Raw genomic sequence first — 45,405 nt, forward strand, 5'->3', positions numbered from 1 at the left:
TGCCACCTCATGAACACTGCCCGCAGACAGACATTCCTCAATCAGTGATTGTTTGAGCGATCGGTCGTACTTCGTCATTGAACACCCTCCGGCGAGGTCAGGTGTCCAACATTCGGGGGTCAGTTCAACGCCGACTCACTTTTTGGCAGTCGCCCCAAAAAGTAAGCAAAAAGGGCTTGCCCCTGCTTGGGCCCTCCGCTGCGCTACGGGTCCCCTCCTTCCGGCGCCGCTCAACGGGCAGACGGCACCCGCTATAGAAGCCTGCGGGTTACCGTCTCTGCGGCCTCGGCCCTTCGGGCAGCCCGTTGATCGACGCCTCCAGTCGGCCCGGGCGCTTTACGGGGCATACAATCAAGATCAAGAGCCAGATCACAAGCCAGATCACAAGCCAGATCACAAGCAGATCAACAGCCAGATCAAAAGCCTAAGCTACGGCGGGGGAGGTGGGCGGGTGTGGCGCGGGGGCAGAAACGAAACGTCGCCGCAGCCTGATGGCAGCGGCGACGCAGTTGCGGCGATAGTTACAGGATGCTGATCGGGTACGACACAATCACCCGGTTCTCGTTGAACTGGTTGGTGCCATAGTCACGACGCATGCTGGAGTTGCGCCACCGCAGGTTCAGGTCCTTGAGCGTGCCTTCCTGGAAGGTGTAGGCGATTTCCGATTCACGGCCCCACTCGCTGCCACCGTCGATGGTCGCGGTGTGGATGTTGTCACCGTGGATGTAACGGTTCATCAGGGTCAGGCCCGGGACGCCGACCGCGGCGAAGTTGTAGTCGTGACGCAGCTGCCAGGATTTTTCCTGCGCGTTGTCATAGCTGGAGTTGTAGCTGTCGTTCGCCAGGGTGCCGCCGCTGGTGCCATTGACGCGCATCCAGTTGCTGTCGCCGGTCAGCTTTTGCAGGCCGACGTAGAAGGTGCTGCCGCCATACTTGGCCGAGAGCATGGCCGAGTAGGTGTTGTTGTCCAGCTTGCCGTCCAGTGCGCTGCCGTCGTCGGAGCCGTGGAAGTAGCCCAGGTTGGCGCCCAGGGTCCAGGCACCGACGGGTTGCGAGTGGATCAACTGCAGGTATTGCTGGTGGTAGATGTCTTCCAGCTGCGAGTACCACACGCCCACCAGGGTGCGCTTGTCGTTGAAGGTGTACTCGGCACCGGCGAAGTTGAAGCGATCCGACTCGTGGCTGGTGTTGCCGGTCATCTGCATGGGCAGCATGCTGGCATCGTTACGTGGGCTGTTGTCACGGAACTGACCGCCGTACAGGGTCAGGTTGGTGATTTCCTTGGAAGTGACCTGCGCACCACGGAAGGTCTGTGGCAGCGAACGACCATCGTCCGAGCGCAGGATCGGCAGCACCGGCATCCACTCGCCCACTTTCAGTTCGGTGTTGGAAATCTTCGCTTTCAGCGCCACGCCCAGGCGGCCGAAGTTGTCCACCGCCTTGCCGCTGCTGTCCAGCGGCAGCAACTGGGTGCCGCTGGTGCCGCCACCGCCGTCGAGTTTCTGCGAGTAGGTGCCCAGCACGTCGACGCCGAAGCCGACTACGCCCTGGGTGAAGCCGGACTTGGCATCAAGAATGAAGTTCTGTGTCCACTCGGCCTGGGTGCCTTGCGCGGCGGCGCTGTCGGTGAAGTTGCGGCCGAAGTAGAAGTTGCGCAGGGTCAGGTTGACCTTGGCATCTTCGGCGAAACCGCCGGTGTCGGCTGCCATCACGGGCAGGGAAGAGCCGGCGACGGCCAGGGCGATCAGACTGCGGGTGTAGGACGAGCGAGTGATGGCTTTCATTATTGTTCTGGTCTCTCTAATTATTGGCAACAGGGCGCCGTCGCGACGGTTGTTCAGGTCGTCGTGATTCATGCAGTGCGTGGTGGTGCGGGAGTATCAGCCGGGAAGCGGAGAGAGGGTGTGCATGGTGGCGTTTCCTGTTGTTATTGTGTTTTTTGTATTCGGGATCTGGCGATTCCTTCACCTGTCCTGTTGAGCGGATGGTGCTTGGTCGCAAGGGGTGAATCAATCTGTCGCACCTGAAACGGGGCGATAAACGAACACTAACTAACTTGTTAGTTCTGTTCAAGTCCCCCCATTTTGTTAGCGCATGTGTTTTATAGCACTGATTCTGACAAAAATGACAGAAATTCATCAGTTGTCGTACATCTTTGCCGGGCCTTGGACGCGGCCTATGGCCGCTGCTACAGGGGCCTGCGTTACAGCAACTGTCTGTTGGGCACCTGTAGGAGCGGGCCGTGCCCGCGAAGCAGACGCCGCGCAGAGTTTCAGGCACTACGCGGTGAGGCCTTCGCGGCCGCAGGCCGCTCCTGCAGCGGGCCAGGGTGGCCCGAACCGCGATGCCGTAGCAGCTGCCGCAGGCGGCGTCTTGTATGCGCGGTGCAGACGACGCCGTTTCAAGACAGTTGCTGCTACGTGATCGTGGTCGGCCGCGAAATCTGCCTTCCAGGCACAAAAAAGCCCGCCGGGGAGGGCGGGCTTCTGGTGCTACCTGCAGCTATCAGCTTTTCGAAGCGTCTGGCTGGTCCTGCTTGGCCTGGGCATCACCCGACTGCTGGTACCAGCCGCCACCCAGTGCCTTGTACAGGTTGACCTCGCTGGTCAGCTGCGACAGGCGATCGCTGATGGCCGACTGCTGGGCGCTGAACAGCGAGCGCTGGGCGTCCAGGAAGGTCAGGTTGCTGTCCACGCCGATGCGGTAGCGGCGCTCGGCCAGGCGGTAGTAGTCCTGGTTGGCTTGCACCAGGTCTTTCTGCGCCTGCAGCTGCTCCTTGAAGGTCTTGCGCGCGGCCAGGCCATCGGCGACTTCCTGGAAGGCGGTCTGGATGGACTTTTCGTACGACGCGACGTTGATGTCCTTCTGGATCTTCGCGTAGTCCAGGCTGGCCTTCAGGCTGCCGGCGTTGAAGATCGGCAGGTTGATGGCCGGGGCGAACGTCCAGGCGCCCTGGCCGCCCTTGAACAGGTTGCCCAGCTGCGAGCTGGCGCTACCCGCCGAGGCGGTCAGGGTGATGCTTGGGAAGAACGCCGCGCGGGCTGCGCCGATGTTGGCGTTGGCCGCCTTCAGCGCGTGCTCGGCTTCAAGAATGTCCGGGCGGCGCTGCAGCAGGTCGGACGGCAGCCCGGCCGGTACTTCGGTCAGCAGGTCGCCATCAAGCGGCTGCGGCTTGGCCAGGTTGGCCGGCAGCGGGCCGCCCAGCAGCAGCACCAGGGCGTTTTCGTCCTGGGCTACCTGGCGTTGGTATTTGCTCAGGCTGACCTTGGCGGTTTCCACCGAGGTGCGCGCCTGGGCCAGGTCCAGCGCCGAGGACACGCCCACTTCGCTGCTGCGCGAGGTCAGGCGGTAGCTTTCCTGGTACGCCTTGAGGGTGTCTTCAGTCAGCTTCAGCAGGTTCTGGTCGGCCTGCCAGGTGTAGTAGGCGTTGGCAACGCTGGCCACCAGGCTGATCTGCGTGGAGCGCCGGGCTTCCTCGCTGGACAGGTAGGTTTCCAGGGCCTGTTGGCTCAGGCTGCGCACCCGGCCCCAGAGGTCCAGCTCGTACGAGCTGATGCCCAGGTTGGCGGTGTATTCGCCGCCCACCACGGCCTTGCCGGTGGAGCTCAAGTCGGCAGGGGTACGGGCACGGGTGCCGGTGGCGTTGGCGCTGACCGCCGGGAACAGGTCCGCACGCTGGATGCGGTACTGCGCCTGGTAGGCCTGCACGTTGAGGATGGCGACTTTCAGGTCACGGTTGTTGACCAGCGATGCCTGGATCAACTGCTGCAACGCCTGGTCATGGAAGAACTGCTGCCAGCCCTGCTCGGCGGCGGCCATGCTGGCTGCCTGGGCAGGCGAGTACGCCTGCCCTTGCGGGTACTGGGCCGGCACAGGCGCGGCCGGCTGCTTGTAATCCGGGATCAGCGAGCAACCGCTGAGGATGGCCGCGGCGACCGCGATGGACACTAGGGACTTGCTCATTGCCCAGCCTCGTTACGTGGAGTGTGGGTCGATTCGATCGACTCGTGCGACTCGTGCTCATCCTTCTTGCGTTTGTCGCCGAACAGCGCCGATACCGACACGAAGAACAGCGGTACCCAGAACAGTGCCAGGGTAGTGGCGGTGATCATGCCGCCGATCACGCCGGTACCGATGGCGTGCTGGCTGCCCGAACCGGCGCCGTGGGAGATGGCCAGTGGCACAACACCCAGGATGAACGCCAGGGACGTCATGATGATCGGGCGCAGACGCATCCGGCAAGCCTCGATGGCAGCCTCGGTGTACGTGCGGCCCTGCTCATGCAGTTCCTTGGCGAACTCGACGATCAGAATGGCGTTCTTCGCCGCCAGGCCCACCGTGGTCAACAGGCCCACCTGGAAGTAAACGTCGTTCGACAGGCCGCGCAGGCTGGTGGCCAGCAGCGCACCGATGATACCCAACGGCACCACCAGCATGACCGCGATCGGGATCGACCAGCTTTCATACAGGGCTGCCAGGCAGAGGAACACCATCAGCATGGAAATGGCGTACAGCGCCGGTGCCTGGGAACCCGACAGGCGTTCCTCGTAGCTCAGGCCGGTCCACGACAGGCCCACGCCCTTGGGCAGCTTGGCGGCGATGCGTTCCACTTCGGCCATGGCCTCACCGGTACTGTAGCCAGGCGCCGGCGAACCGAGAATCTCGATACCTTCAACGCCGTTGTAGCGGGCCAGCTTCGGCGAGCCGTAGATCCACTTGCCGCTGGCGAAGGCCGAGAACGGCACCATGGTGCCCGTGGCGTTGCGCACGTACCACTTGTTCAGGTCTTCAGGGGTCATGCGCGACTTGGCTTCACCCTGCACGTACACCTTCTTCACCCGACCGCGGTCGATGAAGTCGTTGACGTAGCTGCCACCCAACGCCACCGACAGGGTGGTGTTGATGTCGGCGATGGTCACGCCCTGGGCACTGGCGCGTTCGTCGTCGATTTCCAGCTGGAACTGCGGCTCGTCGTTCAGGCCGTTAGGACGGGTCTGCGTGAGGATCTTGCTTTGCGCGGCCATGCCCAGGAACTGGTTGCGCGCTTCCATCAGCTTGTCGTGGCCGATGCCGGCACGGTCCTGCAGGTAGATGTCGAAGCCGGTGGCGTTACCCAGCTCCAGTACCGCTGGCGGTACGAAGGCAAACACCATCGCGTCGCGCAGGCTGAAGAAGTGCTGTTGGGCACGGGCGGAGAGGGCGGCAGCGGTGTTGTCGCTGTTACGCTCGTCCCATGGCTTGAGCATGATGAACGCCATGCCCGAGCTCTGGCCGCGGCCGGCGAAGTTGAAGCCGTTCACGGTGAACACCGAGCTTACCGCGCCTTTCTCGTCGTCCAGCAGGTACTTGCGCATGTCGTCGATGACGGTCTGCGTGCGCTGGGCGGTGGAGCCTGGCGGGGTCTGTACCTGGGCGAAAATCACGCCCTGGTCTTCTTCAGGCAGGAACGAGGTAGGAATGCGCGTGAACAGCCACGCCATGCCCAGCACGATCAGCACGTAGGCCAGCAGGTACGGCACCTTGCGGCGCAGCACGTGGCCAACGCCTGCTTCGTACTTCTGCACGCCGCTGTCGAAGGTGCGGTTGAACCAGTTGAAGAAGCGACCGTGCTTGTGGTGATCCTCGCCCTTCTTGATAGGCGCAAGCATGGTGGCGCACAGCGCCGGGGTGAAGATCAGCGCGACCATTACCGACAGGGCCATGGCCGAGACGATGGTGATGGAGAACTGACGGTAGATCACACCGGTGGAACCGCCGAAGAATGCCATTGGCAGCAGTACCGCCGACAGCACCATGGCGATACCCACCAGGGCGCCCTGGATCTGGCCCATGGACTTCTTGGTGGCTTCCTTGGGTGACAGGCCTTCCTCAGCCATCACCCGCTCCACGTTTTCCACCACGACGATGGCGTCGTCCACCAGCAAGCCGATGGCCAGCACCATGCCGAACATGGTCAGGGTGTTGATGGTGAAACCGGCCGCGGCGAGGATACCGAAGGTACCCAGCAATACCACCGGCACCGTCATGGTGGTGATGATGGTGGCGCGGAAGTTCTGCAGGAACAGGTACATCACCAGGAACACGAGGATGATGGCCTCGACCAGGGTTTCCACCACGTTATGAATCGAGGTGGTCACCACTGGGGTGGTGTCGTACGGGAACACGGCCTTCACGCCAGGCGGGAAGAACGGCTGCAGGTCGTTGATGGTCTGTCGGATGGCCTTGGCGGTGTCCAGGGCGTTGGCGCCGGTGGCGAGCTTGATCGCCAGGCCCGAAGCCGGTGCACCGTTGAACTGCGCATCGATACTGTAGTTTTCACCACCCAGGCCTACTTCGGCGACATCGCCTACGCGCACCTGGGAACCGTCGGTGTTGACCTTCAGGAAGATGTTGCGGAACTGCTCGGCGGTCTGCAGGCGCGTCTTGCCGATGATGGTGGCGTTCAGCTCCTGGCCGGCCACGGCAGGCAAGCCGCCCAGCTGGCCGGACGAAACCTGTACGTTCTGCGCCGAGATGGCGGTGGAAACGTCGCCCGGGGTCAGCTGGTACTTGTTCAGCTTGGCCGGGTCCAGCCAGATACGCATGGCGTACTGGGCACCGAACACCTGGAAGTCACCCACGCCTGCGGTACGCGAGATGGGGTCCTGCATGTTGGAGACGATGTAGTTGCTCAGGTCGTCCTTGGTCATGCTGTTGTCGGTGGACACCAGGCCCACCACCATCAGGAAGTTCTTCACCGCCTTGGTCACGCGGATACCCTGTTGCTGCACTTCTTGCGGCAGCAGCGGGGTAGCCAGGTTCAGCTTGTTCTGCACCTGCACCTGGGCGATGTCAGGGTTGGTGCCCTGGTTGAAGGTGGCGGTGATGGTCATGCTGCCGTCGGAGTTACTTTCCGAGGCCACATAACGCAGGTTGTCGATACCGTTGAGCTGTTGCTCGATAACCTGCACCACGGTGTCCTGCACGGTCTGTGCAGAGGCGCCTGGGTAGGTTACCTGGATGGCGATGGCCGGTGGCGCGATCGCCGGGTATTGGTTGATCGGCAGGCTGAGGATCGATAGAGCACCGACCAGCATGATCACCAGGGCAATTACCCAGGCGAAAATCGGACGGTCGATAAAGAATTTCGACATGGTTTACTCCCCTTTGCCGCCTGCGGACGCATTGGTGGCGGGGGCAGGGTTTGCAGGTTTGACGTTGGTGGCTTCGGTCGCCTTGACCTCCACGCCTGGCTTCACGTACTGCAGGCCTTCGGTGATCACGCGGTCACCGGCTTTCAGGCCATCTTCCACCAGCCATTGGGTGCCAACAGTGCGGCTGGCCTTCAGCTCACGCAGCTCGACCTTGTTGTCGGCATTCACCACCAGTGCGGTCGGGGTGCCTTTCAGGTCGCGGGTCACGCCTTGTTGCGGCGCCAGGATGGCCTGGGCGGCAACGCCGGCTTCCAGCTGGGCGTGCACGAACATGCCGGGCAGCAGGGTGTGGTCGGGGTTGGCGAACACGGCGCGCAGGGTCACGGAACCGGTGGTTTCGTCGACCGACACTTCCGAGAACTCCAGCTTGCCTTCCTGGGCGTAGGTGCTGCCGTCTTCCAGGGTCAGCTTGACCTTGGCGGCGTTGTCACCGGCTTTCTGCAGGGCGCCGCTGGCCAATTCGCGGCGCAGCTTCAGAATTTCCGCCGAAGACTGAGTCACGTCAACGTAGATCGGGTCCAACTGCTGGATGGTCGCCATGGCGTCGGTCTGGCCGCTGGTGACCAGCGCGCCTTCGGTCACGCCCGAACGGCCGATGCGGCCAGTGATCGGTGCGTATACCTTGGTGTAGCGCATGTTGATTTGCGCGGTCATCAGCGCCGCTTCATTCTGCAGCTGGGTGGAACGTGCGTTGTCGTATTCCTGGCGGCTCACCGCCTGCTCGTTGATCAGCTGCTTGTAGCGGTCGGCCAGGGACTTGGACGACGCCAGGGTAGCCTGGGCGCTGGCCAGGGTGGCTTCGTACACCGACGGGTCGATCTGGTACAGCTGCTGGCCGGCCTTCACGTCCGAGCCTTCGACGAACAGGCGCTTGAGGATGATGCCATTCACCTGAGGACGGACTTCAGCCACGCGGAAAGCAGTGGTGCGGCCCGGCAGTTCGGAGGTCAGTGTGTAGGCTTGTGGTTGCAGGGTTACGACGCCGACCTGAGGAGTTTGTGGGGCGGGGGCCGCCTCTTCCTTTTTACAGCCGCTGAGCAAAGTGGCCAGGGCGACGGCGGAAACCAGAGCGGTAACAGCTGGCTTGAATTGCATGAAGATCCTCGGGTCAGGAGCACTGTGAATGCTCAAGAATAGTGGAATGGCAAAAAAGAGGTGCTACTAGATTAGTAGCTTACTAACGAATATACTTACATTCATGGTTGTTTGTAAACACCCGAAACGCCTGGAAATGGCCTTACGGGTACGATTCAGCAAGCGCGGTAGCAGGCACACAAACGCCGCACCGTCTCGACCCCGACTGCCGAACACAGCGGGGCCACCGAAAGAGGTTTTTACTGCCATGGTCCGACGTACTAAAGAGGAAGCCCAGGAGACGCGGAACCAGATCCTGGAAGCTGCCCAGAACGCGTTCTTCGAACGTGGCGTGGCGCGCACCACCCTGGCCGATATCGCGGCGCTGGCGGGCGTGACCCGCGGTGCCATCTATTGGCACTTCAGCAACAAGGCTGACCTGGTGCAGGCGATGCTCGACTCCCTCCATGAACCGTTGGACGAACTGGCGCGCGCCAGCGAAAGTGAAGAGGAACTTGACCCGTTGGGCTGCATGCACAAGTTGCTGGTGCACCTGTTCCGGCAAGTGGCGCTGGACCCCAGCACGCGGCGCATCAACGAGATCATGTTTCATAAGTGCGAGTTCACCGACGAAATGTGCGACATTCGGCGCCAGCGGCAAGCCGCCAGCCTGGACTGCAACGTGCGCATTGATCTGTCCCTGCGCAATGCGGTAAAGCGTGGGCAGTTGCCCGACAACCTTGATACCGCTCGCGCTGCGGTGGCCTTGCATGCCTATGTAGATGGCATGTTGGCGCAATGGTTGTTGGTCCCCGAGAGTTTCGACCTTGATCTGCAGGCCGAAAAATGGGTAGACGCATGTTTCGATATGCTGCGCTTGAGCCCGGCGCTGCGCAAATGAAAGTATGATTCCAGTTGTATCAACGTATAAGCTGATAGCAGAATTAATAATAATTGGCTGTGTGCCATTATCCATGTTCAGAGCGGGTTTGGATAGTTAGCCGGCTAAGTATTTTGTGCTTTTTGCGCCGAGCGTGTGAATGACTTCGCAGACCAACCTGCTGAACGGCAATGATCAACCCCTCAAGGGCATTGGTCTCATCTGCCTGTCCGTACTTTTATTTGCAAGCCACGACGCCCTGTCGAAATTCCTCTCCGGTATCTATCCGATTGTCATGGTGGTGTGGGCCCGTTATGTGGTGCACACCTTATTGATGCTGGTGGTGTTTGTGCCGCGCACTGGCCTTTCCAGCGTTATTCGTACCAAGCGTCCCGGCCTGCAACTGGTGCGCGCCTTGTGCCTGATAGGCACCAGCCTGCTGTTTACCACTGGCCTGCGTTATATCCCGTTGGCGGAAGCCACTTCGGTCAACTTCCTTGCGCCGTTGCTGGTCACTGCCCTGTCGGTGGTTATATTGGGCGAGCAGGTTACCCGTGGCCAATGGTGCGCAGTGCTGGCCGGTTTTGTCGGGGTATTGATAGTGGTGCGCCCGGGCGGTGAGCTGTTCACGCCGGCCATTCTTTACCCGCTGGGTTCGGCGTTGTGCTTTGGTTTCTACCAGCTGATCACGCGCAAACTCAGCAACATCGACAGCCCCACCACCAGCAACTTCCTGGCAGGCATATTCAACAGCCTTATCATGTCAGCTTTATTGCCGTTCTTCTGGGTGCGCCCCGATTGGCTGCACGCGGTGTTCATGATCGGCCTGGGCACCTGCGGCATGCTCGGCCACCTGTTGCTGACCCAGGCGTTTCGCCACGCGGCGCCGGCCATGCTGGCACCGTTCAGTTACGGGCAAATCCTGTTTGCCGGCATCTATGGCTACCTGATCTTTGATCACACCCCCGATGCCTGGGCGCTGACCGGCATTGCCGTCATCTGCCTCAGTGGCCTGGCGGTGGCCTGGACGCAACGCAAACGCTGAATCGGCGGCTACGCTCTGTTGGCAATTACAACAACAAGAGGTGTGGCCCATGAAGGACATTGCGCGCAGGTGCTGGGCGCTGGTGCTGTTGGCGGTGCTGTCGCCGGTGGTGCTGGCCGCCACCAACGACGATGCCAAAGAGGCGGCGGCAGCCAAGGCGCTGCTGGAAAAGGCCTTGGCGTACTACCACGACAATGGCGACAAGGCCTTCGCGGCGTTCAGCCGCCAGGGGCAGTTCATCGACGGCGACCGCTACGTGTTCGTGGTCGACACCCAGGGCGTGATGCTCGCCAGCGGCGGCCCTTCGGCGGCGCTGATTGGTCGTAACGTCAACGACGTCATCGGCCCCGACCTGCAGCAGGCGTTCAAGCAGGCGGTGAATATTCCCGAGGCCAACGGCATCCAGCAGACCGAGTACAAATGGCAGAACTGGCAGGACGGCCGCGTAGAGCGCAAGCGGGTGTTCTACCAGCGCATCGGCAACCGCATCCTTGCCGTGGGCTACTACCTGCCGCGCGCCTCGCCGCAACAGGCCCAGGCGTTGCTGGACAAGGCAGTTACGGCTATCAGGAACGACCAGAAACAGGCCGTGCAGGACATCAACAACCTCAAGGGCGGCTTCCTGCAGGATGACCTGTACGTGTTCGTCGTCGACCTCAACAGCCACCGCTACGTGGCCCATGGTACCAACCAGCGGCTGGTGGGCGTCGACTTCACCACCGTGCGCGACCCCGACGGCAAGCCGGTGGGCGAGCCTATCCTGGCGATGATGGCCAAGCAGGACAGCGGCGAATATGACTACCGCTGGCGCAACCCGGTGACCAGCCATGTCGAAGACAAGCACGTGTATGTGCGCAAGGTGGGGCTGGTGATGGTTGCGGTGGGTTACTACAGCCGCTGAACTGCATCATCCAGTGTCGCCTACAAGTGTGGGAGCTGGCTTGCCAGCGAGCTGTTGAGGCCCCAAAAACTCGCTGGCAAGCCAGCTCCCACAAATACAGATACTGCTGTACCAGCGTTACCGCCCGCGCAAGATGGCGTTGGGCATTGCCAGCGCTGCCGCCAGGCCCAGCACCGACACAGCGGCGCTACCCAGCAACAACACCCGGAACGTCTCCAGCAACTGGCCGCGCAAGGCCTCCTGGGCCGCGCCGCTGCTGGCGTGCAGGCTGGCCAGCAAGGCATCGCCCGAGGCGCCGTCGGGGCCCAGGTCCAGCCCATGCAGCAACGCCAGCAACAACGCCGACATGCACGCCACACCCATGGCGCCGCCCAGGGAACGGAACAGGTTGGTGGTGCTGGTGCCCACGCCAATGTCCTTCTGCTGCACTGCGTTCTGTGCGCCCACCAGCGAGGTAGGGAATTGCAGGCCGGCGCCGAAGCCGGTCAGCAGCATGAATGCGCCGCTGAGCAGCAGCCAGTCCGGCGGGGTGAAGGCCAGCCCCAGGATACCCAGGGGTATCAGCACCGCGCCGGTCAGGATCACCGGCTTGTAGTAGCCGGTGCGCGCCGTGGTGCGGCCGCCCAGGAAGGCGCCGATGGGCAGGCCGATGGCCAGCGGCAGCACGTCCAGTGCCGCGCTGTCGGCGCCGGCACCGGTCACGGCCTGGAAGCGCAGCGGTATCAGCACTGACAGCGAAATGGCTTGGAATGAAGTGAAGAACACCGTGCACCAGCACAGCACCGCCGGCCGAATGGCAAACAGGTGCATGGGCAGCAACGGCTCCGGCGCGCGCCGCTCGTGGCGCACGAACAGGCTCAGCGCCACCACCGCCAGCAGCAGCGTGCCCCACACGGGCGCCTCGCCCAGACTGCGGCCCTGGCCCAGCTCGGTGATGCCCAGCAGCAGCGACGTCAGGCCGACGATCATCAACATCGTGCCCAGGTAGTCGATCACCGGTTGCCGACGGTTCACCACCAGGCCCCGCAGCACATGGCGTGCGTACAGCCAAGCGCCAAGGCCCAGCGGCAGGTTCAGCAGGAAAATCCAGCGCCACGACAGGTACTCGGTCATGTAGCCGCCCAGTACCGGCCCGGCGACGCTGGCCGCCGCGTACATGCTGCTGAAGTAGCCCTGGTAGCGCCCGCGTTCACGCGGCGGGACGAAATCGCCGATGATTGCCTGGCTTACCGAGACCATGCCGCCAGCGCCTATGCCCTGGATGATGCGCGCCAGCACCAGTTGCTCCATGCTCTGGGCCATGGCGCAGAACAGCGAGGCGCCGGTGAACAGCCCCAGGCCGATGAGAATCATGCGCCGGCGGCCGTACAGGTCGCCGAACTTGCCATAAATGGGTACGGCCACGGTCATCGCCACCATATAGCCGGAGATGACCCAGGCCAGCAGGTTGACGTCGTGGAACTGGGCGGAAATGGCCGGCATCGACACGGCGACGATGGTCTGGTCGAGGGCGCCAAGAAAGATCGCCAGCATCAATGAAATGAGGATGCTGCGCAGGGCAGGTTGGGGATGATTGAGGTTGGTCACGGGGCAGGCCTGCAAGGCAGAGAAACCCCGGCGGCACCGGGGGGAAAGTCCCCCCAGTCTACTAGATAGCTAGCTATGTGTTCTATTCGATTGTTTCATAGGGCAAACCGACGTAGTTCTCGGCGATAGTCTTGCGCCCGGCTTCGGAGCCCACGTAGTAGTCCAGTTCGGTCTGCTGGATGCGCTGGCTGAAGTCGTCGGTGTCAGGGAATTTGTGCAGCACCGAGGTCATCCACCAGCTGAAGCGCTCGGCCTTCCACACCCGGCGCAGGCACACTTCCGAGTACTTGGCCAACAGGTCGGTGCGGCCCTCGCCGTAGACCTTGCAGAGAATGTCGAACAGCGTGCTGACATCGCTGGCGGCCAGGTTCAGGCCCTTGGCGCCGGTGGGCGGAACGATGTGCGCGGCGTCGCCGACCAGGAACATGCGCCCGTACTGCATGGGCTCCACCACAAAGCTGCGCAGTGGCGCGATGCTTTTCTCGATGGACGGGCCAGTCACCAGGCGCTCGGCCAGGTCGGCGGGCAGGCGCGCCTTCAGCTCATTCCAGAAGCGCTCGTCGGACCAATCCTCGACCTTCTCCTCGGCGCTGACCTGCACGTAATAGCGGGTGCGGGTTTCCGAGCGCATGCTGCACAGGGCGAAGCCGCGTTCGTGGTTGGCGTACACCAGTTCTTCGTTGACCGGTGGGGTATCGGCGAGGATGCCCAGCCAACCGAATGGGTACACGCGTTCGAAGGTCTTGATCGAATCGGCGGGGATGGATTGCCGCGCCACGCCGTGGAAGCCGTCGCAGCCGGCAATGTAATCGCAGTCCAGGCGGTGCACCTGACCGTCTTTTTCATACGTCAGGTACGGCGCCTCGCCCTTCATGTCGTGGGGGCGCACGTTGCTGGCTTCGTAGATGGTCTGTGCGCCACAGGCCTGGCGGGCGGCCATCAGGTCGCGGGTGACTTCGGTCTGGCCGTAGATCATCACGGTCTTGCCGCCGGTCAGGGTCTTGAGGTCGATGTGCGCGCGGCGGCCGTTGAAGGCCAGTTCGAAGCCGGTGTGCACCAGGCCTTCGGCGTCCATGCGGGCGCTGACGCCGGCCTTGCGCAGCAGGTCGACCATGCCTTGCTCAAGCACGCCGGCACGGATGCGGCTGAGCACGTAATCGGGGGATTGGCGTTCGACGACCACGTTGTCGATGCCGGCCTTGTGCAGCAATTGGCCGAGCAGGAGGCCGGAGGGACCGGCGCCGATAATGGCGACTTGAGTCTTCATTGTTATCATCCCAGGCAAGGTTCGCAGGGCCCGAGGGCGGCTTGCGAAGTGTTTTTATGATTGGAGTGCCTGCATTTTTCGCTTCAAACGCCGGGTCAGGAAGGTGAAAACCGCGCGTTATTTTGTACTTTTCGCTAATCGGTGCGATTATCGAGTGAAATCCGCGTCCTGGAGTGCGTCACGATGTCACGGCCTGCCGCGCCACCTATTCCGGTGTTCAAACTCTACGGCGAGGGTCAGGACTGGCTAACGCCCGACCTGCTGCACTGCGAAACCATCCCCAAGCGCAGCCGCCTGTACCACTGGGAAATCCAGCCGCACCGCCACGCCGACCTGTGCCAGTTGCTGTACGTGCATGCCGGGCAGGCCGAGATCGAGGTAGAAGGCCAGCGCCGCCTTATCGCCGAAGCCACCTTGCAGGTGGTACCACCGCTGTACGTACATGGCTTTCGCTTTTCAGAGGACATCGACGGCCACGTCATTACCCTGGCGGCGCCCTTGGTCAGTGAGCTGAAAACCCTGCTGGGGGCGGCGGGGGAGGTGCTGATGGCGCCGGCTACATTCGCGGCGGGCGCAGATAGCGGCTACCTCAACACCCTGGTGTCGGCGCTGCAGCGCGAGTACGCCGAAGACCACCCGGGGCGCGACCTGGCCCTGCATTCGTTGATCAACATGATTGTGGTGTGGGTCAGCCGGCAAATGATTCAGCGCAGCCGTGCCGGGCAATCGGTGGAACGTGGGCGGGAGTATTTCAACGGCTTCACGCGGCTGGTGGAAGCGCGGTTTCGCCAGCAGCCCAGCGTCGAGGGGCTGGCCCATGCCGCCGGCCTTTCCGTGGCGCACCTGAACAATGTGTGCCGCGAGCTGGCGGGGCAGTCGGCGCTGCAGATCATTCACCAGCGGTTGTTGCTGGAGGCCAAGCGCAACCTGATCTACACCAGCATGACCGTCAGCCAGGTGTCGGACAGCCTGGGCTTCACTGACCCTGCCTATTTCTCGCGCTTCTTCCGGCGCCTCGCGGGGGTGTCACCGCGGGCGTTTCGCCAGGCGGACAGCCTGCCTGCCGACCTCAGCGCAATGCGTTGAAGGCGCCGGAGTGGGGCAGGCACATGGTGGTGCTGCAACTCAATTCCATGCGCGGTGCGTTGCGCGCCTGCTCCACTCGCCAGGCGGCAGTCGCGTACAGGGCTGCGGCGAGAATGATCAGGAAGGTCATCAGGTAGTTTCTTGTTGTAATGATCATGACGCTCACCTTGGCATTAAGGGAGGTGTGTTCATTAACAAGTCTAGACCAGGTTTTCGCCCTGCAATGTGTTTGCACAGGGTACGGATTTCTGTCAATAGTGATACGAAATGTTTCGTTATCAGACGCCGGTTTTTTACTTCAAAAAGGAATTGATTTGTAGTTATTTCATTATAAAACAATATCTTATGTTGTCTGATAACTTAAAACTTAATGTGTTACTTTAAATTGACACAGCACATGACTCTCTGGAACTATCAACTCATGGCTATGGGCCTTCTTTGGTAGCCATCCACGAGTACAGGTTTTCTCGAAACCCGCGTCCCATCTAGTCCCAGAGCGCCTCTGTGCGGTAGCTTTGACCCGCGCGCCCGGGCTCGTTCGCTGCAACCTTGCATACCTTTGGACATATTTAGCGCCGCCAGTTCTCTGACGGTTCGCTGGTGTTCGTCCGGCATTTCTCAATAACAATTTCCCTCAACGGATGCATGCGTGCGCTCGGCGCCGTCCCATGCAAAGGGGTCACATCATGTATGGAAAATACCTAGAAACTTCCACCGGTTGCGTAGTGGGTGGTGCCGGGCCGGCGGGCATGGGCTTGCTGTTCAACGCCGTGCGCACAGGCGCTATCGCCGAATTGGCGCAATACGGGTTGATCATTGTCGATGCCAGCGTAACGCCGGGTATCGGCCGCCTGGGCGAGTACCAGATCACCGCCAACTCGGTGGGCGACGTGTTCCTTGACTGCCTGCGTGACCCGGCCATGGCTGAAGTTTTCGCGCCATTGCAGGCATCGCCGGCGTACTGGCGCATCCGCAACCAGGCGCAGGAAGCCCCGCTGCTGTCGCAGGTGGGTGAGTTGCTGCTGGAAGCTTCGCAATTGGTGCTGGACCACATCGTGGCGCGCTACAGCGTGCAGTTGTGGAGTGAAACGTTGATCACCGAAGTGATTTGCGACCACGACGAGTACCACATCTGGGTTGAACACCGTGGCCAGAAACAACGCATCCGTGCCCGGTCGCTGGTGCTCAACCTGGGTGGGCGCCAGGATCCGGAGTGCCTGTTGAACAGCCTTCGGGGGCAAGGCCTGGCCGTGCCGCCGGCCAAGGCGATCCATAGCGCCGACAGCCTCCTGCGCCTGTCGCCCCAGGCGCTGCGCGACACTTTCGCGCCGACGGTGGAGCAGCACGGCAGCTTCACCGTTATCGGCGGTTCCCATAGTGCGTTCTCGATGCTGGAGAACATTGCCGTGGCGCTGGAGCCGATCGGCCTGCAGCAGGTCAACCTGATCCATCGTTCGGCCATCCGGCTGTTCTACGAGAGTGCAGACCAGGCCCGCGCCAACGGCTATGCGTTCGACCCGGTCGCCGACGTCTGCCCCATCTCCGGGCGGGTGAACCGCTCGGGTGGCCTGCGCTACCGTGCCCTGACGGTCGGGCGCGAGGTGCTGGAGCGCGGTATGGTGGGCGGCACCTCGGTGCGTGCCCGCCTGTTGCGCACCGATGGCAGCGACCCGCAGCAATTGCTGGCGGCCAGCGACGTGCTGCGCAGCGCCGCCGTGGTGATGCAATGCACCGGCTACCAGCCGCTGCTGCCACGGCTGCGCTATAGCGACGGCACGGCTGTGCAATTGCGCCAGGTGACCGGTGGCCTGGATTCGGACCCCAGCGGTTGCCCCTGCGATGTGGCCGGCCGACGCCTGCATGGCCTGCACCTGTTCGGGCTGGGTTCGGGGCTGGGGGTTGATCCGTTGCTGGGCAGCGAGCCGTCGTTCAGTGGGCGTATCTATGGGGTATGGCAGTTCCACCATGATGCCAGTCGCGTGGTGATCGATGCGGTGCTGCAGCGCCTGGCCGACCTGGCCAGCCCGCCGGTGGCGGTGGTGCATGGGGAGTTGGAGTTAGTCAGTGGTTGGCCCGAGCGTTCACCGGGTAGTGGGTGGGCGGAAGCGGCATCGTGAAAAAAGGGCGAACCCAAGCGGGTTCGCCCTTTTTTTTGGGTCTTGCGCACGACCCGCCGTAAGGGCGGAAAGGTGATTCAGCAGCACTGTTGATAATAGATGTGCTCACGATCCTGCTTTTGAGATTCTGAACATATCCATTTTCGCGGCGAGACCACCGACCGTTTCGGCCTTACGCCGACTCACTTTTTTTCAGACGCCAAAAAAAGTAAGCAAAAAACGCTTGCCCCTGCTTGGGCCCTACGCTGCGCTACGGGTCCCCTCCTTCCGGCGCCGCTCATCGGGCAGACGGCACCCGCTATAGAAGCCTGCGGGTTACCGTCTCTTCGGCCTACGGCCTCGGCCCTTCGGGCAGCCCGTTGATCGACGCCTCCAGTCGGCCCGGGCGCTTTACGGGGCATACAATCAAGATCAACAGCCAGATCAACAGCAGATCACAAGCAGATCAACAGCAGATCAACAGCAGATCAAGATCGAGATCTGCTTCCAGATTAATGGCTAGCGCTGCGTTGCCTGGCGCGCCAGCCAATCGATGAACGCCACCGTACCTTCGCTAGCGCTGCTGCGCGGCGGCTGTACCAGGTAGTAAGCCAGCCCTGTGCGCACTTTCAGGTCGAACGGCATGGCCAGCCGCTGCTGGGCCAGGTCTTCGGCAATCAGCGACCAGTCACCGATGGCCACGCCGGTGCCCTGGGTGGCCACCGACATGGCCAGGTCCAGGGTCTCGAAATGCTGGCCCTGGCTCAGGTTGGGCAAGCTCACGCCGGCGCCGGCCAGCCAGGTTTCCCAGTCTTCTTCGTCACGGGTGGGGTGCAGCAACATGTGCTGCGCAAGGTCTGCGGGTTGCTTGAGCGGCAGCGCCCCGGCCAGCAGCGCCGGGGCGCACACCGGGGTCAGCAGTTCGTCGAACAGGTGCCGTGGCTTTTGCCCGGCGGCAGGTTCCGGCCCGTAGATGATGGCCGCCTCGAAGCTTTCGTGGCGGAAGTCCACGCCATGCTGAACGGTGGTGGTCAGCTCCACCGGAATGTCCGGGCGCTCGGCCTGCCAGCGCATCAGCCGTGGCCACAGCCAGCGCATCACGCAGGTTGGCGCCTTGAGCTGCAGCGCCTGGCGCTGGCCGCTGGCGGCCTGCACGGCTTCCTCGATCAGGCCGAACACCTGCTGGATGCGCGGGAACAGTTCGCGGCCTTGTTGGGTGAGGCTCAGCCCGCGGGCCTGGCGCATGAACAGCGGGTAGCCCAGGTGGCTCTCAAGCCCGGCTATCTGCCGGCTCACCGCGCCTTGGGTGATGTGCAACTGCTGGGCAGCGCGGGTGAAGTTGCAGCATTGCGCGGTTACCAGGAAGGTGTGCAGTGCGGGCAGCGGGGGCAGGCGTTTCATCAGCTTCAGCCATGATATGGGGACATGGCTAGTATGACTATATTTGCCTTGTGCGCACCAGCCGCCAACCGCTGAAATGCCGCCTGTTTACCGAACAATCAACAGGCGATGAAACAATGGCGACGTGCGGCGAAGTGTTGGTCAAACTCCTCGAAGGCTATGGCGTGGAACAGGTCTTCGGTATTCCCGGGGTGCATACCGTGGAGCTGTACCGCGGCTTGGCGCGCTCGCCTATCGAGCACGTCACGCCGCGCCACGAGCAGGGCGCCGGCTTCATGGCCGACGGCTATGCCCGCACCCGTGGCAGGCCGGGCGTGTGTTTCATCATCACCGGGCCGGGGATGACCAACATCACCACTGCCATGGGCCAGGCCTACGCCGACTCGATCCCCATGCTGGTGATTTCCAGCGTGCAGGCGCGCGGCCAATTGGGCGGCGGGCGCGGCAAACTGCATGAGTTGCCGAACCAGAGCGCACTGGTGGCCGGTGTCTGTGCGTTTTCCCACACCCTGATGGCTGCGGCCGACCTGCCGGCCGTACTGGCGCGTGCCTTTGCCGTGTTCGACGGCGCCCGGCCGCGGCCGGTGCACATCGAAATTCCCCTGGACGTGCTGGTTGAAGACGCCGACGCGCTGCTGGGCAGCGAACCGGTGCGGGTTCAGCGCGCCGGTGCCGCGCCGCAGGCGGTGGCGCAGATGGCGCAGTGGCTGCGCCAGGCGCGGCGGCCATTGATACTGGCGGGCGGTGGCGCCGTCGACTCAGCGCCGGCGCTGGCGCTGCTGGCCGAACGCTTGCAGGCGCCGCTGGCCATGACCATCAACGCCAAGGGCCTGCTGCCGGCCGGCCACCCGCTGCAGATCGGCTCGACGCAGTCGTTGCCGGCGACTCGCGAGCTGATCGACGAAGCCGACGTGGTACTGGCCATCGGCACCGAGCTGGCGGAAACCGACTACGACATCACCTTCAAGGGCGCTTTCCGCATTCCCGGCACCCTGCTGCGGGTGGACATCGACCCCGACCAGACCGTGCGCAACTTCCTGCCGAAAGTGGCCCTGGTGGCCGACGCCAGCAGTGCCGCCCAGGCCTTGCTGGCCGCCCTGGATGTCGGTTTCCTGCCACCACGCGACCCGCAGTGGGGCGCCGCCCGTGCCAGCCAATTGCGTGCAACCCTGGCCGCCGAGTGGGACGCGCCTACCCGCGCCCAGACGCTGATGCTCGAGACCTTGCTGCAAGTGCTGCCAGACGCGGTGCTGGTGGGCGACTCCACGCAACCGGTGTACACCGGCAACCTGACCCTGGACATGCACCGCCCGCGCCGCTGGTTCAACGCGTCCACCGGCTACGGCACCTTGGGCTACGCCTTGCCGGCCGCCATGGGCGCCTGGCTGGGCGGCGCGGGCAAGCGTGAGCAGCGCCCGCCGGTGGTGTGCCTGATCGGCGACGGTGGCGTGCAGTTCACCCTGCCGGAGCTGGCCAGCGCTGTGGAAGCGCGCATCCCGGTGATCGTGCTGCTGTGGAATAACCAGGGCTATGAAGAGATCAAGAAATACATGGTCAACCGCGCCATCGAGCCGGTGGGTGTCGACATTCACACCCCTGACTTCATCGCCATCGCCCGCGCGATGGGCTGCCATGCCCAGGCCGCCAACAACGTGCAGGCCCTGCGCGAGGCGCTGCACGGCGCCGTCGAGCGCAGCGTGCCGACCCTGATCGAAATTGACCAAACTACCTGGATGAGCGAATTCCACCCATGCTGAATTTCCCGCACCACCTCGCAGGCCTTTACATCGATGGCCAGTGGAGCCACGGCCCCCAAGCCCTGCCGGTGATTAACCCGGCCAACGAAACCTTACTGGCCCAGGTCGATGGCGCCGATGCAAGCGCCGTCGACCTGGCAGTGGCCGCCGCCCACCGCGCTTTTGCCCAGTGGGCCAAGACCAGCGGCTGCGAGCGCGCCGGGTATTTGCGTGCCATCGCCGCCGGCGTGACGGCCCAGCGCGAGCGGCTGATGCAGTTGCAGGCGTGCAACAACGGCAAACCGCTGTTCGAAGCCGGTATCGACGTGGACGACGTGATCGCTACCTTCACCTATTACGCCGAACTGGCCGATGGCCTCGACGCGCGTCTGGACAGCCCCGTGCCGCTGCCCACCGACGAGTTCAGCGCCCGGGTGCGCCGCGAACCGTGCGGTGTGGTTGGCCTGATTGTGCCGTGGAACTTCCCCATGGTCACCACCGCGTGGAAGCTGGCGCCCGCGTTGGCCGCAGGCTGCTGCGTGGTGTTGAAACCGTCGGAAGTGACGCCGCTGGCCGAGCTGGAGTTGGCGCGCATCATCGCTGAGTGCGGGCTGCCCCAGGGTGTGTTCAACCTGGTGTGCGGCACCGGCCTGGCGGTGGGCGCGCCCATGGCCACGCATCGGCGCATCGCCAAGGTGTCCTTCACCGGCAGCAACGCCGTGGGCGTGCAGGTGATGCAGCGCGCCGCCGAGACGGTAAAGGGCGTCAGCCTGGAATTGGGCGGCAAGTCGGCGCTGCTGGTGCTGGAAGACGCCGACCTGGAACTGGCGGTGGAGCTGGCCAGTGGCGGCGGCTATTTCAACGCCGGGCAGATGTGCTCGGCCACCAGCCGCGTGCTGGTGGCGCGGCCGCTGTACGCCGAGTTCGTGCAGCGCCTGCAGGCCCGCGCCGAAGCCATCGTGCAGGGCGACCCCTTTGAACCGGGCACCGAGATGGGGGCGCTGGTCAACCGCGCACAGTACGAGCGGGTGCTGGGGCATATCGAAGCCGGCATCGCGGCAGGCGCTACCCTGGTGACCGGTGGCTCACGCCCGGCGGCGCTGCCTGCAGGCTTCTTCGTGCAACCGACGGTGTTCACTGACGTGCCGCTGGACAGCGCCCTGTGGAACGAGGAAATTTTCGGCCCGGTGCTGTGCGTACGCGCGTTCGACAGCGAGGCGCAGGCCATCGAGCTGGCCAACGACAGCGACTTCGGCCTGGTGGCCAGCATCATCAGCGCCGACGTGGCGCGGGCCGAGCAGGTGGCCAACGCGTTGCAGGCCGGGCTGGTATGGATCAACGCGCCGCAGGTGATCTTCCCGCAGACCGCCTGGGGCGGCTACAAGCAGAGCAGCCTGGGCCGCGAGCTGGGGCCGTGGGGGTTGCAGGCGTTCCAGGAGATCAAGCACGTAGTACGCGCCAGGTAATCTTGCGTGGGCGCCGGCTGAGGTCAGCCAGCGCCCACGGGTCACACGGTCATGCGCAGCCGTTGCAGGTCGCGAGCGGGCGGGGCGCCGAACAGCCGGCTGTATTCGCGGCTGAACTGCGAGGCGCTTTCGTAGCCCACGCGGTAGCCGGCGGCGCAGGCGTCCAGCCCGTCGGTCAGCATCAGCCGGCGGGCTTCCTGTAGCCGCAGCAGCTTCTGGTACTGCAAGGGGCTCATGGAGGTCATGGCCTTGAAGCGGTGATGCAGGGTGGACACGCTCAGGTTCACCTCGCGGGCCAGGTCTTCCATGCGCAACGGTTGGTCGAAATGGCTGTTCAGCCAGTCGATGGCCTGGGTCACGCGGTGCATCTGGCTGTTGCTCACGGCAATCTCGTAAAGCCGATGGCCCTGCGGGCTGCGCAGCAGGCGATAGAGAATTTCCCGGCGTACCAGCGGCGCCAGCATGGCGATGTCCCGCGGGGTCTCCAGCAGCCGTACCAGCCGTACCACGGCGTCCAGCAGCGGCGCATCCAGTTGCTCTACATACAGGCCGCGTGCGGTGGGGCGCGCGGGCACGCCCGTAGGGCCGGCGGCGGCAATCAGCGCGTTGATCTCGGCCGGGTCGATGTCCAGCCGCAACGACAGGCACGGGCTTTGCGGCGAGGCTTCCAGAATGGCGCCGCTGACCGGCATGGCCACTGACACCACCATGTAGTTGAGCGGGTCGTACAGGTAGTCTTCATCGCCCAGGCGCACGCGCTTGCTGCCGTTGGCCAGGATGCACAGGGCCGGGCGCATCAACTGCGGGAACGATTGGCTGCACTGTTCCGAGCGGCTGAGAAACAGCGCCGGTATGGCCGATTCAAAGCTGCCGTTGCCGGCGATGTGCCGGTCGATCAGGTCGGCAAGGGTGGCGCGCTGGCTTTCCATGAAAGGGTCCAGCTGCGCGTGAAGACGCTCGAAATCGGTCATGGCGAAGCCTCGGTAGGCGGATGCAGCGAGGATAGTTTTGTGCAAGAAGAACCGCCAGTCCAATCCTGCGGCATGCTTGCCTGATCCTGCCGATGTTTCCGAACGGGCCCGCTGCCATGGGCGTGGTTGCTGGGCGCCGGCGGTCAGGCTGACCAGCGCTGGCACCTGGCCTTTTTCGCAGGCCTGCAGGATCAGGCAAGGCTTGAGCAGGAATCGGCTAACGCTGGCTGGTGGCAGCGCTTAATCTCTGTTGCCGTACCACCAGTATCAGCCGACTACGGAGAGACATCCCATGTCACTACCCACCCCCGTCAGCCATTGCGCTTTCATTCGTGCCCGCGCCGGGCGTTCGGCCGAGCTGGGCCAGCGCCTGGAGCGTTTGCTTGCACCGTCGCGCCACACCCCGGGCTGCCTGCATTTTGCCCTGCAGCATTCCCAATGCGATGACGACCTGTGGTTGATCAGCGGTTTCTGGGCTAGCCAGCAGGCCATGGCCATCTGGTTCGATTCGCCGGTGATGCAGGTGTTCGATGCGCTGGTGAACGACATGCTGGTCACCAGCCTGGACTTCCATACCTTCAGCGACGTGGACAGCCGCAGCACTTGCGCGGTGCACAAACTGGCGAGTTGAGGCGCTAGAATGCCCGGCTTCAATAACCGCCGGGGCACTGAGAATGGCACGCAAAGAGTTTCAACACTTCGAGGCCGTTTCGGCCGTGGTACCGGGCGAGGGCGGCTACAGTGCAGCCATTGCCGTGAAGGCGCTGGGCGCCGGTGGCGCGCCGCGCTTCCACAAGATCCTGCCAGGCAACACTTTCGCCACCGCCACCAGCGCTGACCAGGCCGCCTGCGACGAGCTGGAAAAGCTTGCCGGCGTGGACGCCGACGGCGAGCTGGTGTGGTAACGACCTACTGCGGGCGGTACATCTTGAACAGGGCCTCCGGGCCCAGCTGGAAGTAGTCGGCCGGGCCGCCGCCACGCAGAATGGGCTGGGCGGCGGCGGTGTCGTAGATACCGTCCTTGAGCAGCCATTTGGCGATATGCACCGCCACCACTTCACCCAGAATCAGCCAGCTGGGCACCACCTGCTTGTCGGCCCGTTGCAGCTGGATGATCTGCGTGACTTTGCACTCGAACGACACCGGGCTTTCCTGCACCCGTGGCACCGCAATCACCTTTGAGGCCACCGGCGTCAGGCCGCTCAAGCTGAATTCGTCCACTTCCGGCGCCACGGCGGCGCAGCTCTGGTTCATCTGCTCGGCTAGCGGCCGGGTGGCCAGGTTCCAGGCGAACTCGCCGGTTTTCTCGATGTTGTTGAGGCTGTCCTTGCGGCCAACGCTTGAGAAACCGATGATCGGCGGGATGTAGTTGAAGGCGTTGAAGAAGCTGTAGGGCGCCAGGTTCAGGCGCCCTTGCTCGTCCTGGGACGAGATCCAGCCAATGGGTCGTGGCCCGACGATGGCGTTGAACGGGTCGTGGGGCAGGCCGTGGCCCTGGGAGGGTTCGTAGTAGTGGATGTCGTCGGGCATTGCACGATCCTGGTGGCGGGATGAGGGCGACCAGTGTGCCGCCCTCACGCCCGATACCACAACGGGTCAATCGGTTTCGATGCGCGAATGGGTGCGGGTGTCTTTCATGAATACGTACACCAGCAGCGAACAGGCAATGCACGCCGTCACGTACCAGTAGTAGCCGCTTTCCATGCCGATGCTCTTGAACCACAGTGCGATGAACTCGGCGGTGCCGCCGAATATCGACACGGTCAGGGCATACGGCAGGCCTACGCCCAGCGCGCGAATCTCGGTGGGGAATAATTCAGCCTTCACCACCGCGTTGATCGAGGTGTAGCCGCTGACGATGATCAATGCCGCCATGATCAGGAAGAACGCGCCCCACCAGGTTTCGATGGTGTGCAGGGTGGTGAGGATCGGCACGGTGCACAGGGTGCCCAGCACGCCGAAGGCGATCAGGATGGGCCGGCGGCCGATCTTGTCCGACAGTGCGCCGATCACCGGTTGCAGGCACATGAACAGGAACAGCGTGGCAGCCGAGATCATGGTCGAGTCGGTCTTGCTCATGCCCACGGTGTTCACCAGGTACTTCTGCATGTACGTGGTGTAGGTGTAGAACGCCAGGGTACCGCCCATGGTCAGGCCGACTACGGTCAGCAGTTCCTTGGGGTGGCGCATCAGGGTGCGCATCAGGCTTTCCTTGGGCGCTTCCTTCTTTTGGCTGAACGAGGCGGTTTCTTCCATGCCGCGGCGCAGCCACAGGGCGACCACCGCGCACAGCGCGCCGATCACGAACGGCACGCGCCAGCCCCAGGCCAGCAGCTGCTCTTCGGTGAGCGTCTGTTGCAGCACGATCAACACTGCCAGGGCGATGAGCTGGCCCGAGATCAGGGTCACGTACTGGAAGCTGGAAAAGAACCCGCGACGCTCCTTGGTCGCCATTTCGCTGAGGTAGGTGGCGGAGGTGCCGTACTCACCGCCCACCGACAGCCCCTGCAAGAGCCGCGCGAACACCAGCAGGATCGGCGCGCCGACGCCGATGGTTTCGTAGCCGGGGGTGAGGGCGATGATCAGCGAGCCGAAGCACATGAGCAACACCGAGGCCATCAGCGCCGCCTTGCGGCCCTTGCGGTCGGCGTACAGGCCCATCAGCCAGCCGCCGATGGGGCGCATCAGGAAGCCCACGGCGAAAATCGCGGCGGTGTTGAGCAGTTGCGCGGTGAGGTCGTTCTTGGGGAAGAACACCTGGGCGAAGTACAGGGAGAACGCGGCGTACACGTACCAGTCGTACCATTCGACCATGTTGCCCACCGAGCCGCTGAAGATCGATTTCAGCCGGCTGGACGTGGTTTTCGGGGCGGCCTGCGCGCCCGCGGGCAGGCTTGGGGAGATTTCCATGCTGGTTCCTTCTCGTTGTTGTTGTGTGGCAGCGAACCGCGTGCCTTGAGAAGGGCTGTAGCAGGGGGCGTGCCAGGTTGCAGAGGCACGTTCCAGAGGGCTCAAGCCTGCATGATCGGCAAGAATCCGCCCAATACCCATCCACCAATGAGCGGATATCCGCCGACCCGTAGCAGCTGCCGCCAGGCTGCGTCCGGCCTCTGCGCGGTCCGACCGCCAATGCGCGGCGGCTGCGGACGCGGCCTACGACCGCTGCTACGGGGCCACGTGTACCTCGTCGATCGCGTCGTCTGCATCGCGGCCAAGGCCGGCTCCTACCACGGGCGGCGTAGGAGCCGACTTTAGTCGCGATGCAGGCGGTGCGGTTTTTGTCAGGCCAGGAAGTCTTCGCGCTGCAGGCCGTGGCGCTGCATCTTCTCGTTGAGGGTGCGGCGCGGCAGTTGCAGTTCCGCCAGCACCGCCTTGATGTCGCCACGGTGGCGGTGCAGGGCGGCGCGCAGGCACTGCGCCTCGAAGGCTTCCTGCTGTGCGGCCAGGGAGCTGCCGACGCTGGCGGCCGCTGGTGCTTCGGGTGCTTCAAGGCCCAAGGCATGGCGCTCGGCGGCGTTCGCCAGTTCGCGAACGTTGCCGGGCCAGTCATGGCTGAGCAGTTGCGCCAGGCGCGCGGCGCTGAGCCGTGGCACTTCGCGGCCAGCCCGGGCGGCGCTGTGGGCAGCGAAATGCTCGAACAGCAGGGGGATGTCTTCGCGCCGGTCGCGCAGCGGCGCCAGGCGCAATTCGGCCACGTTCAGGCGGTACGCCAGGTCCTCGCGGAAGCGCCCGGCGCGGGCTTCCTGCAGCAGGTCCGGCTTGGTGGCGGCGACAATGCGCACATCGATGGCGATGCTCTGGTTGGAGCCCAGGCGTTCCAGCGTCTGCTCCTGGATCACGCGCAACAGCTTGGCCTGCTGGGCCAACGGCAGGCTCTCGATTTCGTCGAGGAACAGCGTGCCGCCATGGGCATGTTCCAGCTTGCCGATGCGCTTGCCCTGGGCACCGGTGAACGCACCGCTTTCGTGGCCGAACAGCTCGGCCTCGAACAGTACTTCGGGGATGGCCGCGCAATTGACTGCCACGAACGGTTTCGTCGCCCGCGGCCCGCATTCGTGCAGGCAGCGGGCCACGCGTTCCTTGCCGCTGCCGGTCTCGCCGCGAATCAGCACGTTCACCGGCAGGCCGGCCAGGTCGAGGATCTGCCGGCGCAGCTGCTGCATGCCTGGCGAATACCCCAGCAGGTCGGCCTGCAGCCGGTCCTGGTGAGTGGCGCGGGCTTGCAGCTGGCGGTTCTCCAGCACCAGTGCACGTTTGTCGAGGGCACGGCGCAGGCTGCTCATCAGCGTGTCGGGGCTGAACGGTTTTTCCAGAAAGTCATAGGCACCCCCTTGCAGTGCCTGCACCGCCATGGGCACGTCGCCATGGCCGGTGAGCAGGATCAACGGCAACTGCGGGTCGCGTGCCTGCAGCTGTTCCAGCAGTTGCAGGCCGTCCATGCCCGGCATGCGCACGTCGCTGATGACCACGCCGGGGAAATCCGCGCCCAGCGCTGCCAGGCAAGCTTCGGCGCGCTCATGGGTGGTGACGGTGAAGCCGGACAGGGTCAGCCACTGGGTCACGGCGTCGCGGATGCTGGCGTCGTCATCGACCACTATCACCTCATGCAAAGGCGTTGCGTTCATGGGGCCTCCGGTTCGGTGGGCATGACCAGCGTGAGGATAGCGCCGTTGCCTTGGTTGGCGGCGCTCAGGTGGCCGCCGCTTTCGTGGGCAATCGCGTAGGACACGGCCAGCCCCAGCCCCAGGCCGTCGCCCACCGGCTTGGTGGTGAAGAAGGGGTCGAATACCGTGGCCAGGTGTTCCGGGGCGATGCCGCCGCCGCTGTCCGCCACCGATACACGCCAGTGCCCGGCTTCTGCATCGATGCGCACTTCCAGGCGGCGCTGGGGCTTCTGGCTCATGGCGTCGAGGGCATTGCGCAGCAGGTTGATCAGCACTTGTTCCAGGCGGATCGGGTCACCGCGTACCCACGCTGGCCGAGTCAGGTGCAGCACTGTGCTGACCCGTTCCTGGCGGATGCGCGGCTCCAGCAGCTGCAGGGCCTGGTCCACCACCTCGGCGAGATCGACACGCTCGCGCAGGCCTGCCGGGCTCTTGCGCGCGAAGGTCTTCAAGTGCCCGGTAAGTGCGGCCATGCGCGTGAGCATCTGTTCAAGTGGCAGCAGCGCTTGGTAGGCGTCGTCCACGCGGCCGTGGTCCAGCAGCAGGCGCAGGGTGGCCAGCTGCATGCGCTGGGCGGTCAACGGCTGGTTGATCTCGTGGGCAAGGGCCGCCGACATCTGCCCCAGGGCTGCCAACTTGGCGGCCTGCACCAGGCCGTCCTGGGCGGTTTGCAGCTCGCGGGTGCGCGCCTGCACCAGCGCCTCCAGCTCCTCCCGGCTGCGCTGGCGCAGCCGGCCCAGGCGCCAGCGCTGGTACAGGAACAGCGCCAGGAACACCAGGCTCAACCAGCCGCCGGCTGCGGCCAGGGCTGCGTTGCGGGCGTCCTCGGCGGCCAGTTGCGGTTTGCGCAGCAGGTGCAGGGTCCAGCCCTCGCTGGTCAGCGGCAGCGACTCCCACAGGTAGTCGGCGCTACCGCCCGGGCCATCGACCCGGGCCAGCTGGCTGTCGCCGTCGAAGGCCTGCAACGGCTTCACCTTCAAGGGGCTGAGGGGCTGGCGGTCGTACTGACGGGTGCTGGCCAGCTCGGCCTGGTCAGCGGCGCTCAGCGGCCTGAGCTGGCGGTAGCGCCAGCCTGGCTGGTTGGCGATGAAGACGATGCCGCGCGCATCACTGACCAGCAGGGTGTCGCTGCCCTGGCGCCATTCGCGCTCAAGTTCGGGGAACTCCAGCTTGACCACCATGGCGCCCAGGAACCCGCCACGCTCGTCCTTTACCGCGCTGGACAGGAAGTAGCCCGGCACCCCGCTGGTCACGCCCACGGCATAGAAACGGCCGCTGCCCTGGCTGCGGGTCTGCAGGAAGTAGGGGCGGAAACCGTAGTTCTGGCCCACGTAGCTGGTGGGCAGTTGCCAGTTGCTGGCCGCCACGGCCAGGCCGCTGTGGTCGAGCAGCTCCAGGGTGGAGGACTGCGCTGCCTGGTTGATTTTTTCCAGCTTGCGGTTGAGCGCGTCGCGGGTGCTGGCGTCCACCGGGCCCTGGAGCGCTGCGATCAGTTGCGGGTCCAGCGCCAGCACGGCGGGCAGGCTGCGGTACCGCTCGATCAGGGTGTGTAGCGAATTGGCGTACAGCCCCAGTTGCTGATGGGCGCGGCCAGCTTCCTCGGCCATGGCCAGGCGCTGGGCGTGCCGCATGGCCAGCAGGGCAGAGGCCAGGGTGCCGGTGATGATCAGCAGGGCTATCAGGGGCAGGCGCAGGGCGCGAAACGGGGGACGCATGGGCATCGCCAATCGGTTGGGGGGCAAAACCATAGCATGATGGGCGGGTGTGTAACTTTGTCGCACATCATTGGTAATACTTCGCCGGGGCCTGAGTTTCCCCAATATTCCGGGAAATGCGCGGCGCTTTCGGACGCGGCCTGCCGGCCGCTGCTACGGGACTTTGACGAACCCGTAGCAGCTGCCGCAGGCGGCGTCTCCTACAGCAACGTAAAGCTCTGCTGCTTGACGTGCTGCGAGTCCAGGCCGATCTGTACCTGGAACTCCCCTGGCTCTGCCGCGTACTTGAGCTGCGGGTTGTAGAACTTCAGGTCGTCCTCGGTAAGGGTGAAGCGCACGGTTTTCTCCTCGCCGGGCTGCAGGGTGACCTTCTCGAAGTTCTTCAGCTCCTTGATCGGGCGCGCCATGGAAGCCACCACGTCATGCACGTACAGTTGCACCACCGTGGCACCGGCCACCTTGCCGGTGTTCTTCACGGTGACGCTGGCGGTGACGTTGCCGCCGCGCTTGAGCGTGGTGCTGGACAGGCTCACGTCCGAGAGGCTGAAGTCGGTGTAGCTCAGGCCATAGCCGAAGCTGTACAGCGGCCCGGTTTCCTCGTCGAAATACTGCGAGGTGTAGTTGCCGGGCTGGCCTGCGGTGAACGGCCGGCCAATGGTGAGGTGGCTGTAGTACACCGGAATCTGCCCCACAGAGCGTGGGAAACTGATAGGCAGCTTGCCCGACGGGTTATAGTCGCCGAACAGCACGTCGGCGATGGCGTTGCCACCCTCGGTGCCCGAGAACCAGGTTTCCAGCATGGCGTCGGCCTGCTTCTGTTCGTCCACCAGCGACAGCGGGCGGCCGTTCATCAGCACCAGCACCAGCGGCTTGCCGGTGGCCTTCAAGGCCTTGATCAAGGCCTTCTGGGTGTTGGGCAACGCCAGGGTGGTACGGCTGGCTGACTCGTGGGACATGCCCCGCGCCTCACCCACCGCTGCCACGATCACATCGGCCTGTTCGGCGGCCTTCACCGCCTCGGCGATGATTTCGCCGGCGGGGCGCTTGTCGATGCTTACCTCTTCGCGGTCGAAGATGATGCGGTTGAGGAAGGCGATGGCGTCCTGGTTGTCAGTGACGTTGGCGCCCTTGGCGTAAATGATTCTGGCGCGGTCGCCCACGGCGTTCTGCAGGCCGTGCAGCAGGGTCACCGACTGGTCGGGTTTGCCGGCTGCCGACCAGCTGCCCATCATGTCGATCGGCGCATCGGCCAGGGGGCCCACCAGGGCGATGGTGCCTTGCTTCTTCAGCGGCAGGGTGTGGTCGTGGTTCTCCAGCAGGACCATGCTGGTGCGCGCCACTTCCCGCGCGGCCTGGCGGTGCAGGCGGCTGTCGGCATAGGTGTCGGCCGGGTCATCGCTGGCCTTGCCGATGCGGCGGTACGGGTCCTGGAACAGCCCCAGGTCGTACTTGGTACCCAGTACCTCGCGCACGGCATTGTCGATGTCGGCCTGGCTCACCTCGCCGGACTTCACCAGCCCCGGCAGCTCCTTGCCGTACACCTGGTCGTTCATGCTCATGTCGATGCCGGCCTTGATCGCCAGCTTCGCCGCCTCGCGGTCGTCGCGGGCCACGCCGTGCTTGATCAACTCGTGGATGGCGCCGTGGTCGCTGATGGTAATGCCCTTGAAGCCCCAGTCCTTGCGCAGCAGGTCCTGCATCAGCCAGGTGTTGGCGGTGGCGGGCACGCCGTTGATGGAGTTCAGCGCCACCATCACTCCGCCGGCACCGGCGTCGATGGCGGCGCGGTAGGGCGGCAGGTAATCCTGGTACATGCGCGTGGGGCTCATGTCGACGATGTTGTAGTCGCGGCCGCCTTCCACGCCGCCATACAGCGCGAAGTGCTTCACCGCGGCCATGACGCTGTCGGGCGCGGCGACGTTGTCGCCCTGGTAGCCCTTGACCATCACCTTGGCGATGCGCGACACCAGGTAGGTGTCTTCGCCGAAGCCTTCGCTGGTGCGGCCCCAGCGCGGGTCGCGGGCGATGTCCACCATCGGCCCGTAGGTCATGTCCAGGCCATCGGCAGCGGCTTCCAGGGCGGCAGTGCGCGCGCTGAGGGCAATGGCGCTCATGTCCCAGCTGGACGCCAGGGCCAGGCTGATGGGGAAGATGGTGCGCTGGCCGTGAATCACGTCATAGGCGAAGAACATCGGGATCTTCAACCGGCTGCGCTGCATGGCCGCGTCCTGCATGGGGCGGTTCTCGGCGCGGGTCACCGAGTTGAAGGTACCGCCGATGTGCCCGGCGGCAATCTCGTCGCGAATTTGCTCGTGGGTCATTTCCGGGCCGATGGAAATCAGCCGCAGCTGGCCGATTTTCTCGTCCAGGGTCATGCGCTTCATCAAGTCGGCGATGAACGCTTCCTTGGTCTTGAGTGGAGACGGGGCGGTGGCCGCCATGGCCGGTGGAAAGGCCAGGCTTGTAATGATGCCCAGCAGACACAGCTTCTTCATGAATTGCTCTCGTCATGGCTTGCGGTGGTTCGCGAAGGAAAACAGGCGAGCCCAAGAAGGTGGAACGAATATTTTTGTAATGTGCGCGCTTCTTTTAGCCCATTGGGGGGCGGCAATCCAGAGTTGTTTTGCCCAAGGTCGCATTCAGGCCGTGGCTGTCGGCCAGGACGCAGGCGAGCAGCCGCAGGCGTTGCAAGTAGGATAAAACCTACGCTCTGACAGACAAGGCAGTAGGACTACGTAACTGTTTACTTAAGTTTTTGTAGGTTTTCTCTGCCGTTCTTGAAAGTCAATGCAGCGCGTTTAGGGGATTTATAAGCAGGTATTTCTGCGCGTTGTTTTTCCCTCTGTGCTTATTTAAGGTGCCCGCTTGTGCTGGTCCATGAGCAGGTAACCCGCATGCATATGACCCCACGGGAGAAGGAAGTCCTGAACCTTTTGCTGGCAGGTTCCACCAACAGGGAAATCGCCGAATTACTGGGTATCAGTGCCTATACCGTGCGTGATCACGTGTCGGCGCTGCTGCGCAAGGGGCGCGCCCGCAACCGCACGGAACTGGCCATGTCGCCGTTGCCGTCGGCGCCCGTCGCGGCCACTGCCAGGCATGGGTGTGTGTTTAGCTGATCGAGTTTGGGAAAACTGAAATGCTGGTGTTATTGATAGGCGAGCTGATGCTGGCCATTGCCGTTGTAGGGTTGTGCGTGTTCCGCATAGGTGCAGGTTCGGGCCTGGGCAGGGAAGCGCTGCTGCAACGGGTGGTGATGTTCTATTCCGCGGTGTTGATGGGCATTGGCGGGGTGGCTGCGGCGGCATGGTGAGGGCAGTTGCGTCGGGAAAATGAACAAGTCCGTGCCCTGGCAGGGCAAAGCCCCGTAAAATGCGCGCATCCTTTACTTTGCCCAGGCTTTCCGATGTCCGCCCCTGCTGCCAGCCTCAAGACCGCGTCCGACCCGCGCGCCACGTTCCTCGACCTGCTGGGCGCAAGCCTTGCGCAGGATGCCCTGGTCAAGCTGGTGCTGGCCAGGCACGTGGGCGCCGAGGCGCAGTTGCAGAAGGTGATCATCAAGCCGGTGACGGTGAAGGAGCAGGCCTGCCTGTCGTTCGTCTACCGCTACCAGACCCGCGACATCACCAAGAACCTGCCGCTGGACGAAGCCGTGGCGCTGATTGCCGAGTTGCTGCCGGCAAGCTTCAAGAACGCGCACCTGCTCACCCTTACCGATGAGGTGCAACTGGAGTTCAGCAAGAAGAACAAACCCATGCTGCACCGCAACGCCACGCAGCAGCCACGCCAGGCGGCATCGGCCGAGCATGACCGCGAGAAGAAGCGCTACCTTGAGCTGAGCCGGCCGTTCCTGGTGGACCTGGGGGTGACCAACAAGCAGCATGAGCTGATCCCGGCCATGTCGCGCAAGTGGAAGCAGATCAACAAGTTCATCGAGGTGTTTTCCCACGCCTTCGCCGGGGCGCCGATCGCCGCAGAGCAGCCGGTGCGCGTGGCCGATTTCGGCTCGGGCAAGGGCTACCTGACCTTCGCCATCCACGACTACCTGCGCAACACCCTGGGCCGCGAAGGGCAGGTCACCGGCGTGGAGTTGCGCGAAGACATGGTCACCCTGTGCAACACCGCCGCCGCGCGCCTGGAGCACCCGGGCCTGGTGTTCGAGCACGGTGACGTTCGCACCGTGGTGCCCAGCGCCATCGACGTGATGATTGCCCTGCACGCCTGTGACATCGCCACCGACTACGCCATTCACACCGGCATCCGTACCGGCGCGGCCATCATCATGTGCTCGCCGTGCTGCCACAAGCAGATCCGCCTGCAAATCCAGAGCCCCGGGCTGCTCAAGCCCATGCTGCAGTACGGCCTGCATTTGGGCCAGCAGGCTGAAATGGTCACCGACAGCCTGCGCGCCCTTTACCTGGAGGCCTGCGGCTATGACACCAAGGTGTTCGAGTTCATCTCGCTGGAGCACACCAACAAGAACAAGATGATTCTTGCGGTGAAGCGCGCCGAGCCCCAGGACCCACGTGCGCTGCTGGAAAAGATCGAGGCGCTGAAGGCGTTCTACGCTATCCAGGAGCACTGCCTGGAAACCCTGCTCAAGGCCGACGGCCTGATCTGACGCTGCTGTTTCCGACGCCAGCGTAGGACAGTTCTTTTTTGCCGTCCGGGGCTTGATGTCGGATAGGCACCCCCTGCGTACCCCTGAACACTCGCCCCTTTTATTGGGCGAGGTGTTCACATGGTCAATGGCATTTACTTCCTGGCGCTGCTTTGCTGCGGCGCGGGCCAGGCCTGGGCGCAAGACGCGCCCAGCGACCCCGACTACCCGCTGCAAACCTACCTGCACCAAAGCAACGTGCCCTCGGTGTGGGCACGCTACACCGGCCAGGGCGTGCGCATTGGCCAGTTCGAGGCGCACGGCAAGGCCCACAAGAAAGCCTTCGCCTATCACCACGCAGACCTGCTGCCCAACGTCGACCCGCATTGGCAGGCCAATAGTGTGCCTTGGCTATGGGCCAGCAAGGCCAGCGTCGACAAGCATGCCGAGCACGCCAGCAGCGTGGCCGCCGTGATGGTGGCCGCGCGCAATGACCAGGGCACCGTGGGCGTGGCGCCCCAGGCGACCATTGGTGGCCATTGGGTGAGCGGGCAACTGGAGACGCTGGCCAAGCTTGCGCGCTATCACGTGGCCAACCTCAGTTGGGGCGCCACCGGGCGTTTCGAACCGGTGCTGGACGTACCCGCCATCGGCGCGGTGCCGGTGCAGTACCGCCGGGCGTTGAGCGAGGGGCGCGGGGGGCTTGGCACGGTCATCGTGATGAGCGCGGGCAACGACCGCCAGGCCGGCGGCAACGCCAATTACGCCAGCCTGAGCAACATGCGCGGCAACATCATGGTTGCCGCCACTTGCCCGCCACCGCGCAGCGAACCCTGCGCGGCGTCAGGTTTTTCCAGCCCCGGCGCCAACCTGCTGGTGAGCGCCCAGGGCGTGGGCGTGTTTACCCGGGTGGGCCTGCCCCAGGCGGGCACCAGCCTGGCGGCGCCGATTGTCAGCGGCATCGTCGCGCTGATGCTGCAGGCCAACCCACGGCTGGGCTACCGCGATGTGCAGGACATCCTCGCACTTACCGCCCGGCAGGTGCGCGACCCTTCCACTGTGTGGCAATACAACGCCGGCCGGCACTGGAACGGCGGTGGCATGCACGTAAGCCACGACTACGGTTACGGTGAGGTCGACGCCCAGGCTGCGGTGCGCCTGGCGCAGGACTGGCCGGCGCACCAGCGGTTTGCCAACGAGGCGTTGCTGGAACAGCCGCTCACCAGCAGCAGCGGCGAGTTCGCCATTCCTGACCATGACACGGGTGGGCTCAACTACAGCATGGCCATGGAAGACGCGCGCCTGCGCATCGAATACGCCTTGGTGGAGGTGAAGCTTGCCCACCAGCGCCCGGGGGATCTGCAACTGGTGCTGGTCTCGCCTTCGGGCACCCGCTCGGTGCTGATGGACCGCCCTGGCAAGCCGCCTGCCGACGCGACACACCCGGGCGACCTGCGCTTTCATCGCAAGGGCAGCGTTACCTTCGTCTTCAACACTGCGCGCCTGCGTGGCGAGCCGGCGAATGGCGAGTGGCGCTTGCAGGTCCTCGACCTGGCCCAAGGCAGCACCGGGGTGCTGAAAGGCTGGCGCCTGAACCTGTTCGGGCGGTTGGACAATGGCAACGATCATTACGTGTACACCAACGAGTTCGCCTCGCTGCACGCGCCTGCACGCAGCGTGCTGCACGACGTGAATGGCGGCATCGACACGCTCAATGCCGCTGCCATCAGCAGTGCCTCGGTGATCGACCTGGACCGTGGCGAGGCGCGCCTGGCGGGGCGTGCGGTGCGTCTGGAAAACCCCGGGCAGCTGGAGCACCTGATAGGTGGTGATTACGCCGACACGCTGACCGGCAATGCCGCCAACAACGCGCTATTGGGTGGCTATGCCGATGACCTGCTGCAAGGCGGCGCCGGTGACGACTGGCTGGACGGCGGGGCTGGGCGCGACACGCTGAGTGGCGGCCCGGGCCGGGACCGCTTCGTTATTCACGCGCGGGCCGAAGACGGCGATAGCGTGCTGGATTTCGAGCCAGGGCAGGACCGTCTGCTGTTCAGTGGTTTCGCCGAGGGCGTGCGCCCGGTGTTTACCCGCAGCGGCGAAGATACGCAGGTGGCGTTGCCACAAGGGCAGGTCGTGAGCCTGCGCCATGTGCTGCCCGAACAGCTGCGTGACAGCGATTGGCAGCGGTTAGCCGAAGCGCCGGCGCTGGACCTGCTGGGTGCAGGCCTGCCGCCATTCTAGCGCTTGCGTTTTACCGCTGGCTTGGGCACTGGCACGTTCAGCGACGGCGCGCCCAGCGGGTGGCTGGTGGCGTCGAAGAACTGCACCTCCCGACCAGCGAACAGGCGGGTGAAATACTGTTTCTGGCTGAGAACCCAAGCGTCGCTCAGCGGGAAGATCGACACCGCCAGTTGCTGCACGCCGGCCTGCTCGATGGCGTCCAGCAGGTAGCGGTCCTGTTCGCCCAGGCTGTGCCCGAACAGGCACAGCGGGCCCTGGTGTTGCGCCAGTTGCGCGTGGCACCAGCTGAGGTAATCGGACTGGCGAATGGCACGCAGCTTGTCCTCGCGGCGGCCTTCGTTGACGAACAGCGGCACCTCGCCGGGCTGGTTGATGGCAAAGCCATCCAGCAAACCGCTGCCCACGGCATTGCGCTTGCGTGTAGTGCCATCGGCCTGGCGAATCAGGTGCAAGCCGCCGTGCAGGTGCAGCACGCGGGTGGCGTCGCTGCGCACCCGGCGCACGTCGAAGCCCTGGTCCACATCGAACAGTTCGTCGAAACCTTCGGGGGCCTGCTCCACGGCCCAGGTCACCAGCAGGTCGTAGTTGCTCGAATACACCGTGGTGTAGTCGCGCAGGTGGCGAGCGATGGCCTGCAAGCCCTCGGTTGGCACCAGCCGGAACGGAATGTGGGCGCTGCGCATGGCGTGGATCAGCGCTTCCTTGATCGCGTAGTAGCGGTTCAGCGGCGCCGAGGCACTGATGGCCAGCGCGGCGTTGACGCGCACGGTGGTGTTGAGCGCGCTCAGCACCTGCTCGAAATTCTCGGTGCCCATGGACTTGAACAGCGCCAGGTCAGTCTGGCCCAGGGGTTTGTTGCGCACTTTCTGCGCGCGCTCGAACAGCGAGTCATAGGCGAAGTTGCGCCACATGGCACGGCTGGCACCGTTGCCAAGCAACAGGCCGGTGCAGTGAAAGGGCAGCTGCGGCCATTGGCCCAGGCTGGCGTCGAAAGCGTCGAGTTCCATGGCGTGCGTCTTGCTCGGGATCGGTTACAGGGCGCGACTGTACCATGGGGTGCGGGCGGGGAAACCGTCTTGTCATATTCGTCGCGGACTATGCTGGTCTCTTTTGACCTTGCAGGAAGCTCCCATGTCGCTACGTTGGCTTGTCACCGCCATGTTCATGACTACCGCTGCCATGGCCCATGCCCAGGCGCCAACGGGCGAGGCGCTGGCCAAGGCCGCCGGCATTCCCTGGCCGGCCGTCATCGCCCACCGCGGCGCCTCCTATGACGCCCCGGAGTCCACCCGCGCCTCCTACCTGCTGGCGCGCGAACTGGGCGCCGACTACCTGGAAATGGACCTGCAGCGCACCCGCGACGGCCAGCTGATTGCCCTGCATGACACCAACCTGGGGCGCACCACCGACATCGCGACGAAATTCCCCGGGCAGAAGGACCAGCCTGTCAGCCAGTTCACCCTGGCGCAGTTGAAGACCCTGGACGCCGGCAGTTGGTACAACACCGCTTACCCTGACCGTGCGCGCCCGGCGTACGCAGGGCTGAAGATCCAGACGCTGGACGACATCATCGACCTGGCCGATCAGGACCCCGCGCACCGCCCCGGGCTGTACATCGAGACCAAGGCGCCGCTGCTGTTCCCCGGCATCGAAAAGGAGCTCACCGCCAAATTGATCCAGCGTGGCTGGCTGACCGCGGCCGGCGAGGTCGCCCCGGGGCACCGCGTGGTGCTGCAGACCTTCGAGAAAAGCAGCCTGAGCCTGCTCAACCAGTTCATGCCCAAAGTGCCCAAGGTGCTGCTGTTGTGGGTAGGCGAGGGCAGCATCGAGCCGGCTTCGGCAGAAGCCTACAACCCCGCCAGCGGCGAAACCAAGGCTGCCTACTACGCCCGCCAACAGCCCCGCGACCATGCCGCGTTCGAACAGTGGCTGGACTTCGCCAAGGCCAACGGCGCCATCGGCACCGGCCCATCGGCGGCCCTGACCCAGGGCGGCGACCAGAGTTACATGGACCTGGTGCAACCCTGGATGAACCAGCTCACCCACGCCAAGGGCATGCTCGTGCATGTCTACACCGTGGATGACCCGGTGGATTACCAAAAGGTCATGGACGCCGGCGTGGACGGCATCTTCACCAACCGCAGCAGCGAACTACTGAAGTTCTACCACCGCCCGGCCAGCCGCACCGTGCCGGAGATCCTGCAGGCAAACGGCTATTGATCCACCCTGACCCAGCGAGCTTTTACGGCCCCAACAGCTCGCTGGCAAGCCAGCTCCCACAGGACGTAGCAGCTGCCGAAGGCTGCGTCCCGGGCCCACCTCCGCGAATGCGCTACCCGCAACGCGGCCTGCCCGTGGGCCGCCCAGATGAGCGACAGGCACCCAGGTTCACAGGTCCGACCGCTCCTTGCGCAGCGTGGCGATGGTGCGGTTGATGTAGTCGGCGTTGCGGTCCAGGGTTTCGAGGGCGCTGCGCACATTCTCGGCAATGTCCTCGGCCTCCCAGCGCACCTCAACCCACAGGGCCAGCTCCTCGACCGCAGCGGCGATTGCCAGCTGGTTTTCATACAGCTTGTCCAATAACGCGGGTTGCAGCAGCTGGTCCGTCATGCCGAGCTCCTTTTTTCACAGGGTAGCGGGAAGGTCTTAACGGTACTGACCTGTGGGGTTTGTAATCGTTCTATCGTGTTGGTGAGGTGGATCCATTGAGCAGATATTATGGGCAATGGACAATCAGTGTGCATGGCCATGCTGCCAATTCTGGTCACGCAGATGGTTGAAGTTGATGCAGTCGACACCTTTACGTGCAGCGAACACCGAAAAACGCAGGTCGTCGGTGAGGATCAGGTAACTGCCCTTCGCCGCTACCAGCAAGCCCGTGTCGGCCAGCCCGTAAGCTGCAAAACCGTCGGCATGTGATATCTCGCTGGCTGGATCGATCAGACAGTGCGGATCTTCATCGCCTTCACCTTGCCCGTTTCCGAGTCGACGCTGAAGACCTTGTACTTACGGGTGAACGGGGAGCGCCCTGAAAGTGCAGCGCCGAGGCCGTGCAAAGGGCTTTTATCGGGGACATTGAAGCCCAGGGTGATCAGCCACAGGTTGTGTGCGTCATCCAGTTCGACTTCCTCCAGAAGCAGCTCCTGCAGTTCAGTGTCGTCGGCAAGAAAATCTACCGCAGCATTCTTGGCGACTTGAACAGCTTCCTTCACGTCAAGCATGGCGTGGGCTCCTGAAGTGTGGGGTGGCGAGTATATCATTGCAGGGGGTGGCTCCTTGGGGGCAGGAGAGCGTTTCAACGCTCACAGGGTAGGCGCCCCAGTCAAACATGCTTAGCCAAGCATTTCGTTAGTCCGCGTCTCCATTGCCTGTGGGACGGATCCGAGACTAACAATTCTGGCGCATCCGCTTTCAATACAGGTCGATTCATTATTTGTGCATCGCGTTACAACTGGCCTATAACGTTAGCTGGCTACGTTTCCATTTCTATCGCACCCACAACAACAATGACCACACTCAACAACCCCATCCCCGCCCAGCCCTCATCCGCTACCGCCAAATCCCTGCGCCGTCGCTCGCTGTTCGCCGCTTGCGGCGCCCACGCGGTGCACGATGGCCTGACCGACCTTATCTATGTGCTGCTGCCCATCTGGCAGGCACAGTTTGGGTTGAGCCTGGCCCAGGTGGGGCTGTTGCGCGGGGCGTATTCAGGGACCATGGCCGGCTTGCAGTTGCTGGCCAGCCGTGCGGCGCGGCGCTGGGGCAGGGAGCGGCTGCTGGTGGGCGGCACGGCGCTGGCGGGGCTGGCGTACCTGCTGGTAGGCCAGGCGGGTGGCCTGGTGGCTTTGCTGGTGGCGCTGATGCTGGGCGGGTTGGGTGCCAGCGCCCAGCACCCGTTGGCGTCATCGCTGGTTACCGACAGCCATGAAGCGGGCGGTGGGGTGAAGGAGGCGCTGTCGCAGTACAACTTTGCCGGCGATATCGGCAAAACCTTGATCCCGGGCCTTGTGGGCCTGCTGTTGACGGTGATCAGCTGGCGCGCCAGCGCCACCCTGATCGGCGTGCTGGGCATTGCTGCGGCCGCAGTGCTCTGGTGGCTGATCCCCAGCCGGGCAGTGGCTGCCCTTCATGCCGGGAAAAGCACGACACCCTCTGCGGGCGCGGGCTCTGTCACCGGCTTGCGCGCGCTGCTGGCCACCGGCACGCTGGACAGCGCCGTGCGCATGGGCTTCCTGACCTTCCTGCCATTCCTGCTGCAAAGCAAGGGCGCGGGCAGCGCCGGCATCGGCCTGGCGTTGATGCTGCTGTTCATTGGTGGCGCGTTCGGCAAACTGCTGTGCGGCTACCTGGGCGCGCGCATCGGCATGATGAAGACCGTGTGGCTGACCGAGACCACCACTTCGGTGCTGATCGTACTGGCAGTGTTCCTGCCGCAGTTCGCCTTGATGGCGATGTTGCCGCTGCTGGGGCTGGCGTTGAATGGCACGTCATCGGTGCTCTACGGCGCCGTGCCGGAACTGGCCGGTGCCGGCAGGCGCGAACAGGCTTTCGCGCTGTTCTACACCGGCACCATTGGCGCGGGCGCGCTGGCGCCGGTGCTGTTCGGTCGGCTGGGGGACGCTACTGGTATACCGGTGGCAGTGATGACCCTGGCGGGAATGTTGTTGCTGACGGTGCCGTTGGCGTGGGTGGTGGAGCGCGAAACTCGGGAAAAGGGTTGAACTCGGGGAAATAAGCCGCTGCTGCGTTTCTGGAATGGGCGTGCAAGATCTGCCGAAAATCTTCAGAACGCACGAAGGCCAGCGCAGCCTGGCGGCAGCGGCTACTGGTGTTTGAATATTCTGGGGGAGTATCAGGCGGCATCAGCAGCAGGGCTGACGCTTGCCTTGGACGGTTTCACTGGCTCAGGACGAGTAGCGAACCGTGGGGGAATGCTGGAGCGGGTGAAGGGAATCGAACCCTCGTTATCAGCTTGGGAAGCTGGAGTAATGCCATTATACGACACCCGCTGAACGCGGTTCACTTTTTACCAGAACTCGCCGGTCAATTGAAGCCTTTTATCCGCCCAAGGCGGAATTTGCCGGCCGGCCGCTGCGGTTGTTGCGCTTCTTTGCCTGGTTATCGGGCGTCGAGCAGCAAGCACAGCGGTCGGCAGGCCGGGCGTTCAGATGGCCAGCGCATGGTGACCGTCGAACGGGCGGTAGCGGATACGGCTTTGTTGCTGGCTGGGCTTGAGGAAGTCCATCAGGGCCAGGCGGGTGTCGCGGCAGGCTGCCTTGTGTTCCATGTCAAGGAAGTGCCCGGTGCTCTGGATGGTGGCGAACTCGGTCCGTGCCACGTGGTTGGCGAAATGCCGTGCTTCATGGGCGGTGGTGTATTCGTCCCATTCACCGTTCATGAACAGCACCGGTACATTGATTTTCGCCGCGGCGTGCAGGGCGTTGCCCAGGTCGTGCTGGAGTACTTCGCTGATGTGGAAGTGCATCTGCGCGTACTCATGGTCGTCGAGACTGCTGACGTGCCGGTAGTTGAAGCGTTTGAACAGCGACGGCAGGTGCTTGCCGATGGTGTCGTTGACCAGGTGCCCGACCTTGTGGCGGTCGCAACGGCCCAAGTAGTGGGCACCACGCTCCAGGTAGTCGCGCATCGGCTCGTTGAGCACCGGCGAGAACGAGCTGATCACAGCCTTTTCGATACGCTTTGGCTGGTGGGCCAAGGCCAGCAGCGCACAGGCGCCGCCCCAGGAAAAGGACATTACGTGTTCAGCGTTGAAGTGGTCGATCAGCTCCACCAGGATCTGGCCTTCCTCTTCCTTTGTCAGTGCACGGTGGTGCACGTTGTGGGGCTTGGATTTACCGGCGTAGGGCTGGTCGTACAGCACTACGTTGAACTGAGGATGCAGATTGCGCACTGTCTGGGCAAATGACGCGGTAGTGGCCAGCGACCCATTGACCAAAATGATGGTCTTCTCAGCGGCATCCGCGCGATAGAACTCCGTGTAAACCCGATACTGACCCTGTATATCCAGCACAGCGATTTCTGGCCTCATGTCGTAAGACTCCTGGCAAAAAAAACGGGTACTCGCGCAAGCGACTCTGCACGCAAGACTCTGCACGCAATTTGTGACAGGTAGGCAATTGCCTGGGAATTTTTTGCCCATGTCGATCCGTACAATCTGGTCGACGGGTATTGTTATAAGCGGGCGATCTGCTGGTTCTCGGTCCGATGAAAGCTACCGGTTGCCAGCAAAAAGGTTTCTTAGAATATGGTGGTGACTGCCGAGTCACATGTGGACCGACGATTGGATTCAAGCAGGCCGATGACGTCTGCGCAAGTACCGTTGGCACAATGTCAGTGAGGTTTCTGCCCGGCGGTAAGACGCCTAGATTTGCTGAATCTCTTCAGCGCTCAGCGCCCGGTACTGGCCCGGCGACAGCTCTGGATCAAGGGTTAGCGGACCCATTTGCTCACGATGTAGCCGTAACACCTTGTTTTGAAAGTGACCGAACATTCGCTTCACCTGGTGGTACCGCCCCTCGACGATGGTCAGGCGGGCGCTACGCGGCCCCAACAGCTCCAGTTTCGCCGGTTGGGTGGTGAGGTCTTCGAAGGCAAAATAAATTCCGCGTTCGAAGGTCTCGATGTAGCGCGCATCGATCAACTGCTCGGTTTCAACGTAGTACACCTTGCCTAGCTTCGTCTGCGGCTGGGTGAGGCGGCGCGACCACTGCCCGTCGTTGGTGAGCAGCATCAGCCCCGAGGTGTTGTAGTCCAGGCGCCCCGCCAGGTGCAGGTCGTGCTTGTCTGGCTCGTCCAGCAGGTCCAGCACCGTGGGGTGCTGCGGGTCTACCGTGGCGCTGACGCAGCCCATGGGCTTGTGCAGCATGAAGTAGCGCGCCGGGCGCCCGGCTTGCAGCACCTGGTCGTCGAGCGTTACCTGGCTGAACTCGCGCACCTCGTGGTGAGGGTCGCCGGTGGCCACGCCATCGACGCGCACGCGCCGCTCCACCAGCAACAGGCGCACCTGCTTGCGGTTGAGCTGGGGCAGGTTGCTCAGGAAGCGGTCGAGGCGCATGCCGGCCCTTGGGGTGGCAGTTGGTCCAGCACCTGGGCGCAGCGCGGGCACAGGCAGGCCTTGTCGCGCAGCGCCTGGGGCAGGGCGGCGAGTACGCTGGGGTCAATGCTCACACCGTAGCACCAGCAGGGCCGGGTGGCGGTGCGTGGGTCGGCCAGGCTGCAGGCGTTGGTGGCGCCACAGGCCGGGCACAGGCTGACATCATTCATGACAGGATTGGGGCAACTCGCTGCGCACGCAATTGCGTCCGCTCTGTTTGGCGCGATACAGCGCATGGTCGGCGCGGTTGAGCAGGGTGTGCAGGGTGTCGTCCGACTGCAGCCCGGTCACGCCGACGCTGGTGGTGATTTTCAGCGATTTGCCGCCATAGGGGAAGGTGTATTCCTCGGTGTGCCGACGAATCTTCTCGGCAGCCTGCAGGGCATCGGCGCCGGGCGTGGCGCGCAGCAGCACTATGAACTCTTCGCCACCCCAGCGGCAGAGAATGTCGGAGTGGCGCAGGCTTGTGCGCAGCACCTCGGCGAAACCCTTCAGCACTTCGTCGCCGGCCAGGTGGCCGTGGCTGTCATTGAGTTGCTTGAAGTGGTCCAGGTCCAGCAGCAACGCCGCCAGCGGCTGGGTGTCGCGCATGGCTTCGTTGATGGCCTGGGTGGCCAGCAGGTCGAAGCCGCGGCGGTTGGGCAGGCCGGTCAGGGTGTCGCAAGTAGCCAGCAGCTCAAGGCGCTGCTGGTAGCGGCTGATCACGCGCTTGAGCAAGGCCAGCACCAGCGCGGTCACCAGCAGGCAGATCATCAGGTTCAGGTACAACGACTGGCGGATGTCGCCCAGGGCGTTGTCTTCGCGCTTGTCGACGAACAGGTACCAGTCGAGCTCAGGGATAAAGCGCACGTTAAGGTAGTGCTGGGCGCCGTCGGCCAGGTATTCGTGGTTGCCGCCGGTGGGCTTCGGCATTTGCGCCAGCAACTCGCCTAGGCCCGGCACCGCGCTCAAGGCCTGGCCGCTGCGCGCGCCTTGCGGGCCGCCGTGGGTACCGGTGAGCACGATGCGCCCCTGGCGGTCGACGAAGTACACGCGGCGCTGGTAGCGCTGCTCGTAGTCCTCGATCAGCCCCACCACGGCATTCACTTGCAGGCCCACGCCGGCGGCGCCGATGAAGCGGTCCTGGTAGTCGAACACCTTGTAGTTGATGAAGATGGTGAGGGCGTCGTGGTTGGCCATGTCGACGTCGACGTTGATCTCGTAGGGCGTGGCCATGTTGCGCACGCGGTAGTACCAGGCGTCGCGCGGCTCGTCGGCCTGCACCTTCTTCAGCACGCCCTTGGCCTGGTAGTAGGTGTGGCTGGCGTTGGAGACGAAGAAGGCGGTGTAGGCGCCGTAGTGCGTCATCACTTCCTGCAGGTAGCGGGTTATCTGCTGCGGGTCGCGCTCGCCGGCCAGCACCCAGTCGCGCATGAAGGTGTCGCGCGACATCATCGAAGAGATGAGCACCGGGCGCACCAGGTCTTTCTGGATTTCGGAGTACACCGTGTCGCTGGTCAGGGGCAGTTCGGTGTTGACGATGTTGTCGCGGATCGAGCTGCGCGAAGCGTAGTAACTCAACAAAGAGGTCAGCACGAAGCCGCTGGTCAGCAGTACCACCAGGGTCAAGATCAACGAGCGCTGGGAGAGCGTGGTGAGGCGGGGCGGCATAGCAAATCCATTGGCTGTAGACCGGTGCGGCATTCTAGGGGAAAGCGACGTCGCACGGGAAATGCAGGCCTAAAGTACTAGACGGCAATGAGAGTGTTTCGATGTTGTAGCAAATTATTTCCGCGATGGCACTGAGTCGGGTTTCACCTGTCTTAATCTATGCCGATCGCTATATTTTGCTCGGCGCCGACCAGCGTCGCTGGTTCGAGCTGTCCAGCGGTCCGGGAGGCCGCCATGAAAACGAGACTTCTGCTGCTAGTGTTGCTGGGTCTGTTGACCACCGCCTGTGCACCTTACGAGGGGCCAGCCTATTACCGAACCGACGTGTATGCCGGTAGTGCCTACCCATCCGGCTACTACCCCTACGGGCCGACGTATTACAACTCTGGTTACTACATTCGCTCGCCGCGGTATTACGCGCCGCCGCCTCATTACTACCGCCCGCCGCCCGGCCCCGGTTACCGTCCCGTTGGTTGGGGTGGCCCGGGCTGGGGTGGGCACCGCCCGCCCGGCCCACCACCGGGCCGCGGCCCTGGCCGGGGTGACTGGCGCGGCCATGGTGGCTATGACAACCACCGTGGCTATGATAACCACCGTGGCGCGGACGGCCCTGGCCGCAGGTGATGCCTGCCGACGCGACCTGGCGGCCGCTGCTACGCAAACCCCCGCACAGCGGCCCCCCCGCCCCGGCCCCCCCGGGGGATAAAAAACAGAC

The 45,405-nt window shown here is 63.8% G+C and carries 38 protein-coding genes and 1 tRNA gene; 17 read left to right on the plus strand and 22 right to left on the minus strand.

Going from position 1 to position 45,405, the window contains the following annotated elements; genetic code table 11:
* Window positions 1–521 precede the first annotated feature (521 nt).
* From AC0SZ7_RS25190 to AC0SZ7_RS25205, 4 genes are all read right to left on the minus strand, one after another.
* Complete coding sequence (locus AC0SZ7_RS25190; protein WP_475506925.1) at window positions 522–1,784, minus strand: OprD family porin; 1,263 nt, start codon at window positions 1,782–1,784, stop codon at window positions 522–524.
* 721 nt (window positions 1,785–2,505) lie between these two features.
* Window positions 2,506–3,963: an AdeC/AdeK/OprM family multidrug efflux complex outer membrane factor gene (adeC, locus tag AC0SZ7_RS25195; protein ID WP_475506926.1), complete on the minus strand. Its 1,458-nt coding sequence runs from the start codon at window positions 3,961–3,963 to the stop codon at window positions 2,506–2,508.
* Window positions 3,960–7,133 carry an efflux RND transporter permease subunit gene (locus tag AC0SZ7_RS25200; RefSeq protein WP_475506927.1) on the minus strand — a complete coding sequence of 1,058 codons (3,174 nt, stop codon included), beginning with the start codon at window positions 7,131–7,133 and terminating at the stop codon, window positions 3,960–3,962. Before AC0SZ7_RS25200 ends, adeC begins: the two co-directional genes overlap by 4 nt.
* 3 nt (window positions 7,134–7,136) lie before the next feature.
* The gene (locus AC0SZ7_RS25205; protein ID WP_475506928.1) at window positions 7,137–8,288 is read right to left on the minus strand and encodes an efflux RND transporter periplasmic adaptor subunit; all 1,152 of its coding nucleotides are present in this window, start codon (window positions 8,286–8,288) and stop codon (window positions 7,137–7,139) included.
* A 247-nt stretch (window positions 8,289–8,535) separates the two neighbouring features.
* Between AC0SZ7_RS25205 and AC0SZ7_RS25210 the strand changes: the two genes are divergently transcribed.
* From AC0SZ7_RS25210 to AC0SZ7_RS25220, 3 genes are all read left to right on the plus strand, one after another.
* Window positions 8,536–9,168, plus strand: coding sequence for a TetR family transcriptional regulator (locus tag AC0SZ7_RS25210; protein WP_475506929.1), 633 nt, complete (start codon window positions 8,536–8,538; stop codon window positions 9,166–9,168).
* Window positions 9,169–9,307: 139 nt separating this feature from the next.
* Complete coding sequence (locus tag AC0SZ7_RS25215) at window positions 9,308–10,192, plus strand: DMT family transporter (protein ID WP_475506930.1); 885 nt, start codon at window positions 9,308–9,310, stop codon at window positions 10,190–10,192.
* Window positions 10,193–10,241: 49 nt separating this feature from the next.
* Window positions 10,242–11,093, plus strand: a complete 852-nt coding sequence (locus tag AC0SZ7_RS25220; RefSeq protein ID WP_475506931.1) for a cache domain-containing protein — start codon at window positions 10,242–10,244, stop codon at window positions 11,091–11,093.
* Between the two features lie 117 nt (window positions 11,094–11,210).
* Here the strand turns inward: AC0SZ7_RS25220 and AC0SZ7_RS25225 are convergent, their stop codons facing one another.
* Together AC0SZ7_RS25225 and pobA are read right to left on the minus strand one after the other, a co-directional pair.
* Window positions 11,211–12,680: an MDR family MFS transporter gene (locus AC0SZ7_RS25225; protein WP_475506932.1), complete on the minus strand. Its 1,470-nt coding sequence runs from the start codon at window positions 12,678–12,680 to the stop codon at window positions 11,211–11,213.
* 82 nt (window positions 12,681–12,762) lie between these two features.
* Window positions 12,763–13,947, minus strand: a complete 1,185-nt coding sequence (pobA, locus tag AC0SZ7_RS25230; RefSeq protein WP_475506933.1) for a 4-hydroxybenzoate 3-monooxygenase — start codon at window positions 13,945–13,947, stop codon at window positions 12,763–12,765.
* A 183-nt stretch (window positions 13,948–14,130) separates the two neighbouring features.
* On the opposite strand from pobA, the gene AC0SZ7_RS25235 reads away from it, so the two are divergent.
* Window positions 14,131–15,033, plus strand: coding sequence for a helix-turn-helix domain-containing protein (locus AC0SZ7_RS25235; protein WP_475506934.1), 903 nt, complete (start codon window positions 14,131–14,133; stop codon window positions 15,031–15,033).
* On the opposite strand, the gene AC0SZ7_RS25240 is transcribed toward AC0SZ7_RS25235, so the two are convergent.
* On the minus strand, window positions 15,017–15,190 hold the full coding sequence (locus AC0SZ7_RS25240) for a hypothetical protein (RefSeq protein WP_475506935.1): 174 nt from the start codon (window positions 15,188–15,190) through the stop codon (window positions 15,017–15,019). The two genes, AC0SZ7_RS25235 and AC0SZ7_RS25240, sit on opposite strands and share 17 nt — an antisense overlap.
* Before the next feature lie 529 nt (window positions 15,191–15,719).
* Between AC0SZ7_RS25240 and AC0SZ7_RS25245 the strand changes: the two genes are divergently transcribed.
* A complete protein-coding gene (locus tag AC0SZ7_RS25245) occupies window positions 15,720–17,150 on the plus strand; it encodes a pyridine nucleotide-disulfide oxidoreductase (protein WP_475506936.1) in 1,431 nt (476 codons plus the stop codon).
* 498 nt (window positions 17,151–17,648) lie between these two features.
* Here AC0SZ7_RS25245 and AC0SZ7_RS25250 read toward each other — a convergent pair whose 3' ends face one another.
* Window positions 17,649–18,530 carry a LysR substrate-binding domain-containing protein gene (locus tag AC0SZ7_RS25250; protein ID WP_475506937.1) on the minus strand — a complete coding sequence of 294 codons (882 nt, stop codon included), beginning with the start codon at window positions 18,528–18,530 and terminating at the stop codon, window positions 17,649–17,651.
* Between the two features lie 116 nt (window positions 18,531–18,646).
* Here AC0SZ7_RS25250 and AC0SZ7_RS25255 point away from each other — a divergent pair, with 116 nt between their 5' ends.
* Together AC0SZ7_RS25255 and AC0SZ7_RS25260 are read left to right on the plus strand one after the other, a co-directional pair.
* Window positions 18,647–20,287 carry a 5-guanidino-2-oxopentanoate decarboxylase gene (locus AC0SZ7_RS25255; protein WP_475506938.1) on the plus strand — a complete coding sequence of 547 codons (1,641 nt, stop codon included), beginning with the start codon at window positions 18,647–18,649 and terminating at the stop codon, window positions 20,285–20,287.
* A complete protein-coding gene (locus tag AC0SZ7_RS25260) occupies window positions 20,284–21,732 on the plus strand; it encodes an aldehyde dehydrogenase family protein (protein WP_475507045.1) in 1,449 nt (482 codons plus the stop codon). Before AC0SZ7_RS25255 ends, AC0SZ7_RS25260 begins: the two co-directional genes overlap by 4 nt.
* A 41-nt stretch (window positions 21,733–21,773) precedes the next feature.
* On the opposite strand, the gene AC0SZ7_RS25265 is transcribed toward AC0SZ7_RS25260, so the two are convergent.
* Entirely contained in the window at window positions 21,774–22,703 is a 930-nt protein-coding gene (locus AC0SZ7_RS25265; RefSeq protein ID WP_475506939.1) for an AraC family transcriptional regulator, read from the minus strand.
* A 292-nt stretch (window positions 22,704–22,995) separates the two neighbouring features.
* Between AC0SZ7_RS25265 and AC0SZ7_RS25270 the strand changes: the two genes are divergently transcribed.
* Window positions 22,996–23,334, plus strand: a complete 339-nt coding sequence (locus tag AC0SZ7_RS25270) for an antibiotic biosynthesis monooxygenase family protein (protein ID WP_475506940.1) — start codon at window positions 22,996–22,998, stop codon at window positions 23,332–23,334.
* 43 nt (window positions 23,335–23,377) lie between these two features.
* Window positions 23,378–23,608, plus strand: a complete 231-nt coding sequence (locus AC0SZ7_RS25275; protein ID WP_475506941.1) for a hypothetical protein — start codon at window positions 23,378–23,380, stop codon at window positions 23,606–23,608.
* A gap of 4 nt (window positions 23,609–23,612) precedes the next feature.
* Here AC0SZ7_RS25275 and AC0SZ7_RS25280 read toward each other — a convergent pair whose 3' ends face one another.
* From AC0SZ7_RS25280 to bglX, 5 genes are all read right to left on the minus strand, one after another.
* Window positions 23,613–24,233, minus strand: coding sequence for a flavin reductase family protein (locus tag AC0SZ7_RS25280; RefSeq protein ID WP_475506942.1), 621 nt, complete (start codon window positions 24,231–24,233; stop codon window positions 23,613–23,615).
* 66 nt (window positions 24,234–24,299) lie between these two features.
* Window positions 24,300–25,613: an MFS transporter gene (locus AC0SZ7_RS25285; RefSeq protein WP_475506943.1), complete on the minus strand. Its 1,314-nt coding sequence runs from the start codon at window positions 25,611–25,613 to the stop codon at window positions 24,300–24,302.
* A gap of 371 nt (window positions 25,614–25,984) precedes the next feature.
* Window positions 25,985–27,328, minus strand: a complete 1,344-nt coding sequence (locus tag AC0SZ7_RS25290; RefSeq protein ID WP_475506944.1) for a sigma-54-dependent transcriptional regulator — start codon at window positions 27,326–27,328, stop codon at window positions 25,985–25,987.
* Window positions 27,325–29,082, minus strand: coding sequence for an ATP-binding protein (locus AC0SZ7_RS25295; protein ID WP_475506945.1), 1,758 nt, complete (start codon window positions 29,080–29,082; stop codon window positions 27,325–27,327). Before AC0SZ7_RS25295 ends, AC0SZ7_RS25290 begins: the two co-directional genes overlap by 4 nt.
* A gap of 200 nt (window positions 29,083–29,282) precedes the next feature.
* Entirely contained in the window at window positions 29,283–31,577 is a 2,295-nt protein-coding gene (gene bglX / locus AC0SZ7_RS25300; protein WP_475506946.1) for a beta-glucosidase BglX, read from the minus strand.
* Window positions 31,578–31,976: 399 nt separating this feature from the next.
* On the opposite strand from bglX, the gene AC0SZ7_RS25305 reads away from it, so the two are divergent.
* The 4 genes from AC0SZ7_RS25305 to AC0SZ7_RS25320 all read left to right on the plus strand — a co-directional run bounded on the left by AC0SZ7_RS25305 (window position 31,977) and on the right by AC0SZ7_RS25320 (window position 35,926).
* Window positions 31,977–32,201, plus strand: coding sequence for a response regulator transcription factor (locus tag AC0SZ7_RS25305; protein WP_475506947.1), 225 nt, complete (start codon window positions 31,977–31,979; stop codon window positions 32,199–32,201).
* A 20-nt stretch (window positions 32,202–32,221) separates the two neighbouring features.
* Window positions 32,222–32,395 carry a hypothetical protein gene (locus AC0SZ7_RS25310; RefSeq protein WP_475506948.1) on the plus strand — a complete coding sequence of 58 codons (174 nt, stop codon included), beginning with the start codon at window positions 32,222–32,224 and terminating at the stop codon, window positions 32,393–32,395.
* A gap of 93 nt (window positions 32,396–32,488) precedes the next feature.
* Window positions 32,489–33,703, plus strand: coding sequence for a class I SAM-dependent methyltransferase (locus AC0SZ7_RS25315; protein ID WP_475506949.1), 1,215 nt, complete (start codon window positions 32,489–32,491; stop codon window positions 33,701–33,703).
* Window positions 33,704–33,823: 120 nt separating this feature from the next.
* Complete coding sequence (locus AC0SZ7_RS25320) at window positions 33,824–35,926, plus strand: S8 family serine peptidase (protein ID WP_475506950.1); 2,103 nt, start codon at window positions 33,824–33,826, stop codon at window positions 35,924–35,926.
* Here the strand turns inward: AC0SZ7_RS25320 and AC0SZ7_RS25325 are convergent.
* Window positions 35,923–36,933, minus strand: a complete 1,011-nt coding sequence (locus AC0SZ7_RS25325) for a DUF4917 family protein (RefSeq protein WP_475506951.1) — start codon at window positions 36,931–36,933, stop codon at window positions 35,923–35,925. The genes AC0SZ7_RS25320 and AC0SZ7_RS25325 overlap by 4 nt on opposite strands.
* 124 nt (window positions 36,934–37,057) lie before the next feature.
* On the opposite strand from AC0SZ7_RS25325, the gene AC0SZ7_RS25330 reads away from it, so the two are divergent.
* Complete coding sequence (locus tag AC0SZ7_RS25330; RefSeq protein ID WP_475506952.1) at window positions 37,058–38,146, plus strand: glycerophosphodiester phosphodiesterase; 1,089 nt, start codon at window positions 37,058–37,060, stop codon at window positions 38,144–38,146.
* A 168-nt stretch (window positions 38,147–38,314) separates the two neighbouring features.
* Here AC0SZ7_RS25330 and AC0SZ7_RS25335 read toward each other — a convergent pair whose 3' ends face one another.
* Entirely contained in the window at window positions 38,315–38,536 is a 222-nt protein-coding gene (locus tag AC0SZ7_RS25335; RefSeq protein WP_475506953.1) for a hypothetical protein, read from the minus strand.
* A gap of 132 nt (window positions 38,537–38,668) precedes the next feature.
* On the opposite strand from AC0SZ7_RS25335, the gene AC0SZ7_RS25340 reads away from it, so the two are divergent.
* A complete protein-coding gene (locus AC0SZ7_RS25340; RefSeq protein WP_475506954.1) occupies window positions 38,669–38,845 on the plus strand; it encodes a hypothetical protein in 177 nt (58 codons plus the stop codon).
* 20 nt (window positions 38,846–38,865) lie between these two features.
* Here the strand turns inward: AC0SZ7_RS25340 and AC0SZ7_RS25345 are convergent, their stop codons facing one another.
* Window positions 38,866–39,147, minus strand: a complete 282-nt coding sequence (locus AC0SZ7_RS25345) for a hypothetical protein (RefSeq protein WP_475506955.1) — start codon at window positions 39,145–39,147, stop codon at window positions 38,866–38,868.
* 285 nt (window positions 39,148–39,432) lie between these two features.
* Here AC0SZ7_RS25345 and AC0SZ7_RS25350 point away from each other — a divergent pair, with 285 nt between their 5' ends.
* The gene (locus AC0SZ7_RS25350; protein WP_475506956.1) at window positions 39,433–40,647 is read left to right on the plus strand and encodes an MFS transporter; all 1,215 of its coding nucleotides are present in this window, start codon (window positions 39,433–39,435) and stop codon (window positions 40,645–40,647) included.
* A 214-nt stretch (window positions 40,648–40,861) separates the two neighbouring features.
* Here AC0SZ7_RS25350 and AC0SZ7_RS25355 read toward each other — a convergent pair.
* From AC0SZ7_RS25355 to AC0SZ7_RS25375, 5 genes are all read right to left on the minus strand, one after another.
* Window positions 40,862–40,935, minus strand: a tRNA-Gly gene (locus tag AC0SZ7_RS25355).
* A 155-nt stretch (window positions 40,936–41,090) separates the two neighbouring features.
* Window positions 41,091–41,975, minus strand: a complete 885-nt coding sequence (locus tag AC0SZ7_RS25360) for an alpha/beta fold hydrolase (RefSeq protein WP_475506957.1) — start codon at window positions 41,973–41,975, stop codon at window positions 41,091–41,093.
* A gap of 333 nt (window positions 41,976–42,308) precedes the next feature.
* Window positions 42,309–43,001, minus strand: coding sequence for a pseudouridine synthase (locus tag AC0SZ7_RS25365; protein WP_475506958.1), 693 nt, complete (start codon window positions 42,999–43,001; stop codon window positions 42,309–42,311).
* Window positions 42,980–43,210, minus strand: coding sequence for a cysteine-rich CWC family protein (locus AC0SZ7_RS25370; protein WP_475506959.1), 231 nt, complete (start codon window positions 43,208–43,210; stop codon window positions 42,980–42,982). Before AC0SZ7_RS25370 ends, AC0SZ7_RS25365 begins: the two co-directional genes overlap by 22 nt.
* Window positions 43,203–44,690: a sensor domain-containing diguanylate cyclase gene (locus tag AC0SZ7_RS25375; protein ID WP_475506960.1), complete on the minus strand. Its 1,488-nt coding sequence runs from the start codon at window positions 44,688–44,690 to the stop codon at window positions 43,203–43,205. The genes AC0SZ7_RS25370 and AC0SZ7_RS25375 overlap by 8 nt, the downstream gene beginning before the upstream one ends.
* Window positions 44,691–44,924: 234 nt before the next feature.
* Between AC0SZ7_RS25375 and AC0SZ7_RS25380 the strand changes: the two genes are divergently transcribed.
* Window positions 44,925–45,314 (plus strand): hypothetical protein, encoded by a 390-nt coding sequence (locus tag AC0SZ7_RS25380; protein ID WP_475506961.1) that lies wholly within the window; start codon window positions 44,925–44,927, stop codon window positions 45,312–45,314.
* The last annotated feature ends 91 nt before the right edge of the window (window positions 45,315–45,405 follow it).

The organism is Pseudomonas sp. JC1203, assembly GCF_056175065.1.

Coding starts and splice junctions, on each gene's coding strand:
- pobA (WP_475506933.1), bottom strand. CDS start 13,947: ATGAAGACTCAAGTCGCCATTATCGGCGCCGGTCCCTCCGGCCTCCTG.
- AC0SZ7_RS25345 (WP_475506955.1), bottom strand. CDS start 39,147: ATGCTTGACGTGAAGGAAGCTGTTCAAGTCGCCAAGAATGCTGCGGTA.
- AC0SZ7_RS25205 (WP_475506928.1), bottom strand. CDS start 8,288: ATGCAATTCAAGCCAGCTGTTACCGCTCTGGTTTCCGCCGTCGCCCTG.
- AC0SZ7_RS25310 (WP_475506948.1), top strand. CDS start 32,222: ATGCTGGTGTTATTGATAGGCGAGCTGATGCTGGCCATTGCCGTTGTA.
- AC0SZ7_RS25245 (WP_475506936.1), top strand. CDS start 15,720: ATGTATGGAAAATACCTAGAAACTTCCACCGGTTGCGTAGTGGGTGGT.
- AC0SZ7_RS25285 (WP_475506943.1), bottom strand. CDS start 25,613: ATGGAAATCTCCCCAAGCCTGCCCGCGGGCGCGCAGGCCGCCCCGAAA.
- AC0SZ7_RS25290 (WP_475506944.1), bottom strand. CDS start 27,328: ATGAACGCAACGCCTTTGCATGAGGTGATAGTGGTCGATGACGACGCC.
- AC0SZ7_RS25240 (WP_475506935.1), bottom strand. CDS start 15,190: ATGATCATTACAACAAGAAACTACCTGATGACCTTCCTGATCATTCTC.
- AC0SZ7_RS25380 (WP_475506961.1), top strand. CDS start 44,925: ATGAAAACGAGACTTCTGCTGCTAGTGTTGCTGGGTCTGTTGACCACC.
- bglX (WP_475506946.1), bottom strand. CDS start 31,577: ATGAAGAAGCTGTGTCTGCTGGGCATCATTACAAGCCTGGCCTTTCCA.
- AC0SZ7_RS25200 (WP_475506927.1), bottom strand. CDS start 7,133: ATGTCGAAATTCTTTATCGACCGTCCGATTTTCGCCTGGGTAATTGCC.
- AC0SZ7_RS25375 (WP_475506960.1), bottom strand. CDS start 44,690: ATGCCGCCCCGCCTCACCACGCTCTCCCAGCGCTCGTTGATCTTGACC.
- AC0SZ7_RS25190 (WP_475506925.1), bottom strand. CDS start 1,784: ATGAAAGCCATCACTCGCTCGTCCTACACCCGCAGTCTGATCGCCCTG.
- AC0SZ7_RS25350 (WP_475506956.1), top strand. CDS start 39,433: ATGACCACACTCAACAACCCCATCCCCGCCCAGCCCTCATCCGCTACC.
- AC0SZ7_RS25295 (WP_475506945.1), bottom strand. CDS start 29,082: ATGCGTCCCCCGTTTCGCGCCCTGCGCCTGCCCCTGATAGCCCTGCTG.
- AC0SZ7_RS25335 (WP_475506953.1), bottom strand. CDS start 38,536: ATGACGGACCAGCTGCTGCAACCCGCGTTATTGGACAAGCTGTATGAA.
- AC0SZ7_RS25360 (WP_475506957.1), bottom strand. CDS start 41,975: ATGAGGCCAGAAATCGCTGTGCTGGATATACAGGGTCAGTATCGGGTT.
- AC0SZ7_RS25340 (WP_475506954.1), top strand. CDS start 38,669: ATGGCCATGCTGCCAATTCTGGTCACGCAGATGGTTGAAGTTGATGCA.
- AC0SZ7_RS25320 (WP_475506950.1), top strand. CDS start 33,824: ATGGTCAATGGCATTTACTTCCTGGCGCTGCTTTGCTGCGGCGCGGGC.
- adeC (WP_475506926.1), bottom strand. CDS start 3,963: ATGAGCAAGTCCCTAGTGTCCATCGCGGTCGCCGCGGCCATCCTCAGC.
- AC0SZ7_RS25270 (WP_475506940.1), top strand. CDS start 22,996: ATGTCACTACCCACCCCCGTCAGCCATTGCGCTTTCATTCGTGCCCGC.
- AC0SZ7_RS25255 (WP_475506938.1), top strand. CDS start 18,647: ATGGCGACGTGCGGCGAAGTGTTGGTCAAACTCCTCGAAGGCTATGGC.
- AC0SZ7_RS25315 (WP_475506949.1), top strand. CDS start 32,489: ATGTCCGCCCCTGCTGCCAGCCTCAAGACCGCGTCCGACCCGCGCGCC.
- AC0SZ7_RS25275 (WP_475506941.1), top strand. CDS start 23,378: ATGGCACGCAAAGAGTTTCAACACTTCGAGGCCGTTTCGGCCGTGGTA.
- AC0SZ7_RS25370 (WP_475506959.1), bottom strand. CDS start 43,210: ATGAATGATGTCAGCCTGTGCCCGGCCTGTGGCGCCACCAACGCCTGC.
- AC0SZ7_RS25215 (WP_475506930.1), top strand. CDS start 9,308: ATGACTTCGCAGACCAACCTGCTGAACGGCAATGATCAACCCCTCAAG.
- AC0SZ7_RS25280 (WP_475506942.1), bottom strand. CDS start 24,233: ATGCCCGACGACATCCACTACTACGAACCCTCCCAGGGCCACGGCCTG.
- AC0SZ7_RS25265 (WP_475506939.1), bottom strand. CDS start 22,703: ATGACCGATTTCGAGCGTCTTCACGCGCAGCTGGACCCTTTCATGGAA.
- AC0SZ7_RS25250 (WP_475506937.1), bottom strand. CDS start 18,530: ATGAAACGCCTGCCCCCGCTGCCCGCACTGCACACCTTCCTGGTAACC.
- AC0SZ7_RS25210 (WP_475506929.1), top strand. CDS start 8,536: ATGGTCCGACGTACTAAAGAGGAAGCCCAGGAGACGCGGAACCAGATC.
- AC0SZ7_RS25305 (WP_475506947.1), top strand. CDS start 31,977: ATGCATATGACCCCACGGGAGAAGGAAGTCCTGAACCTTTTGCTGGCA.
- AC0SZ7_RS25235 (WP_475506934.1), top strand. CDS start 14,131: ATGTCACGGCCTGCCGCGCCACCTATTCCGGTGTTCAAACTCTACGGC.
- AC0SZ7_RS25220 (WP_475506931.1), top strand. CDS start 10,242: ATGAAGGACATTGCGCGCAGGTGCTGGGCGCTGGTGCTGTTGGCGGTG.
- AC0SZ7_RS25325 (WP_475506951.1), bottom strand. CDS start 36,933: ATGGAACTCGACGCTTTCGACGCCAGCCTGGGCCAATGGCCGCAGCTG.
- AC0SZ7_RS25365 (WP_475506958.1), bottom strand. CDS start 43,001: ATGCGCCTCGACCGCTTCCTGAGCAACCTGCCCCAGCTCAACCGCAAG.
- AC0SZ7_RS25330 (WP_475506952.1), top strand. CDS start 37,058: ATGTCGCTACGTTGGCTTGTCACCGCCATGTTCATGACTACCGCTGCC.